The organism is Mesorhizobium shonense, from assembly GCF_040545255.1.
Taxonomy (GTDB): Bacteria; Pseudomonadota; Alphaproteobacteria; order Rhizobiales; family Rhizobiaceae; genus Mesorhizobium; species Mesorhizobium shonense.
Map to the genome: position 1 here is coordinate 1 of NZ_JBEPLM010000028.1, position 52,940 is coordinate 52,940.

The following is a 52,940-nucleotide window of genomic DNA, read 5'->3' on the forward strand; positions in this document are numbered from 1 at the left end:
CCTATGGTGGCCATCGCCGCCGTCATGCGAAAGATCGTCGTCACCCTAAATGCCAGGCTCCGGGACGCCATGATTCCTCAGAGTTGATGACGAAGGTGGAGAAGGCTTTCAGCCAATCGCCAAGGTCGATCTACTGCTCCTCGACGATCCTGGTGTCCTCGAATTCCGGTAGCCAGTGCAGCGCCGAGCGGTGCCAGTACTGTGTCCTCGGCACCAGCTGATCGCGCTGGCGCGCCGTGCCCGTCCTGACGCCATAGACCTTCGGCCCGTCGCCGACCGACGTGGCGTAGAGATGCGAGCCGCACTCGCCGCAAAAGCCCTGCGCGCGCTTGGCGCCGCTCGACCCGGTCTTGATGTAGACCTTGGGCTCGCCCTTGGTGATGCGGTAATCTTCCTCCGGCACCCGCACGGTGACGCGAAAAGCCGTGCCGGTGAGTTTCTGGCAATCCGTGCAGTGGCAGATCGAGGTCTTTTCGGGATCGACCTCCGCCTCATAGGTGATGGCGCCGCAATGGCACCCGCCGTCGATCTTCATCAGCTTCCTCCGTAAGAGTTCATCCAAGTCTAATCCTCGCTTGAGGCCTCGGCGATGGCCTTTCGCCGCAGCTCCCACGTGCCAGCGGCCTGCGGTTTGACGAACAGCCTAGTAACCTCCGGCATCTCCTGCTTCAGCCGCGCCTCCAGGCGCTCGATGCAGGCCTCGATCTCCGGCGCGGTGAGATGGTCCTCGAACTCGATGCTGAGGCCGGCCACGATTTCCTCCGGACCGATGTGAACGCTCAATATGCCGTTCGCCCGCTGCACTGCGGGATCCTGCTCGGCGATCGCCAGCACCCTGCGCTCTACTTCGACAGAAGCGGGCTCGCCCATAAGCAGGCCCTTGCTCTCCCGCGCCAGGAAGATCGCGGTCGCGCCGAGGATGATCGCGATGCCGATCGAGCCCACGCCGTCGAGCTCGGGAATTTCCAACAGCTCGGATGCGAGGATGCCCGCGAAGGCGACGATCAGGCCAAGCAGTGCCGCGCTGTCCTCGAAAAGTACCGTGTAGACGCTCGGATCCTTGCTGAGCCGCACTGCCTCGAACCAGCCCTCCCGGCCTTTCTGTCCCCGGAACTCCTTCAGCGCCACCAGCCAGGAGCTGCCTTCGAACAGGAAAGACAGGCCAAGCACGATGTAATTGACCCTGGCGTTGACGACCGGCACGGGCGCCATGATGTGGATGACGCCCTCGTAGAAGGAAACGCCGGCGCCAAGCGCGAAGACCAGAAGGGCGACGATAAAACTCCAGAAATAAAGCTCGCGCCCGTGGCCGAGCGGATGCGTGCGGTCGGGCGGGCGCGCGGCACGGCGCATGCCGTGAAGCAGAAGCGCGCCGTTGCCGGTATCGACCAGCGAATGCACGCCTTCCGACAGCATGGCGGAGGAACCGGTGAAGGCTGCGGCGGCGAACTTGGTCAGCGCGATCGCGAGATTGCCGGCGAGCGCAGCATAGATCACCCTTTTCGAGCCGCTATGCCCTGCCATCCGCTTCCAGATCCTCTTCAGAGCGCCGAGCTTAACGACCCGCCGGCCGAAGCTCTACAGACAATGCGCCAGCCGTTGCGAGGTTCACGGGTACTGAGGAAATCGGTTGCCGCCGCTCGAAACCTGTTCGATTCCCGCCGAATCAGGGAAAACGGTTGACATCGGGAAAGCCGGCTTTCGAAGCGGCAAGCGGCCTCTTGCGGTCGGGGCGTTTCTCTTGTTTCACTTGGGCTGCCCACAATCGGAGGAGCGAATCATGGCTAAAGGTGCGATGAAGGCGGGCAAGGAACCCCGCAAGCCGAAGAAGGACGCGAAGAAACCAGCCGCGGCCCCGGCTCCGAAGGCGCCGCCGGTCAAGGCGATGCGCATCAAGGAGAAGTAAGCCGCCAGCGCGGCCGATCCGTCGTGATGCGCGTTCGAACCGGCAGCATTCGAATGCTGCCGGTGTTTTGTTGATCGGGGCGCAAGACTACCTATATCGACGCGGCGAGGACGACCTCGCTTCCCCTGAAAATCGGCCGGGACGACCCGCCACTTCCAGCATCGGGTGCGATGCTGGACCGATGGAGCGTTGCGATGTCCTGGATTTTTCTTTTCTTCGCCGGCCTGTTCGAGATCGGCTGGGCGATCGGCCTCAAATACACTGACGGTTTCTCGAAGCCGCTGCCGACCCTTCTCACCATTGCCTCGATGATCGTCAGCCTCGGCTTGCTCGGCCTGGCATTGAAGGAATTGCCGGTCGGCACCGCCTATGCGGTATGGACCGGCATCGGCACCGTCGGCACCGCCTTGCTCGGCATCTGGCTGCTCGGCGAGCCGGCGACAGCGGTCCGGCTCTCCTGCATCGGCCTGATCGTCTCAGGCATCGTCGGGCTGAAGCTCGTCGCCTGACAAACCCAGGCCAGGTAGATCGTTTTCGCGCATTTCCGGGCGAAAAACCGCTACACACTTTTCCTGGAATTGCTCCAGTGGTCAGGACAAACGCCTTCGGGGCCGCCGCCGGCGACCCTGAAGCATCTTCGAACGAACCTATGTCAGCGGGCGGAGAAACCCGGCGGCGTACGGCCAACGCGCGCCTTGCGGGCGGCGTAGCGCGCATCGCGCTTGGCCTTGCGTTCGGCCTCGTCGGCGAGAAGACGGGCGATGCGCTCGGTTTCCTCGGCTTCGCGGATCTTGGCCTCGGCCGCCGCCGCCTCTTCGGCTGCAATACGTGCAGCCTCGGCCACTGCCTCGCGTTCAGCCTTCTCGGCCGCTTCGCGCGCCAGCTTTTCCTGCTTCAGCCTGGCCTTCTCGGCCTCGCGGACCGCGCGAGCCTCGAGGATCGCCTTGCGTTCCGCCTGACGCGCCAGCACCGCTGGATCGTCCGCCGCCGGCTTTGCCTTGAAGCGCTCCAGGAGCGCCTTCTTTGCCTCGTTCGCGGCGTTGCGCCGCTCGAATATGTCTTTTTCCCTGTAGATAGCCAAATCCACTTCCCTGCAGTCAATTCGCGACGCTTACATACGCGCGAAAGCGATGAGTTCAAGCGCCAAAACGGTATGCCAGCCATGAAAATCTGCGCTGTTGCCGCCGGGATACGTCGCCGGTGCGCGATGCACTGTTCACAAATCGCGCCCCTGGCGGCTGGCCAGGCCGGTCGCTACCTCTAACGCCAACAAACAACGCCCAAACTGCGCATCAGGATGCAATCGACATGGAACTCGGCCTCTACACTTTCGCGGATGTCAGCCCGGAACCCGGCCCCGGCGCCATCGGCCCGCACGAACGGCTGCGCAACCTGATCGAGGAGGTCGAGCTGGCCGACCAGGTCGGTCTCGACGTGTTCGGCCTCGGCGAACATCATCGTCCCGACTATGCGGCCTCGGCGCCGGTGGTCACTCTTGCCGCGGCTGCCGAACGGACGAAGCGCATCAAGCTCACCAGCGCGGTCACCGTGCTTTCCTCCGACGATCCGGTGCGGGTCTTCCAGCAGTTCGCGACGCTCGACCTTCTGTCCAACGGCCGCGCCGAGATCATGGCCGGGCGCGGCTCCTTCATCGAATCCTTCCCGCTGTTCGGCTACAACCTTGAGGACTATGACGAGCTCTTCGCCGAGAAGCTCGACCTCCTGCTTGCCATTCGCGACCAGGTAAAGGTGACGTGGCAAGGACGCTTGCGCGCGCCGATCAATGGCCGCGGCGTCTATCCGCGGCCATTCCAGGAAAAGCTGCCGATCTGGATCGCCATTGGCGGCACGCCGCAGTCCGCCGCCCGCGCCGGCGTGCTCGGCCTGCCGCTTGCGCTTGCCATCATCGGCGGCGAGCCGGCCCGCTTCGCGCCGCTGTTCGATATCTACCGCGAGGCGGCAACGCGCGCCGGCAACGATGCCGCCACGCTTGCCACCAGCCTCAACGTGCACGGCTTCATCGCCGAGACCACCGAGGCGGCGGCCGACGACTTCTACGAGCCCCAGGCCGAGGTGATGAACCGCATCGGCCGCGAGCGCGGCTGGGGCCCGACCTCGCGGGCGCATTTCGACCATGCGCGAGGTCCCGGCGGTGCCTTGTTCGTCGGCAATCCCGAACAGGTGGCGGAAAAGATCGTCGCCCAGCACAAGATCTTCGGCAACGACCGCTTCCTGCTGCAGATGGCGATCGGCACCATGCCGCATGCCAAGATCATGAAGGCGATCGAGCTTTACGGCACCAGGGTGGCGCCGATCGTGCGCAAGGAAACAGCGACGGCCGCGCCCATACCGGCGCCAGTGGCCTGAGAGCGGCAAGGTTTTTTCATTCACCGCCGGCTAACGGAACCTTGGCGCGGCGCACACGTTTCCCTCGACGATTGCGAGGGGAGCCGATGAAAGCCGAAACGACCGCGTCGGGCGCGAGTATTGCCGAAAGCCCCGATCCGCGTGTCGGCGTGCGCGACGAATTGCGGCTGATGCGATCGATGCTCATCGGCATTTTCATTCTGATGACGGCTGCCGCCCTCTATTTTGCGCGTGCCTTCTTCATGCCGGTGATCCTGGCCTTCCTGCTGGCGCTGACGCTGACGCCGATCGTGCGCTTCCTGCGCAAGCGCGGCATACCGGAGGTGTTCTCCGCGACGCTGCTGGTGCTGCTCTCCATATTCATCTTCGTCAGCGCCGGTTATCTGCTGAGCGGGCCGGTTATCAACCTTGTCAACAACAGCTACTCGATCGGCCAGCAGCTCACAGAAAGACTGGCGCCATTCAAGCGTCCGCTCGAGATGATGGCGGATGTTTCGCGCCAACTCGGGTCGCTGACCGAGACTGCGCAGGAACCGGGCGTGCAAAGAGTCTCGGTGGCGCCGTCCGGTATTCTGTCCGCCGCGGCCAGCAACATCCTGGGGGCAGGCACCTCGATCACCATCGTCTTCGTGCTGTCGCTGTTCCTGCTCGCCTCAGGCACCTTGTTCTACGAGAAGATTGTCCAGTCCTTCACCAGCCTCAGCCAGAAGAAGCGGGCGCTGCGCGTCGTCTATGACGTCGAGCGCGAGATCTCGCATTACCTGCTCACCGTCACGCTCATCAATGCCGGCCTCGGCACGGTGATCGGGCTGGGCCTGTGGGGGCTCGGCATGCCGAACCCGCTGGTCTGGGGCGCGGCGGCGGCGCTCCTCAATTTCCTGCCCTATGTCGGCGCGCTGATAACCATCCTGCTGGTCACGGTCATCGCGCTGATCAGTTTCGATTCGATCTCCTACGCGCTGCTGGCACCCGCCTTCGTGCTGTTGTGCGACATCGTCGAGGGCCAGTTCGTGACACCGGTCATGGTCGGCCGAAGGCTGGAGATCAATGCGGTGGCGATCTTCATCGCCATCGCCTTCTGGTCATGGCTATGGGGTTTCGTCGGCGCGCTGATGGCAGTGCCGCTGCTGGTGGTCATCAAGGTGTTCTGCGACCATTTCGACGGCCTCAGCCATGTCGGCAATTTCCTGGCGGCGCAACAGACCATCCTCGCCGAAGACGAACCGGCCGAGAACAACCACACGGCCGCCTGACGCCCTGGCCCAATCCTCAACTCGGCCCTTGTTTGCCGCATCGGCGACGAGTGCCTATATCGGACCGGTCAAGCCGGACCTGCCCCTCATGACCGACGCTTCCTTCGATATCGATGCCTATTTCGCGCGCATTGGCTATCGCGGCCCTATGGATGCTTCGCTGGCAACGCTGAAGGCGCTGCACAGGCAACATCCGCAGGCGATCCCGTTCGAGAACATCGATGCCTTGATGGGCGTTTCGGTCGGGCTCGATCCGGCGTCGCTGCAGGACAAGATTTTAAAACGCGGCCGCGGCGGCTATTGCTTCGAGCATAATCTGATCTTCATGCATGCGCTTGGGGAGCTGGGTTTCAGTGTCAGCGGGCTCGCCGCCCGCGTGCTGTGGGGCCAGCCGGACGACGCCATCACGCCGCGCAGCCACATGCTGCTGCGTGTCGAGCTCGATGGAAAAACCTTTATCGCCGATGTCGGCTTCGGCGGCCTGACGCTGACGGCGCCGCTGCTGCTGGAGCCTAATCTCGAGCAGCAGACACCGCACGAGGCGTTCCGTATCGACGAGACCGGCGATCATTTTCGCCTGCAGGCCAATATCGGCGGTGATTGGCGGACGCTCTACCGCTTCGACATGCAGCAGGCCTACGCGGTCGATTATTCTGTGAGCAGCCATTTCCTGTCGACACATCCGAGCTCGCATTTTCTTTCCACATTGGTTGCCGCGCGCGCCTTGCCGGACCGGCGCTACGCCCTGCGCAACAATCGCTTGTCGACCTATCACCTTGGCGGCCGTAGCGAGCAGCGGGAGATCGCGTCGGCGACCGGACTCGCGGACGTGCTGGAAGGCCAGCTCGCCATCGTCATTCCCGACCGCGCCGCCTTCGAGGCGAGGTTGCGGCAGAAGAACATCGTGGAGACCTGATCAATGACGGCCCTTTCGGTTCTCGACCTGTCGCCGATCACCCAAGGCAGCACTGCCTCGCAGTCGCTGGCCAACTCGCTCGATCTTGCCCGCCATGCCGAGCGGCTGGACTACAAGCGCTATTGGCTCGCCGAGCACCACAACATGCCGGGTATCGCCAGCGCCGCGACTTCCGTTGTCATCGCCCATGTCGCGGGCGGCACGAAGACCATCCGGGTCGGCGCCGGCGGCATCATGCTGCCCAACCACGCGCCGCTGGTGATTGCCGAGCAGTTCGGCACGCTCAACGCGCTTTTTCCGGGCCGCATCGACCTCGGCCTCGGCCGCGCGCCAGGCACCGACATGATGACGGCGCGGGCGCTCCGCCGCAATCTGGAGGCCAGCGACAACTTCCCTCAGGATGTCGTCGAGCTGATGGGCTATTTCCAGCCGGCCGAGGAAGGACAGCGCATCCGCGCGGTGCCGGGCGAAGGCCAGGAGGTGCCGGTCTGGATCCTGGGCTCCAGCCTCTACGGCGCGCAGCTGGCCGCAATGCTCGGCCTTCCCTATGCTTTCGCCTCGCATTTCGCGCCGGCCGAGCTCGACCACGCGCTGGAGGTCTACCGCACGCGCTTCCAGCCTTCGGCCCAGCTCGACAAGCCCTATGTGATGCTCGGCCTCAATGTCTTCGCAGCCCCCACGGACGCCGAGGCGAAGCTTTTATTCACCTCGCTGCAGCAGGCTTTCGTCAATCTGCGCAGCGGCCGGCCCGGGCAATTGCCGCCGCCGGCCGAGAACTATGACCGCGATCTCGATCCGGTTGCCAAGACCATGCTTGCCCAGGCGCTGTCCTGCGCCGTCGTCGGTTCGCCCGAGACGGTCCGCCAGGGCATCGACGCATTCGTGCGGCGCACCGGCGCCGACGAATTGATGGTCACCGCCCAGATGTTCGACCACCCGGCGCGGGTGCGCTCCTTCGAGATTCTGGCTGAGGTGCACGGATCGATGTCGCAAGCCGCCTGATCACGGAGCGCCTTTTGCCTGAGATGCTCATCTGCTAGAGCATGATGCCGAAAAGTGTGAAGCGGTTTTCGGGCGACATCATGCTCTATCTCTTTGATTTAGAGCCGGATTCAGATTTCAGGTCGGATCGACCTGAAATCTGAATCCGGCTCTAGGGACAGGGTTCTCTTCTCAAGCGCGAGCTTTCCCGTGACCGATGATCTCGACCAGCGCATGCATTTCGCCATCGACCTTGCGCGGCGCGCGGGAGAGCTTGGGCTGAAATATTTTCGCGATCTCGAAAACCTGACCATCGAGAGCAAAGGCCATCAGGATCTTGTCTCCGATGCCGATCGCGAGGTGGAGCTTTTCGTCCGTGCGGCGATAACGGCAGCCTATCCGGACGACGGCATTGTCGGCGAGGAGCATGCGCCGGCGACCGGCAAGACCAGCTATGTCTGGGTGATCGACCCGATCGACGGCACCGCCAATTTCGTGCGCGGCATTCCCGCCTGGTGCGTGGTGATCGCCTGCGCCAGGGACGGCGAAACGATAGTCGGGGTCGTCCACGAGGCTTCGACCGGCGAGACTTTCCATGGCCGCCTTGGCGGCGGCGCCTTCGTCAACGGACGGCCGATCGGGGCGAGCGGCGCCAAAGCACTTTCCGAAGGCTCGGTCGGAACCGGGCTTTCGAACCGGGCCGCCACGGAACATGTCGCGGTGCTGATCAGCATGATCATGGCCGAAGGCGGTGTCTTCTTCCGCAATGCGTCCGGCGCGCTGATGCTTGCCTATGCCGCGGCCGGACGGCTGCTCGGCTATGTCGAGGAGCACATGAACGCCTGGGACTGCCTGGCAGGCATGCTTCTGGTCGAAGAGGCGGGCGGGACGGTGCTGAAACCCGACCCCAAAACAGTTCTCAGCGAGGGAACGCAGGTCATCGCCGGCGGAAAGCAGGTCTTTCCGAAGCTGCGGGCGCTTTGCTCGGAAGCGTTCCGAAACTGATCCTTCGGCACGATGGCATCGGCGCGGCCGCGCAAGGACGGCAATGCGGCGTCTATATCACGATCACTTTGGTGCCGATTTCGGCGCGGTCGTAGAGATCGATGATGTCCTGGTTCATGAGGCGAATACAGCCAGCCGATACGGCCTTGCCGATGGACCACCATTCGGGGCTGCCGTGCAGGCGATATCCGGTGTCGCCCTTCTCGTTGAAGAGATAGAGCGCCCGCGCCCCGAGCGGATTCATGAGTCCGGCGTCCATATGGGCGGGTATGATATGGCCTCGATTGCGCTCGCGCACGATCATCTGCGACGGCGCGGTCCAATCCGGCCATTCGCGCTTCCTCGCGACGTGAGCGGTGCCATGCCACTCGAAGCCCGCCTTGCCGACGCCGATGCCGTAGCGCAGCGCCTGACCGTCTCCCAGCACGTAATAGAGGAATTTCGCTCCGGTATCGACAATGATGGTGCCGGGCGCCTCGTCGGTCGCGTAAGCCACCGTCTGCCGACGGAACTTTTGATCGACCTTGTAGATCGGAACCGGCGGAATGCGGAAGCCGGCGTCGGTGAGGCCGCCATAAGCCAGGGGAGACGTCTGCAATGCGCCGCCGGCGTTGCAGCCGGAGAATGCGATCATCCCGGCAAGTAGCCCGATCAGGATCGATTTCGCGCGCATGGTCCAAGCCGGCGCTCATGCCGGCGATCTGCCGCATCTTGTCTTATTCGTAATCCCGGATGCTTCGATTGCCAAGGTTTCCATCTTCTTCGGCTGACACCGGCCGCTTCGCTCGGTCGATGCCAAGCTTAGCGATACGGTTTGCGCGATCGCTAGAGCATGATGCCGAAAAGTGTGAAGCGGTTTTCGGGCGACATCATGCTCTATCTCTTTGATTAGAGCCGGATTCAGATTTCAGGTCGGTTCGACCTGAAATCATCCGGCTCTAGGGCCGCCGGCCCGTGCGTACTTCCGAACGACCACCGACAGGCGCCAAGTGCATGGCGGCAAAGAAGTTTTTCCGCGCATTCGCGACCCAAAGTCACGCCTGCGGCGCCAAAGCCTGCCCTTGCCCGATATGCGACGGCACGCTTAGGCTCGGAAAAAATCCCGTCTGGACAATGAGATAGAAGAAATTCGCACTGATCCTCGTCTAAGGCGAGCCGGTCCGTTCCGGGACGGCAGCCGCCTTGCGCAGAATGCTTGCGCGCCGTGCCGCCTGTTCTTATATACGCGCCAACCGTCCGGCCTTGAAAATCCGGGACCGTGACGGAATTTCTTGTGAACAGGGGCTTTCGTCGGAACGCCTTATCAGGGTCCTGAGAGCCTGCTTAGCGGAGAGACCAGAACAATGGCAAAAGTAATCGGTATCGACCTCGGAACCACAAACTCCTGCATCGCCATCATGGACGGCAAGGAGCCCAAGGTTATCGAGAATGCGGAAGGCGCGCGTACGACCCCTTCCATCGTCGCCATCAACAGCGACGGCGAACGCCTCGTCGGCCAGCCGGCCAAGCGCCAGGCGGTCACCAATCCTGAAAACACCATCTTCGCGGTCAAGCGCCTGATCGGCCGCCGCTATGACGATCCGGTGACGGAGAAGGACAAGAAGCTTGTCCCCTACAAGATCGTCAAGGGCGACAATGGCGATGCCTGGGTCGAGGCCGGCGGCAAGAAGCTGTCGCCCAGCCAGATCTCGGCCATGATCCTGCAGAAGATGAAGGAAACGGCGGAAGCCTATCTCGGCGAGAAGGTCGAGAAGGCGGTCATCACCGTTCCGGCCTATTTCAACGACGCCCAGCGCCAGGCGACCAAGGACGCCGGCAAGATCGCCGGCCTCGAAGTGCTGCGCATCATCAACGAGCCGACGGCCGCGGCACTTGCCTACGGCCTCGAGAAGAAGGACGGCAAGACCATCGCCGTCTATGACCTTGGCGGCGGCACGTTCGACATTTCGGTGCTCGAGATCGGCGACGGCGTTTTCGAGGTGAAGTCGACCAACGGCGATACCTTCCTCGGCGGCGAGGACTTCGACATGCGCCTGGTCGAGTACCTGGCGGCCGAGTTCAAGAAGGAGCAGGGCATCGACCTCAAGGCCGACAAGCTCGCTCTGCAGCGCCTGAAGGAAGCGGCCGAGAAGGCCAAGATCGAGCTGTCGTCGACGACTCAGACCGAGATCAACCTGCCCTTCATCACCGCCGACGCCACCGGGCCGAAGCACCTGACGATGAAGCTCACCCGGGCGAAGTTCGAAAGCCTGGTCGAAGATCTCGTGCAGCGTACCATCGACCCCTGCAAGGCGGCGCTCAAGGACGCCGGCCTGAAGGCGGGCGAGATCGACGAAGTGGTCCTGGTCGGCGGCATGACCCGCATGCCCAAGATCCAGGAGATCGTGAAGCAGTTCTTCGGCAAGGACCCGCACAAGGGCGTCAACCCGGACGAGGTCGTGGCGCTCGGCGCCGCCATCCAGGCCGGCGTGCTGCAGGGCGACGTCAAGGACGTGCTCTTGCTCGACGTGACGCCGCTTTCGCTCGGCATCGAGACGCTGGGCGGCGTGTTCACCAGGCTGATCGAGCGCAACACCACGATCCCGACCAAGAAGAGCCAGGTATTCTCGACCGCCGAGGACTCGCAGTCAGCGGTGACGATCCGCGTCTTCCAGGGCGAGCGCGAGATGGCGGCCGACAACAAGATGCTTGGCCAGTTCGACCTGGTCGGCATCCCGCCGGCTCCGCGCGGCGTGCCGCAGATCGAGGTCACCTTCGACATCGACGCCAACGGCATCGTCAACGTCTCGGCCAAGGACAAGGGCACCGGCAAGGAGCACCAGATCCGCATCCAGGCGTCCGGCGGCCTGTCCGACGCCGACATCGAGAAGATGGTGAAGGACGCCGAGGCCAATGCCGACGCCGACAAGAAGCGCCGCGCCCTGGTCGAGGCCCGCAACCAGGCCGAATCGCTGGTGCACTCGTCCGAGAAGTCGCTGAAGGACTATGGCGACAAGGTCTCGGAGGCCGACCGCACCGCGATCGCCGACGCGATTGCGGCGCTGAAGACCGCCGCCGAGGGCGATGACGCGGCCGACATCGAGGCCAAGTCGCAGTCGCTCGCCGAAGCTTCGATGAAGCTTGGCCAGGCCATGTACGAGGCCTCGCAGAAGGAAGCCGCCGAAGCCGACGCCAAGGCGGACGCCGCCAAGGATTCGGACGTGGTCGACGCCGACTTCGAGGAAATCGACGAGGACGACGACAAGAAGAAGTCGGCCTGAGCCGGCTGACGGCAAATAAAGCGAAAAGCCCGGCGCAAAGCCGGGCTTTTTTGCACCCCCGAGCGAAAAAATGACGGAAAAACACGGAGCAGACCCGGCTCGCTACTAGTATCCGGGCAACATCGCTCCTAAATCGAACAACGTGCCGGCGACGACGCAACAATGCTTGAAGACATTGAGCATCCGGACTGCGGGAAAAAATGAAAGCTGATTTCTACGAAACGCTGGGCGTGCACAAAGGCGCCGACGACAAGGAACTCAAGAGCGCTTTCCGCAAGCTCGCCATGCAGTTCCATCCCGACCGCAACCCCGGCGACCATGCCTGCGAGCACAAATTCAAGGAAATCAACGAAGCCTACGAGACGCTGAAGGATCCTCAGAAGCGCGCCGCCTATGACCGCTTCGGCCACGCCGCCTTCGAGCAGGGCGGCATGAACGGCGCCGCGCACGGTTTCGGCGCCGGCGGCTTCGCCGACATTTTCGAAGACATTTTCGGCGACATGATGGGCGGTCGCCAGCGCCGCTCGTCGGGCGGCCGCGAGCGCGGGGCGGACCTGCGCTACAACATGGAGATCTCGCTCGAGGAGGCATTCGCCGGCAAGACGGCGCAGATTCGCGTGCCGGCCTCCATTGCCTGCTCGGAATGCTCCGGCAGCGGCGCCAAGCCCGGCACGCAGCCGGTGACCTGCGCCATGTGCCACGGCCACGGCAAGGTGCGCGCCACGCAAGGCTTCTTCTCGATCGAGCGCACTTGCCCGCAATGCCAGGGCCGCGGCCAGACGATCAAGGATCCCTGCCCGAAATGCGCCGGCCAGGGCCGCGTCACCGAGGAGCGTTCGCTGTCGGTCAACATTCCGGCCGGCATCGAGGACGGCACCCGCATCCGGCTTGCCAACGAGGGCGAGGCCGGCCTGCGCGGCGGCCCTTCGGGCGACCTCTACATCTTCCTCGCGGTCAAGCCGCACGAATTCTTCCAGCGCGACGGCGCCGACCTCTACTGCAAGGTGCCGATCTCGATGACGACCGCCGCCCTTGGCGGCTCGTTCGAGGTCACCACGCTCGACGGCACGCAGACCAAGGTGAAGGTGCCGGAAGGCACCCAGAACGGCCGCCAGTTCCGGCTGAAGGGCAAGGGCATGCCGGTGTTGCGGCAGCCCAATGTCGGCGACCTCTACATCCAGACGGCGGTCGAGACGCCGCAGAACCTGTCGCGCCGCCAGCGCGAATTGCTGGAAGAGTTCGAGCAGCTCTCCTCGAAGGACAATTCGCCCCAATCGAGCGGCTTCTTCGCCCGCATGAAGGACTTTTTCGAGTCGTTCGGCGAAAGCTGATCCTTATCCGGCAACATTCCGGAGCGTCATCAACACCTTATGCCAGGTTGACGCCTTGCCTTGTTCCACCTAGCTGATAAGTAGCGGTTCGGGGAGCGTTGAGGAGAGCTCGCATGGCACGTGGTCCCGGGTTGCGCAAAGCGCTGGCGGAAAAATTCGACGACGAGCTGAAGTTCTTCAAAGGCTGGATCGACAAGCCGAAAGCGGTCGGTTCGATCGTTCCCACCAGCTCCATCACCGCCCGCAAGATGGCCTCGATCGTCAACCCGAAATCGGGACTGCCGGTGCTCGAGGTCGGACCCGGCACCGGCGTCATCACCCGCGCCATCCTGGCCCAGGGCGTGAAGCCGGAGAACCTCTACGCGATCGAATACTCGACCGACTTCGTGCGCCATCTGCGCCGGCTCTATCCACGCGTCAACGTGATCGAGGGCGACGCCTTCAATCTCAACGCCACGCTCGGCGACAGGCGCGACCTGGTGTTCGATTCGGTCGTCTCCGGCGTGCCGCTGCTCAACTTCCCGGTCGCCCAGCGCATCGCCTATATCGAAAGCCTGCTCGACCGCATCCCGGCCGGCCGGCCGATCGTGCAGCTGACCTATGGCCCGCTGTCGCCGATCCCGCCCGGCCGCGGCAACTACACGGTCAAGCATTTCGATTTCATCATCCGCAACATCCCGCCGACGCAGCTGTGGATCTACCGGCGCGAAAAATAAGGGAGTAGGGGAGTAAGGCAGTAGGGGAAGAGGGATGAACGGTATCATTTCCGCGCCATCCCTACTGCTCTACTGCCTTATTCCCCTACTTCCTTAGCGAAGCAAGCCAATGGCAGTGATCCCAAGAATCCTCGTCTTCGCCGGCTCGGTGCGGAGCGGCGCCTTCAGCGGCAAGACGGCCGATGCGGCGCAGAAGGAGCTTGCCCTGCAAGGTGCCGAAGTAACCCGCATCTCGCTCGGCGACTATCCGCTGCCGATCGTGGACGAGGACTTGCAGAAGGAAAAGGGCATTCCCGAAAACGCCATGAAGCTTGGCTGGCTGATCGCTACCCATGACGGCGTGCTGATAGCGACCCCCGAATACAACGGCTCGCTGCCGCCGCTGCTGAAGAATGCGATCGACTGGGTGAGCCTGGCGCGCCATGACGGCGCCCGCAGCTTCAGGCCGCTTGCCGGCAAGGTCGCCGGCCTCTGCTCATCTTCCAAAGGCCACTTCGCCGGGATACGCTGCATCAATCATCTGCGCGCCGTGCTGGTGCGATGCCAGATGGAGGTGGTGACACCGGAGTGCTCGGTGCCGGAGGGCAGCAACGCCTTTGACGAGGATGGGAATTTCAGGGACGAAAGATTACGCCAATCGATGGAGCGTCTATGCCGTACACTGATCGAAACCTCGCGCATGCTGTCCGTGCGGATCGAAGCCTGATGCGCCCCGGCAGCTCGATTGAGGCCGACACCATGAGCGCCAAGTCCATGCAAGAGAGGCTGATCGTCGGCCTCGACGTGCCGACGCTGAAGGACGCCGAGAAGGCGGTGCGCGAGCTCGAGGGCGCCGTCTCCTTCTACAAGATCGGCTACCAGCTCGCCTTCGCCGGCGGGCTGGATTTCGCGCGCGAGCTCGCCAGCGGCGGCACCAACGTCTTCCTCGACATGAAGCTGCTCGACATCGACAACACGGTGGCCAAGGGCGTCGAGAACATCGTCAGGATGGGGGTGTCGATGCTCACCATCCATTCCTATCCGAAGGCGATGCGGGCCGCCGTGGACGCCGCCAAAGGCAGCGAGCTTTGCCTGCTGGCGGTCAGCGTGCTGACCTCGATGGACGAGCAGGACATGATCGACGCCGGCTATGAGTATGATCCGCACACGCTGGTGCTGAGGCGCTCCGAACAGGCGCTGCATGCCGGCATGGGCGGCATCGTCTGCTCGGCCGAGGAGGCTGAGGCAGTGCGCCGGATCGTCGGACCCGACATGGCCGTTGTGACCCCCGGCATCCGCCCGGCAGGCAGCGAGCATGGCGACCAGAAGCGTGTGGTGACGCCGGCGCAAGCGATCCGCAACGGCTCCAGCCATCTCGTCGTCGGCCGGCCGATCGTCGCCGCGCCGGACCGGCGGGCGGCGGCCGAAGCGATACTCGCCGAAATGCAATCGGCCTGAGTTTCAACCGGAGGAAAAAGCATGCCAAAGGGGTACTGGATCGCTCGCGTCGATGTGCGCGACCCGGAAGGCTACAAGGACTATGTCGCCGCCGCCAAGCTCGCCTTCGATCGTTTCGGCGTGAAATTCCTGGCGCGCGGCGGCGAGCATGAAAAGGCCGAAGGCCCCGGCCGCGCGCGCAATGTGATCATCGAATTCGAATCGTTTGCAGCGGCGCATGAGTGCTACCACTCGCCGGAATATCAGCGCGCCGTCGCCATCCGCCAGAAAGTAGCCGACGGCGAGATCGTGCTGGTCGAGGGCGTTTAGGGACTCGGGCGCGGGGGGTTGGCGGATCGGCTGTTGCCGTGTTGGCACGTTGGAGATTAGCCGAAACGCCCATCTTGTCGTCATCCACGGGCGGAGCAAGGAGCGTAGCGACGCAGCGCAGACCCGAGGATCCATGCCGTGACTTCAACGCGCCGCAACGGTCCAGAATTCTGCTCCGCTGCATTTCACGGCAGCGGTAACGGCATGGATTCCAGGGTCTGCGCGCGTCGCTTCGCTCCTTGCTCCGCCCTGGAATGACGAAGTTGTCAGGTCTCAGCCAATCATGAAGGTCACGACGTCAGCCTATTCGCCGCCGTCTCGGCCATCGCGTCGGCCAGGCTCATGCCCCATTGCCTGCGGCAGTAATCGCGAAAATCGAAGCAAGGCAGGCCGGGGCAGACTTCGAATTCGATGAGGTGGATCGTGTCGTCGGCCTCGACCCTGAGATCGACGGAGAAGACGTCCTTCAGGCCAAGCCCGGTGATCAGCTTTTGCGCCACAGTGCGGATCGCCCGATCGGCCGCCGGCTGGCTGGCGGCGACCGGCTCGAGCTCGGGTTCGGCGTAGTTTCCGACATCCTTGGCGGCCTGGCCGGTATCGCCATAAAGCGCCATCGAGTCGGCCATGGTCTGGAAATCGCCGCCGGACTCGACAAAGACGATGCCAAGCGCCTCGACGCCGGTCCCGGGCTTCAACCCGAGGAAACTTGCCCGCACATTGCGGCCGGCGACATAGGGCTGGATAACGACATCGTCGCGATAGCCGGCAAAGACACGCCGGCTAAGCTCCAGCGCGTGATCGAGATCATGGCAGCGGGAATCCGGCCAGATGCCGATCTTGGCGCCGAGCCGGTTGGGCTTGACGAACCAGCCGGCGGGCGAGGCCGGCGGCTCGACCAGCCATTTGCCGTTGCGTGCCAGTCCGGCCGGCGGCACCGGCAGGCCGAGCGCGCCGAGCACGGCGCCGGAGCGGAACTTGTCCTGGCAGAGCGCGAACAGCGAGTCGTCGGCGCCGATCGTCGGCAACCCGTTCAGCCGCGCCATGGCGGGCGCCGCGCCGCCGCGGAAATAGGCGATGCCGTCGGTCAGCGTCCAGACCAGGGTGCCGGCCGGATCGGCCTTTGCCAACACAGTCGCGGCGTTGTCCAGCTCGACGGCCATGAAAGCGAGGCCACGCTTGTCGCAAGCGGCGGCGAGCTGGTCGAACTCAGGCGCGAGATCGGTCGACTGCGCCAGATAGGACGAGATTTCGATGGCGCGCTCAGTCGGGTAGCCATCGGCGACGAGCCGGTCGAAGCAGGCCTTCTCCGGCTCATGGACAAGGATCAGCGTCGGCCTGTTGCGCGGCATGGGAACTCCCAGCGAAATCAGGCGCTACCATCGCATGGCCATTGCAATCGGCTTGCGGGAAACCGACCGTGCCAGGCGATAATCCGCAAGCCGCTCAGGCGATCAGCACGCGCGGGTCCAAGCGCCCCTTGACGGACAAGTCGAGCAGGAAGGTCATGCCAGCTTGAGGGTCCAGCGCGCGCTGCTTCTCGTCCTTGCCCTTCCAGGCCGACGTCACCGCGATGCGGTCGGCTTTCCGGCCGACAAAGGCGGGGCAGGACGGCTGCGTCACCGGCATCGCGATTTCGCGCAGCAGCGTGCCGTCCGGCGAATAGGCCTTCACCGCCTTGCCGCCCCAGACCGCGTTCCACAGCACGCCGTCGCGGTCGACGACCGAGCCGTCGACATAGCCCTTGGACGAGCGGTGGTCGACGAACACTTTTGGTTCGCCAACGGGCAGACCGGTCGCCGGATCGCAGGCAACGCGCATCAAAAGCCCGGTCGCGGTGTCGGTGTAATAGGCGATCGCCCCGTCCTCGGAAAAGCAGATCGAGTTGGAGACGGTGATGTCGGCAAACAGCCGGCGAAGCTCGCCCTTGAAGAACCAGTAGATCGCGCCGGCGCCCTTCCCTTCGTCCTTGCCCATCGTTCCGGTCCAGAAGGCGCCGCAGGGATGGACACGGGAATCGTTGGAGCGGGTCAGAGGATTGTCGGCCTCGATCGGCGTGTGCAGCGCCAGCTTGCCGGTCGCAACATCGCGGACATAGAGGCCTTTTTCGGTGGCGATGAGCTGGCGGGCATCGTCGATGATTGCGATGGCGCTGGCCATCAGGCCGAGGTCGTGCACCTTCAGCGCGCCGGCGAGCGGCTTTTCCAGGAGCCTGCCGTTGACAATGTCGAACCAGAACAGGGCATCGGTGCCGGGGTCGTAGCTTGGGCCCTCGCCGAGCTCGCAGATATGGTCGCTGAAGATCGAAACGCTATCCATCATGCTCCTCCGAAAGCCTCATCCCAGGCGGCGACCGCGGCGCGGGCGCGCCTCGCCACGTCCTCGACGCTGGCGCCCGGCTTGTAGAGACTTGATCCCAGACCGAACACACTGACGCCGGCCGCCTTGTAGCCGGCAAAATCCTTGTCGGAAACGCCGCCGACGGCGCCGATCAATGTCGTGGCCGGCAGCACCGCGCGGATCGCCGAAATACCGGCAGCGCCGAGCACGCTCGCCGGAAAGAATTTCAGCGCCGAGGCGCCAAGCTTTATCGCCTGGAAGGCCTCGGTCGGGGTGAACACGCCGGGCATCGTCACCATGCCGTGATGCATGGCGCGACCCATGACCTCGACATCGATGTTGGGGCTGACCAGCAGCCGGCCGCCGGCCTTGTGCAATTCGTCGACATCGGCCGCTGTCAGAACCGTGCCGGCGCCGACCAGCCCGGTTTCGGGAAGCGCTTCCACAATGCTGGCGATGGAGGCGAAAGGCTGCGGTGAATTAAGCGGCACTTCGATCGCCTCGATGCCGGCGTCGAAGATCGCCTGGCCGATCGCCACCGCTTCGGTAGGCTTCAGCCCGCGCAGGATGGCGACGAGGCCGCGTTTCAGTTTGGGAAAGGTCGCTGTCTGCGTCACGCGTCACCTCCGATCATGCCGTTCTCGCGCGCGGCCTCGACAAGGCCGGCGCGCACCGCTTCATCGGCGTCGACGATGCGAAAGGCAAGGCCGGCGAAGCCGAGAGCGGCAGCATAAAGCGCGGCCAGCGCGCCGGAGGCGATCAGCACCACCGGCGCTTCGCTTGCGCCATAGCGGCGCCTGGCCGAAGCGATCTCGCCGCCGATCAAGAGCCCGGACAGGCAGGCCGCGGCATCTTCCGATTTCAGATCCTGGAGCAGCCCGGCGGCGCGGATCGCGAACAGTTTCGAGGTGACGTCGCCGCCCTCGCTAAGCGCCCGCTCGCACCACTGGCGGAAGAACGCGCTGTCCGCGGCGACCGAAGCCGGATGCTCGCCCAGCGAATGTTTCAGGATCGAATGCGCGGCGAGCACCGAAAACAACTCGCCGGTCGGCCAGGTGCCGAAGCCGGCGACCGCGCCGTCCTCGACCGCGACCCATTTCGAATGCGTGCCCGGCATGCAGACGAGATGACGGCCCTTTGCCGGCAAACCGGCGCCGGCGAGTTGCGTTTCCTCGCCGCGCATGACATCCGGCGCGTCGGCCAGGCGCTGGGCGAGGCCCGGAACGATGCGGATGTCGCGGCTCGAGCCCTCGATGCGGGCGGCGCCGGCAAGGATGGCGCCGATCGGCGCCGGCACGGAGACATAGGGCGCCTCGATCCAGCCTTGTCGGGAACCTGCCATGCCGCAGATGATGACCGGTAGCGTCTCGGGCGCGCCCATGGACGCGAGGTGGCCTTCCAGCACCTTGGCAAAACCTTTTTCGCGCGCGGTGATCAGCCCGTCGTCGCCGCGCCGCTCGGCAAGCACCTGGCCGGCGCCGTCGAGCAACCAGGCCCTCAGCCTGGTCGTGCCCCAGTCGATGGCGGCGACCGCGGGCGCGCCGCTCACAGCACGCCTCCGTCGACGATCAGCATCTGCGCCGTCAGCATGCGCGAGGCGTCCGAGGCCAGGAACAGCACGGTGCCGACGATGTCGTCCGGCTGCATGACTTGTCTGATGCATTGCTTGGCGACATGGGCGGCAAGCGTCTCGTCGGTGACCCAAAGCTCCCGCTGCCGCTCGGTGATCACCCAGCCGGGCGCGACCGCGTTGACGCGGATGCCGTCGGCGCCGAGCTTGCCGGCAAGGCCCTTGGTGAGACCGAGTATGCCGGCCTTGGCGGCGGTGTAGGCCGGCATGTCCGGATGGTTGATGAGATAGGAGGTCGAGGTGAAGTTGATGATCGAGCCGCCGCCGGCGCGCTTCATGCCCGGCGCCACCGCCTGGGCGGTGAAGAAATGCGGCCGCAGGTTGATGGCAAGGTTGTTGTCCCAGAACTCGACCGTGACGTCCTTGACCTCGTGGCGGTCGTCGAGGGCAGCGTTGTTGACGAGCGCCGTGACGTCGCCATGCGCCTTTGCCGCCTTGGCCACCGCGACGCGCAGCGCCTCGACGTCGCGCAAATCGGTCTTGAGGTAGAGCGGGCGCCGGCCAAGCTCTTTTTCGAGGCGGTCGGCGAGCGCCGTGCTGGGCTTATCGGCGATGTCGATGAAGGCGACCCTGGCGCCTTGCCGCATGAAGCCTTCAGTCAGCGCCGCGCCGATGCCGGAGCCGCCGCCGGTGATCAGCACCGAGGCGCCGTCCAGGTCGGCGAAACGCGCCGATGGCATCATGATTTCTCTCTCCCTTTGGCCGGCGCGCATCCTAGCCACGCCGGCCCCGGTAGCAAGGGCGAAAAGGCGTTTTTCGGGCTTATGTCCGACAAATGAGGTCCCCTTGAGGGCAGGACAATCGCGTATGGCAGCGCCCGTCCCCTCATCCGGCCGCTTTGCGGCCACGTTCTCCCCGTTGGGGAGAAGAGACTGGCGCTGACGCCGGCAATCTCCTCTCCCCTCGGGGAGAGGTCAGCCGAGCGAAGCGGAGGCTGGGTGAGGGGCCGGCGCTGCCATATGCGGGTACGCGCCGCGAATTAGTCAGATCGCCTTGGCGTACAGCGCGCCGCGATAGGAATCGCGCAGATAGCCGAGCGTGGCGTCGGCATCGACCGGCTTGCCGAACAAATAGCCCTGCCCGCCGGCGCAGCCGAACTGGACGAGACGGTCGGCCTGCGCCTCTTCCTCGATGCCTTCGGCCACCACATCCATGCCGAGCCCTTCGCACATGGCGAGGATGGCGCGGATGATGTGCTCCGACGGCCGGTCGTCGAGAATGGAAGAGACGAAGGCGCGGTCGATCTTCAGCTTGTCGAAATGAAATTCGCGCAGGCGCCCGAGCGAGGACTGGCCGGTGCCGAAATCGTCGAGCGAGACGCGGATGCCGACACGGCGCAGATCTTCGACGATCTTCTCGGCCGAAGCCGGATCGGTCATCAGGCCGGTTTCGGTGATCTCGATCTCCAGTCGGCGCGGATCGAAGCCGGTGCGCTCGAGGATCGCCAGGATATGCAGTCCGGTGTTCTGGTCGACCAGCTGCGACGGCGACAGGTTGAAGGACAGGAACAGGTCCTTCGGCCAGCTGCGGGCCGCCTCGGTGGCCTTGCGCAGCACAAGCTGCGACAGCGGGCCGATGATGCCGCGCTCCTCGGCGATGGGAATGAAGACGCTCGGCGGCACCATGCCGAGATCGCGGTCGGTCCAGCGGGCAAGCGTCTCGAAGCCGATGGTGCGGCGAGTGTTGAGATCGACGATGGGCTGGAAATGCGGCTCGACCTCGCCGGCCGAGACGGCGCGGCGCAGCGCCTGCTCGATGCGGGTGACGCGCTTGGCCGCCTCCTCCATCTCGCGGGTGTAGACGACGACGCGGCCGCGGCCCGAACGCTTGGCATGGTAAAGCGCGGTCTCGGCCTTGTTGATCAGTATCTCGGTGGTCTCGTCGCCGGAATAAAACAGCGAGCAGCCGACAGAGGCCGACAATCTCGCGGTGCGCTCGCCGACGTCATAGGGCGCCGACAGGATCTCGATCAGCATGCGCGACTTCTCGGCCGCCTGCTCCTCGCTGAACACCATCGGATAAAGGAAGGCGAACTCGTCGGCGCCGATGCGGCAGACGGTGGAATGGCCGTCCATCGAGGCGCGCAGGCGCATCGCCACCTGGATCAGGATGTCGTCGCCGGCCTTGTGGCCGAACAGGTCGTTGATCGGCTTGAAGCCGTCGAGGTCGAGGATGCCGACGGTGAAGGGCGCGGGATCGTCGGCGCGGTCGCCGATCAGGCGATCGACCTTGTCGAAGAAGCGACGATGGTTGCCAAGTCCGGTCAGCGGATCGGTGAAGGCCAGATCCGTGCTTTCCCTGCCTGGCTGGCCGGTGCCAAACGTCGTTTGCATCATGTCCCTGTCGTGATGGCGGTATTTATCTTCAGACTGGCAGCAAAGCGTTTAGGAAAGGTATCGGAAAATCGATTTTTCGATCGCCGTTGCAACGCTTAGCCGGCTTGCCTGACGCGATAGAGATGGAGAGGCTGCCGTTGCCCTCGGCGACCGGGAGCGAGGCCAGCGCCCGCCCGGTTCAGCAAAGCTTCAAGCCGCCGGCCGAAATCAATCGCGTGCCGGAAACACCCATAGCGACGAGAGGACGTAGCTTGCCGCGCTTGCGGCAACCGTCGTCAGTGCCGACATGGAGAGCGGCGGCATGGCGAAACGCGTCGCCGCCACATGCGACACAAGGCCCGAAAAGACGGCGCATCCGACCTGGAGCGCGAGATAGCGCGGCATCGCCGTCGCATGGTCGTGCTTGCCGCCGAAGGTCCAGCCGTGCTGCGCCGAATAGGCGACGACGAAGCTGATCGCATAGGCGACGACACTGCCGGTGAAAGGCGAAAGGCCCATCGAGACCAGCAGCCACGACAACACGAATAGCAGCAATGCAGCGCCGAAGCCGACGGTGAGGAAGCGGAAAAGGCGCGTCTGGAGAAAGGGAGCCAATGCGCCGTTCATGCGTCCTGGCGCACCCTGACGCCATCGGCAGGACCAGCCGATGCGGCTTGCAGCCGCTTCACCGGTATTTCCAGGACGCCGAGCAGAAAGGCGGAAAAGAACGCCTGCAGCGAGATGACGATCAGGCTCAGCCCTAGCACGACAACGCGCGGAATCTCGGGATCCTCCAGGGGACCGAATCCGAGGCTCGCCCAGCGCCATACGGCGTAGCCGAAGAACAGGGCGCCGCCGGCAAAGCAGATACCGGCATTGCCGGCGAGACGGTCGGTGCTGAGGGTCCTGGTCAGCCAATCCGATCGCCGGTTGCGTGGCAGGATGCCGGTTATCTCGGCGTAATAGCGCGATATCGCGCCGAAGGTGATGAGCTGGATGCCCACCACCACCATGAAGCAGGCGGCGACGAATGTGTTGATGTCGAGCGACAGGTTATCGACCACCTGCAGCGGGCCTAGCATCAACAGCGTTACCAGCAGCGCGCCAAAGCCGAGCAACGCCGTGCCGGGGATGAAGAACATCCAGCGGGGATTGTGCACCAGCAGGAACTTCAGATGGCGCCAGCCGTCGCGCCAGGTGCGCAGATGCGGCGGACGGCTGCGGCCGTCGGGCTTGAGCGTGGTCGGAACTTCCTCGATGCGCAGGCCGGCAAGCGCGCTGCGCACCACCATCTCGCTGGCGAATTCCATGCCGCTCGTCTGCAGGTCGAGCTTCCTGATGCGGTCGGCATTGAAGCCGCGCAGGCCGCAATGGAAGTCGCCGGTCTTGATGCGGAAGAACAGGCGGCCGATGAAGCTCAGCATCGGATTGCCGAGATGGCGGTGCAGGGGCGGCATGGCGCCGGGCTCGATGCCGCCCTTGAACCGGTTGCCCATCACCAGGTCGGCGCCGCCACGCAGGCGCGAGACGAAGGCTTCGAGCGCGCCGAAGTCGTAGCTGTCGTCGGCATCGCCCATGATGATGTAGCGGCCCCTGGCTGCGGCGATGCCGCCGAGAAGTGCCGCGCCATAGCCCTTGCTCGCCACCGGCACGACACGGGCGCCGTTCTCGGACGCAATCCGCTGCGATCCGTCGGAACTGCCATTGTCCGCGATCAAGACCTCGCCGGAGATGCCCGCCCTATCGAGGAAGGACCTGGCCTTGCCGATGCAAATGGCCAGCGTCTCGGCCTCGTTGAGGCACGGCATGAGGACGGTGAGCTCGAGCTCCTCGGCGGCGCGGACGGCGGTGAAAGCATTCATGCCCGTGGTTCCGTCAAAGACCCGGCCGGCACAGTCCGGCCTGGCACTCGATGCGCATTCTTGCACAGCAAGGCTTAAGAAAACGATGACGCGCAACATTGCCTTGTCTCGAAATGACCGCGGGACGGCGTTGACGCGATGCTCTTCGGAGATGGACCGATTGGCAGAAGCCTTCGAGTTCCTTATATCGGCGGCAGGGTTTGCCGGAGATGAAAATGCCGCTGAAGATCGCCGTCCAGATGGACCATGTCTCGACCGTGTCGATCGCCGGTGACACGAGCTTCGCGCTGTCACTGGAAGCGCAGCGGCGCGGCCATCAGCTCTTCCATTACACGCCGGACCGGCTGTCGATGCTGGGCAGCAAGGTGTTTGCCCGCATCGAGGAGATGAAAGTCCGCGACGAGAAGGGCAACCATTATTCGTTGGGCGATCCCGTGCGCACCGACCTGTCCGAGATGGACGTTATCCTGCTGCGACAGGATCCGCCCTTCGACATGAACTACATCACCACCACGCACATCCTGGAGCGCATCCATCCGAAGACGCTGGTGATCAACGACCCGGCCTGGGTGCGCAACAGCCCGGAAAAGATCTTCGTCACCGAATTTCCCGACCTGATGCCGGAAACGCTGATCACCAAGGATCCCCAGGAGGTGGCCGCCTTCCGCAAGCAATTCGGCGACATCATCGTCAAGCCGCTCTACGGCAACGGCGGCGCCGGCATCTTCCATCTGCACGAAGCCGACCGGAATCTGGCCTCGCTGCTCGAAATGTTCGGCCAACTGTTCCGCGAGCCCTATATCGTGCAGCGCTATCTCAAGGACGTACGCAAGGGCGACAAGCGCATCATCCTGATCGACGGCGAACCTGTTGGCGCCATCAATCGCGTGCCGGCCGAGCATGATTCGCGCTCCAACATGCATGTCGGCGGCCGCGCCGAAAAGACCGAGCTGACCGAGCGCGAGCGCGAGATCTGCGCCCGCATCGGGCCGTCGCTGAGGGAACGCGGCTTCATCCTGGTCGGCATCGACGTGATCGGCGACTGGATGACCGAGATCAACGTGACCTCGCCGACCGGTATCCGCGAAGTGCAGCGGTTTGGCGGGGCCGATATTGCTGCCCTGTTCTGGGATTGCGTGGAGGGCAAAAGGCGATAGCAGGCTTTGCGCCTGGCTCTATCTCCTTGTTAGCGCAATTCCCGGCAGAAACCAGCTTCGTGCTGGAGTTGCTCTAAGCCGGCTTGGCGTACAGCCTGGCGCTCATCACCTCGATGCAGACTTGACGACCGGCTTCACACATTCCGGCCATTTCGCAGCGAAAAGCAAGCACCTTTGCGCTTGCCTTGAAGGCATTCTATTTTGGAGCGTGGTAGCCGCTCGTGGGCATAGAATGTCGGTATTGCCTTTCCTGAGAATCTACGCGCCGCCCAACGCGGTGCTGGCCGCGCCTGGGCTTCTGGCGGTGGCTGCGCTCACGATACCGGACATGTCCGGACCAAGCAGGCTGGCTCTTGTTGCCCTGCTCGCTGTCATTTGGGGCGCCTATCTCCTGCAAATGGTCGCGACGCTGCTCAAGCGGCGGGCGGGAGGCGTACGGCACAGGACGCCGGCAATCGCCATCGATGTGCTCGCGGTCTTGGTTCCACTCGCGGCATTTCTGCTCGTCCGCACGCCCGACTGGAGCCTCTACTGTGCTGTCTGGCTGCTGAAACCGCTGCGCGACTCGACCTTCTTCCCGGTGCTGGGCAGGGTGCTGGCCAACGAAGCGCGCAACCTGATCGGCGTCACCACGCTCTTCGGCGTCGTTCTGTTCGCTGTCGCGCTCGCGGGCTATGTCATCGAGCGCGACATCCAACCGGAAAAGTTCGGCAGCATCCCTCAGGCAATGTGGTGGGCGGTGGTCACGCTGTCCACCACAGGCTATGGCGACGCGATTCCGCAGAGCTTCGCCGGCCGCGTCCTTGCCGGGGCGGTCATGATGAGCGGCATCGGCATCTTCGCGCTCTGGGCCGGCATTCTTGCCACCGGCTTCTATCAAGAAGTCCGGCGCGGGGATTTCGTCCGCAATTGGCAATTGGTCGCCGCCGTGCCGTTGTTTCAGAAGCTCGGCCCGGCCGTGCTGGTCGAGATCGTGCGCGCGTTAAGACCCCGCATGGTGCCGGCGGGCGCCGTGATCTGCCGCATTGGCGAGCCCGGTGACCAGATGTTCTTCGTCGTGGAGGGGCGCGTCAGCGTCGCGACGCCGAACCCGGTGGAGCTTGGCCCCGGCGCCTTCTTCGGCGAGATGGCGCTGATCAGCGGCGAACCGCGTATGGCAACCGTCAGCGCCGCAACGGCGGTCTCACTCCTGTCGCTGCACTCGGCGGATTTCCAGATGCTGTGCAGCAGCAGCCCGGAGATCGCGGAAATCATCCGCAAGACCGCGCTCGAGCGGCGCGGCGCGGCACCGATTGCTTGACCGCGTCAAGGGCACTGTGATCATCGCGGTCCAAGATCGTCGCCGGACGGCGCGCGTCTGTTCCCGTAATGTTCTTGCCTAAATCCGAAATCTATGGTTGTCTGGCCTGACCTTGCTCGCGGGCTGATCGTAAACTCGAAGCGGCGGCGGCCGACGGGCACAATCTGCTGATGGTTTGCTACATTAATTTCCGCCCGAAACCCACATCGTCTCTGGTCGTCGCCGGGTGCTGCCTCAAGGCGTAACAGTGACCCTATCCAGCCGTTGCAAGCACGCTGCCGGAAGGCCTTGAACGGGTGGAAAATCGCCGTACTGCGCGCCTGTCGGAAGCCACGTGATTGCGGAGGGACGTCGCTTGGCCTATGCGCTGAGGCTGGCTCACTCTAGCGTCCGCCCGTTCAATGGAATCGCTACGAAGCTTACGGGCAGACCCGGGCCGCCGCGCTTGAGCACCTTGATCATGGCCTCAAACCCATAGAATCGTTACAGGGCGCGGTCGTCGAGCGAATGTGCGACTTGGGACGCTACAGATATCAGTTCCTCGGGTTTCGGCGCCCTGAACGTTTGGAGACCAACCTCCAGAACTTCAGTGAAGCTCCAGCGCACGATGCCCTCCCGGTCGATTAGGAACTGACCGACAAGCTGCCCCTGGCCGGAAGCCATCATCTGCTGATCGGCTTCTGTAATCTCATATCCTTCCTTCTTGTTGAGTAACTCGGTCATTGCCATCACGTCCATAGGTTCCGGCAACTCGCCCGGAAGGTCAATCCGTATCGCCGTGACCGTGTCCATCCCGACCTCGCGCAAGCCGAAAGCACGATGCGAGGCCCGCTCCGGGTCGGACGCGGCGAAAAGGTGGGGCATCGGGTGGTAGCGGAAATAGAGCCGTGCCCGTTCGACCGGCGTATTGACCACTGCCAGGCATTCGACGCCTTTCTCACGCAGAGCCGGATTGAGTTGCGCCATGGCCGCGATGTGACGGCGGCAGAACGGACAGTGCAGACCGCGAAACAAACCGATCAACAACGGGTTACGGCCTCGAAAATCATTGAGCGCAATCTTGCCTTCGCGCGAGATAGCATCGAGCACTATATTGGGCGCTGGGTCGCCCGGCTGCAGTGGGTGGTCAACACTACACATGGACATGGACAAACTCCTCGCCCAAGCTCAGTCGGCAAAAGGCAGCAACACTACATTTCGGGTTGGACCCGTGCTGGGCGCAAACTCCCGCGCCAGAGCAAACAGCGTTCGGCCTCTGCCATATTGCCAAGGTCAAGATTGCAAGCCCATCATAGCACGGAAAAAGCATCTGCGGCGCACGCATATCGCGAGCCGTCTCGGGCGCCGCGGCAAACAGTAGTCGTCTCATCCGTGCCATTGGACGACCACAGCGGCGAGACCGACAGGATCTTTCAGATGCGCGTTCTAACGGTGCTCAACGTCTTGAAACTTGGGCGGCTTCGATGTGGCCGGAGCCAATGTGGCGAATGAATTTCACTCGGTAGCACTCCCGAATTGTTGTTCTGCAGGTCAGCTTCCGAAGCTTGTTTTTTGACGCTGAAGTCTGCGGCGACTAGGGTCGTCAACGGATCGTATCACGACACTTGCGAGGCTGGCCGGCAATGTCGGGAGCTGGCGTGACCTGCTCGTTCTGGCAGATGAGCCAACGGCACCTTTCCCCCCACCCATTGCTGCCCTTCCTGGGCCGTTTCTCCTTCCCGAAACCCGACGTCGAGCGCAACCAGCGCTCCTGACCCGAACCGGTCATAGACTACGACGAGTTCGACCGGACGTCAGCAGGACGGAAAGCTGCCATTTGGATGGTCGATCCAAGCTCGATGCCCGGTTGCGCGCCTCAAGGGCGGGGCACTTTGGCGTAGCCGAGCAACCGCTCATTCCTCGGGCAAGCCAGCCAGCCGCCACCCTTCCACAAACATGTCGAACAGTCGCGGACTGTGGCGCAGCGGGTGGCTTGCCTTCATGACGGCGATCGAGACGCGGGGATTTGCCGCCCGCAGCTTAGCGATTGCATCGCGTGCGATCGATGGATCCTGACCGTCGGGAGGAACCGAGCGTCCTAGCGATGCTCACGCCGCAACGACAGCTGCTATCTGCGAGCGACCAGGACGTGAGCCTCTTGGGGGAACGTCAACTCCCCTCCACTTGAATAGATTGCCAGCGAGGAACTTAGATCACCCGTGATCGCTGTGATTACTGCATCGCGATGTCCGGCATCCATTCCGCTCACCAGTCCAGCCTGGGGAGTTGCTGCTAGCTGTAGTCGCACGTATTCCTTTGGCGAGGGGAAACGGATGTTCTGGGTAATCGTGTGGACGGTCACATGGCGAAAGCCCGCGCCAGCCACCAGTCGGTAAAGCTCGTCAGCATCGGCGAGTGAATGCTCGGACCGTTTGGTTGCCGAAGCGCCTGGACCGAGATGTCGGTCCAAGGCTTCTGCCAGAGCCTTCGCCGCAGGAGTGTGGTCAATAGCGCTGAAAACGCTTAAGGCCAGTCGGCCGTTAGGCACCAGCACCCGGAACATTTCACGTAGCGCACCCGATCGGTCCGGGAAAAACTGCAGTCCGAGCTGGCAAAGAACCAGGTCGAAGGTGGAGTCAGTGAACGGCATTTCGAGCGCGCTTCCCTCGCACCAGTCAATACGCGGTCCAGCGCCTGTCGGGAGCGATCGAGCAACGGCAAGCATGCCCGTATTGATGTCGAGGCCGACGACCTGCCCCCCTCCCATACGCTCGGCCGCGACGCGTGCCACCACGCCGGTGCCGCAGGCGAGGTCCAGAACCCGCTTACCAGATTGAGGCGCAGCACGATCCACTAGGTCGGCGGCCCACAGGGCGGTAATTGCCGGGACCAAGTAACGCTCGTAGAGTTCCGCGGCGCTGCCTTCCAGCTGCCACTGCTCCTGCTGGGCCATAGAGTCCCTCCCGCACAACCAGCCGCTCGGGCAACGGGCCCGACCAGAGCTTTAAACAGCAGTCATAAAGCGCGTGTATGTCAACCAGCAACCAGTGTGGAAACAGAGCAGATCGATGGAAGGTCCGCTCACCCACCCTAACGAGACCTCTACTCCTGTCTCAGCGAATGCCCCCCGGCGCCTTCTTCGGCGAGATGGCGCTGATCAGCGGCGAACCGCGTATGGCGACCGTCAGCGCCGCAACGGCGGTCTCACTCCTGTCGCTGCACTCGGCGGATTTCCAGATGCTGTGCAGCAGCAGCCCGGAGATCGCGGAAATCATCCGCAAGACCGCGCTCGAGCGGCGCGGCGCGGCACCGATTGCTTGACCGCGTCAGGGGCACTGTGATCATCGCGGTCCAAGATCGTCGCCAAACGGCGTGCGTCTGTTCCCGTAATGTTCTTGCCTAAATCCGAAATCTATGGTTGTCTGGCCTGACCTTGCTCGCGGGCTGATCGCAAATCCGCGGGTGGGCCGGCATCCGGGGGCTTGAGAAACATGGTGGCGCGAGTTCGCACGGTGGCTTTCCAGGGCATCGAGGCGGTGCCGGTCGATGTCCAGGTGATGATCGCGCCGGGCAAGGTCGGCATGCAGATCGTCGGCCTGCCGGACAAGGCGGTGGCCGAAAGCCGCGAACGCGTGCAGGCCGCGCTTCATGCATCTGGCCTGTCGATGCCGTCGAAGAAAGTCACCGTCAATCTGGCGCCGGCGGATCTGCCCAAGGAAGGCAGCCACTACGACCTGCCGATCGCGCTTGGGCTGATGGCCGCACTTGGCGCCATTCCGGGCGACATGCTGGCCGGCTATGTCGTGCTCGGCGAACTGTCGCTCGACGGCACCATAGCGGCGGTGGCCGGAGCGCTACCGGCGGCGATCGGCGCCAATGCCGAGGGCAAGGGCCTGATCTGCCCGTTTGCCTGCGGGCCGGAGGCGGCCTGGGCCGGCAAGGATTTCGACATTCTGGCGCCGCGCAGCCTGATCGCCGTCGCCAACCACTTTCGCGGAACGCAGGTGCTGTCGCGCCCCGAGGCCGGCATCCAGCTTGCAGCGCGCGACCTGCCGGACCTCGCCGACATCAAAGGCCAGGAAAGCGCCAAGCGGGCGCTCGAAGTGGCGGCGGCCGGCGGGCACAATCTGCTGATGGTCGGACCGCCCGGATCGGGCAAGTCGATGCTGGCGCAAAGGCTGCCCTCGATCCTGCCGCCGCTGGCGCCGAAGGAGCTGCTGGAAGTCTCGATGATCGCTTCCGTTGCCGGCGAACTCGGCGAAGGCAAGCTCACCGACCGGCGGCCGTTCCGCGCCCCGCATCATTCGGCCTCGATGGCGGCGATGGTGGGCGGCGGCTTGCGCGTGCGGCCGGGCGAAGTGTCGCTTGCCCATCACGGCGTGCTCTTCCTCGACGAGTTGCCGGAATTCACGCCGCAGACGCTGGATGCGCTGCGCCAGCCGCTGGAGACCGGCGACTGCGTGATCGCGCGCGCCAACCATCGTGTCACCTATCCGGCGCGCATCCAGCTGGTGGCGGCGATGAACCCGTGCCGCTGCGGCATGTCGGGCGAGCCCGGCTATCGCTGCCTGCGCGGCGACCGCTGCCGCACCGAATACCAGGCGCGCATCTCCGGCCCGCTGCTCGACCGCATCGACCTCAGGATCGAAGTGCCGGCGGTCTCGGCGAGCGACCTGATCCGGCCGGACAAGGCCGAGACGAGCGCCGCGGTCGCGCAGCGTGTCGCCCGCGCCCGCGCCATCCAGCGTGAGCGGCTGGAAAAGCTGGGCGCCTCCGCCACCACCAACGCGCATTGCCCGCCTTCGGTCGTCGAGGAGATCGCCAAGCCCGACGCCGCCGGTCTGACGCTGCTCAAGGACGCCAGCGAAAAACTCGCCTTTTCGGCGCGGGCCTATCATCGCGTTTTGAAAGTGGCGCGCACGCTGGCCGACCTCGACGCCAGCGAAACAGTCGGCCGCATCCATCTCGCCGAAGCGATCTCCTACCGGATGAGCGCGGAACGCATGGCGCAGGCGGCGTAGTCACAAGAAACCGCGCGGGGACCGGGTCCGCTTCTTCACGCGGCTCCGCTTGCTCTTGCTTTCCTCTTCATTGGATCCCAGGGATCAGCTTCTGCAACGTCGGCGCCATGATCGTGGCGAAAGCCGCGGTATCGCCATAGGCTCGCGCGGAAAGCATCGCTCCGTGAACGGTCGCCATGAAGGCCTCCGCCTCGACACGCGGCGTTGCGGAAATTGTCAATGCGCCTTTCCCGACGCCCCGCTCGATGACACCGGTCAGCCAACCCGAGAGAAATTGAAAATACGCCCGGACCTCCACGGCAACCTCGGGCGGAAGGGCCGGAAGTTCGCTGGCGAGCAAGGCGCAGACGCAGAACGGCCGGCTCGCATCCTCAATGCAGCGAGCCCAGAAGCCGGCGTAGGTTCGAAGCAACTCAGGCGACTCAGGCACATTGCGCTCAAGCTCCGCCATGCCCGTGACGGCATCCTCGAGGTAGCGCCTGACCAGGGTCTGCACCAGATCGACCTTGCTGGGGAAATGGTGGTGGATGCTGGCTTTGCGGATGCCGATCACCTCGGCGATATCGGCGTAGCTGAACCCGTTGTAGCCGCCGGCGACGATGAAGCGTCGCGCGGCGGCCAGGATGTCATCGGCAGTGTTCGAGGGCTTGTTCATAGACATGCCTAACGTCCAGCGGAGAAAACCTCAACTCACGGCCCGCGGCGACTTGCGAAGGGCACCGCCGACCGACAGCCACACGGCGGACACGAGGAAGTAGAAGGCGCCGAAAGCGGCATAGGGCGCAACGTTGGCGATGCCAATAGCCTCCGTACCCGTCGCCATCTTTACGAAGAAGAGGCCGGCCAGCGCCGATTGGGCGCCGCTCAGGATCATCGCCCACTGGGCGCCGTTGATTTTCCAGCGACGCACCGCGGTCAGCAGCTGAAAAGCGCCGGAGACAACGGCCCAGACACCATAGACCGAGAGCACCGCATTCATGCTGCGGCCAAGCGCGATGGCGACAGCAATCGTGGCGACGATGCTGACGACGACGTTGAGCAGCTGCGACTTATTGCGACCGAGCCCGCCGCTGCGCTGCGCGTCGACATAGTTCGCGAGCGCGTCCCACACGGGGTAGGCGATCAGCGTGACAGCGGCGAGCGGTGGATTGTTTTTCGCGATGGTGAAAGCCACAGCAACCCAAGCCGCCGATACGGCGAACCGCAGATAATAGTAGCTCTTGAGCCAGGTATTTGATTGCGGGGCGCGGCTTTGATCGTTCATTTGTACAGACATGATGGATCTCTCGTTTGACAAACCTTCCAACTAGTAGGTAGATTACGAATCGTCAAGGCGTTCAAGGCTGGTTGCCGCTCACCTCGGCATCTCTTTTGTGTGATCGGCGCTCGCTAGCTCGCCAGCCCGGCGCTGGCCGAAAGCCTCCCAGGCTGCGCGGCACGCGGTTGTGTGCGTCAAGTTCTGCAAAAAGGGGCGACCATGATGGCTGGTCATGCGGCTTGTCGCAGAGGGTGGCCGCGAAGCGGCCGCGTGGGGTCCTGCGCGGCGCCGACTCCCACCCCAACCAGGCGCCTTCGAAACAAGCCTGAAAAAGTCGAGTCTCTCACCGGTGAACCCGCTTCGCGGCCACCCTCCCCTCAACGGAAAGGTGAACGCCGCGGCTACCGGTCCTTCGCCTTCAGCTCCAGCCGCCGCGCATGCAGCACCGGCTCGGTGTAGCCGTTGGGCTGGCTCGTGCCCTTGAACACCAGGTCGCAGGCGGCCTGGAAGGCGATCGACTTGTCGAAATCCGGCGCCATCGGGCGGTAGAGCGGGTCGCCGACATTCTGGCGGTCGACGATCGCCGCCATGCGCTGCAGCGAGTCCCTGACCTGGATCTCCGAGCACACCTTGTGGCGCAGCCAGTTGGCGATGTGCTGCGAGGAGATGCGCAGCGTGGCGCGGTCCTCCATCAGGCCGACATCGTTGATGTCGGGCACTTTCGAGCAGCCGACGCCCTGGTCGATCCAGCGCACGACATAGCCGAGGATGCCCTGCGCATTGTTGTCGAGCTCGCGCTGGATCTCGTCCGGCGTCCAGTTCGGCCGCACCGCCACCGGCACCGACAGAATGTCGTCGAGCCTGGCCTTCGGCCGGCTCTTCAGCGCCGCCTGCACGGCGTTGACGTCGACCTTGTGATAGTGGGTGGCGTGCAGCGTCGCGGCCGTCGGCGACGGCACCCAGGCGGTGTTGGCGCCGGCCTTGGGATGCGCGATCTTCTCAGCCAGCATCGCCGCCATCAAATCGGGCATCGCCCACATGCCCTTGCCGATCTGGGCATGGCCGGCGAGCCCGCATTCGAGCCCTATGTCGACGTTCCAGGCTTCGTAGGCGGAGATCCAGGCGGCCTGCTTCATGTCGCCCTTGCGGATCATCGGGCCGGCTTCCATCGAGGTGTGGATCTCGTCGCCGGTGCGGTCGAGGAAGCCGGTGTTGATGAACACCACGCGCTCTCTCGCGGCGCGGATCGCCTCCTTGAGGTTGACGGTGGTGCGCCGCTCCTCATCCATGATGCCCATCTTGATGGTGTTTTTGGGCATGCCGAGCAGGGCCTCGACGCGGTCGAAGATCTCGACGGCGAAGGCGACCTCTTCCGGCCCGTGCATCTTGGGCTTCACCACATACATCGAGCCGGCGCGGGAATTGGCGCGGCGGCCGTTTTCGCCGACATCGTGCAGCGCGATCAGCGCGGTGAGCGCCGCATCCATGATGCCTTCCGGCACTTCGTTGCCGTCGCGGTCGGTTATCGCGGGGTTGGTCATCAGGTGGCCGACATTCCTCACCAGCATCAGCGAGCGGCCGGGCAGCGTGAGCGTGCCGCCGCCGCGCGAGGTGTAGGTACGGTCCAGATTGAGCTTGCGGACAAAAGTCTTGCCGGCCTTGGTGATCTCTTCCGCCAGGTCGCCCTTCATCAGGCCGAGCCAGTTGCGGTAGACGACGACCTTGTCCTCGGCGTCCACCGCGGCGACCGAATCCTCGCAGTCCTGGATGGTGGTCAGCGCCGCTTCGAGGAGAACGTCGGCGATGCCGGCCGGATCGGTCTTGCCGATCGGGTTGGCGCGGTCGATGACGATCTCGATATGCAGGCCGTTCTTGACCAGCAGCACGGCTTCCGGCGTGGCCGCATCGCCGCGATAGCCGATGAACTGCCTGGGATCGGCGAGCGTGGTGGCGCCGGCGCCCTCGCCCGCTTTAAGCGCGCCGTTCGCCACCGAGAGCCCGTTGACGCCGGCCCATTTGCCGGTGGTGAGCGGCGCGGACTGGTCGAGGAAATCCCTGGCCCAGGCGATGACCTTGGCGCCGCGCGTGGGGTTGAAACCCTTGCCCTTCTCGGTGCCTCCCGTCTCGGGGATGGCGTCGGTGCCGTAGAGCGCATCGTAGAGCGAGCCCCAGCGGGCGTTGGCGGCATTGAGCGCATAGCGCGCATTCATCACCGGCACGACGAGCTGCGGCCCGGCGACGACGGCGATCTCGGGATCGACATGTTCCGTGCTGACGCTGAAGGCCGGGCCTTCCGGCACGAGGTAGCCGATCTCCTTGAGGAACTCCTTGTAGGGCTCCATGTCAACCGGCGCGCCGTTGGCGCGGTACCAGTCGTCGAGCTTTACCTGCATGGCATCGCGTTTGGCGAGCAGCGCGCGGTTCTTCGGCGCGAGGTCGTGGACGATTGCCGAAAAGCCGCTCCAGAATTTTTCCGGATCGATGCCGGTGCCGGGCGTGGCCTCCTCGGCCACGAAGTCATGGAGCTCCCGGGCGATTTGCAACCCGGCGATCTCGATGCGGTCGGTCATCAGCACGTCTCCAGATATAAGGCTTTGCCGGGCCTTTGGCACGCCGGGGTTCAAGGGTCAATTCGGCTTAGGGTTAAGTAGGGCGGCGGGGCCCTCCCTTCTCCCCTTGTGGGAGAAGGTGGATCGGCGCGCAAGCGCCGAGACGGATGAGGGGTGTTCCAGCGGAGTGAGACGTCGGCTTTCCCTGGAACACCCCTCATCCGTCGCCTTCGGCGACACCTTCTCCCACAAGGGGAGAAGGGAAGGCGCCTTCACACCGCAATCCTTGGCCGCCCCGAGGCCACCGCCACCACATGCGCCTCGATGAACATACGCTGTCCCTCGATGGTCGAGACCTTGAACTCGGTGGAAACGCCGATCTCGGCGCTGTCGGTGCCGGCGTCCTTGGCCCGTTCGGCGACGATCGCGCGGACATCGGCTTGCGCCGCCGCGATCGCCGCCGCCTCGTCGGTGAAATCGCGCACGGTTTGGCCCGAGGCGAGGCGGAACAGCCCTTCCTTCGGCTGGCTGACGCGGGCTTCGGCCGAGACGCGCACCTGGCCGACGACGGCACCCAGCGCGTTGGCGACATCGGTATCCTCCGGCACGATGCAGCCATTGCCGACCAGCGGGGGCAGGCCGGCATAGTGCAGCGGCGCCGAGGCGCCGAGGCCGATCACCGGGCGGTCGAGCGCGACGGTGAGCCGAGCGATGCCGGGATGGGCGTCGACAGCGCGCTGCACCAGCGCATGCGCGACGGTCGCGGCGCCGTCGAGCCCGTCCTCGGCGAAAGCGGTTTCGAGGATGTATTCGGCCGACCAGCGGGTCAGCGTGATGAGCACGCGCTCGGCGATCGCTTCGGGCGTCGCCGCGATCGTCTGGCCGCGGCCGTCGCGGCGGCGGGAAAACAGCTCGGCGCCGAGGCGCGCGGCGGCGGGGTCCCAATTCGACTGCTTGCCGAGCACGTGGGCGGCATCCGACGGCGTGAAGCCGCAATTGTGCACGAGCCCGCGCGCGACCAGCCGGTTGAGCGTGGCGTTCTGGGCATTGGAGGTGAGCAGCCGGTCGAGCGCCAGCGGCACCGCGCCGATCGCCTCGTAGAGCTTTGCCTCCGGCCCGGTAAGGCCGGCGGCGAGGCGGTCCGGCACGCCGGTGCGTACGGCAAAGCGGCCGTCCATGCGGCCGGGGTTCGGCGCCCGCAGCTGCCGTTCCAGCTCGGCGGTGACCGCCTCGCCATGCGCCATGCCGGCGAGCGCCAGCGGCACCAGGCGGCGCGGTCCGAGCAGGATCTTTGGCACAAGCGCGCCGTCTTCCAGCGCCACTTCGGAATCGCCGCCGAGGCCGAAGGTGCGCATGGCGACGGCTTCCACCATGGTGCGGAAGCCGCCGACGGTGGCGCCTTCCGGATCGAGGCGCGGCCGACCCTGGTCCAGCACGGCGACGTCCGTCGTGGTGCCGCCGATGTCCGACACCATGGCGTCGTCGAGCCCGGTCATGTGGCGGGCGCCGACCAGGCTGGCGGCCGGGCCCGACAAAATGGTCTCGATCGGCCGCTGGCGGGCGAAGGCCGCCGACACCAGCGCGCCGTCGCCGCGCACCACCATCAGCGGCGCGGCGATGCCGCGATGACCAAGAAAGCCTTCGGTCGCCGCCACCAGCCGGTCGATCATCGAGATCAGCCGGGCGTTGAGCAGCGTGGTCAGCGCGCGGCGCGGCCCGCCGAGCTTGGCGGACAATTCATGGCTGGCGGTGACGGGAAGGCCGGTCTTGTCGCGGATCAGGTCGCGGGCGGCGAGCTCATGCGCCGGATTGCGGGTGGCGAAATAGGCGCAGACGGCAAAGCCCGACACCGACCGCCCAAGCTCCGGCAGCGCCGCCTCGAGGCCGGAAAGGTCGAGCTTGGCGGCATTGCCGTGCACGTCATGGCCGCCGGGGCAGAACACCACCGGATCGGTGCCGAGCGCCGTCTTCAGCCCGTCGCGTGCCAGGTCGGCCTCCGAAAAGCCGATCATGACCAGCGCCACGCGGCCGCCCTGGCCCTCGACCAGCGCGTTGGTGGCCAAGGTGGTGGACATCGACACCAGTTTTATGGCGGCCGGATCGGTGCCTGCCTTTTCCAGCACCGCATCGACCGCGCCGGAAATGCCGACCGCGAGATCGTGACGGGTGGTCAGCGCCTTGGCCTTGGCCAGCACCTTGCCTTTCGGATTTCCTTCCTCCGACCACAGCACGGCATCGGTATAGGTGCCGCCGGTATCGATGCCGAGGAAAAGAGGGTGAGGTTTGGCGATCATTTCTGGGCTGCAAGTCCGGACAACAGGTTTGGTGCCCTGCCCTTAGCCGATACGGGCTGACGGATAAAGGTGAGAGAGATGGGCCAAGGATGGAGCGTGGCGCTATGGAGGATTTATTGAGACGTCGGCGGGACAGCACCCCCCTCTGGCCTGCCGGCCATCTCCCCCTCAAGGGGGGAGATCAGATGTCGCGGACGCTTTCGCCAGTCGCCAACGTTGCAGAAACAGCGCCGGCGCCCGAGCTGCCAATCTCCCCCCTTGAGGGGGAGATGCCCGGCAGGGCAGAGGGGGGTGCCTCGCGCCAACCTCTCTGCCTGCGGATCGACCTTTGGCGGGAGACTAGCAGCTCCCCGTCGGCTTCTCCTACTTCGCCGTAACAGTGCCCGTCATCGAGGTGTGGATCGCGCAATGGAACGGGTGCGCGCCGGCGGCCGATATTTTGACCTTGGCTCTCTTGCCCTTGGCGAGCTGGCCGGTATCGAAGGAACCGTCGTCCGCCGTGGCGGTGTGCGTCTTGGAATCGGCGTTGGTGAAGGTCACGGTGTCGCCGACGGCGACACTGATCTTGGCCGGATGGAATTTCATGTCCTTGATCTGGACCGCATGATTGGCGGCGAAGGCGGGCATGGCGAAGGCAAGCAAGGCAAGAACGAGCACGGTACGCATGGTGGATTTCCTCCCATGGGTTGTGTAGCTACTCCTAAACTAACGTCGGCGCACCGCTTGTCATGCCACGAACCCCACCCTTTTATGGCTGCCATCGCAGAACGGCTTGTTGGCCGACTGCCCGCAGCGGCAGAGGAAGACCTTCGTGGTGCGGGCGATGGTGTGGCCGGTGCCCGTGACGATCTCGGCATTGCCTTCGAGCTTCAGCGGGCCGTTGACGGTGGGCGTCACGTTGAGCGGGCCATCCCGCACCTCGAGGACCTGCGCTTCCTTCAGCGGCGGCTCGCCGGTGGCGGAAAAGCCGGCCTTGATGTGGCTGTTGTCGCAGAAGGGCTTGTTCTGCGACTGGCCGCAGCGGCAGAGCGTGGCGCGATGGAAGGTCTCGTCGCCCAGCGCAATCTCGGCATGGACCGCCAGCGGGCCGTTTTCGCGCACGCGCACGGTGTTGACCACCGGCGGCTTTTCCTGCGGCCCGCCGTCTTTTCTGCTGTAGGTGATCGCGCCCGACGGGCAGTTCTCCGCCAGCGCCACCACCTTCTCGACGCTTGCCGCGTCCGGATGGATCCACTCGCCCTTGGCGTTGGGCACGAAGACATGCGGGTTGCCGAGCACGCAGTTGCGCGAATGGATGCAGCGCTTGCCGCTGAAGGAAACGTCGATCTTCTCGCCTTCGACCGTGCCTGCCATGGGTGGGGTCTCCTGTTGGGGGTTGAAGGCGAGGCTAGGGTGGTGGTGCGGATGGCGTCAAGCACAAGCTCCCCTTCTCCCCCTGTGGGAGAAGGTGGCTCGGCGCGCAGCGCCGAGACGGATGAGAGGTGTTCCAGCTTGGCAAAGACGCCCGATCCGGCTCACCGCCAAGGCTGCAAGCTTTCATCGCGCACATAAGCGATGATCGTGTCGCAGACGGCGTTCAAATCTCTCAGGACATCATCATTCCAGAACCGGAGCACGCGAAAGCCCCTGGCCTTCAATTCGGCATCGCGCTCTTGGTCGTGGCGGGACTCCGCATGCTGGCTGCCATCAATTTCGACGATCAGCCGAGCCTCGGCACACACGAAATCCGCTACGAACCGGCCGATCGGCACCTGCCGCCGAAACTTTATCCCGTCCAGCCTTCGGCCACGCAGTTCCTGCCATAAACGGCTTTCCGCATCTGTTGCTTCGCGGCGCATCGTGCGCGCGAAGTTTCGTTTGGCTGGAGCTACGGGTTGATGCGGCATAGGGAAAGACTAGCCGGTCCTTGTGATCGCTCCAACAGCCAGCGCAGCGCTCCGTCGCGCACCCCTCATCCGTCTCGGCGCTCCGCGCCGAGCCACCACCCGGCCCTTCGCAGGCTCAGGGCGTTCGAAGCTCGAAAAGCCAAGCAATTGGCTTTTCGTCCGCTGACGCGGAGCGCTTCTCACCCCACAAGGGGAGAAGGGGAAGAGGCCCCGCTACTCCGCCAGATCAACCGTCTCGGTCGAATGGTCGGTGCAGATGAAGCAGCAGGTGTCGCAGGGGTGGTCGTTGTCGGGGCCGACGCCGGCGGTGATGGAATCGTCGCCGTTCACCCAGGCGCCCCAGCAGATGTGCTCGCCGGGCTCGCAGGAGATCGGCACCGACTTCTTCGCCCCCGGACGGATGAGGAAGACCTTGTCGCCGCCCGGCCAGACTTTTTCGCTGTCGCGGCTGAATAGCTCCAGCGCCACGCCGTCCGGCCGCTGGTTGCGGATGAACACCGACATGTCGGCTGCGAAGGCCGGGGTGGTGAGGAGAAGGGCGGCGAGCAGAGCGCGAATCATGGTGAGGTCTCCCAGGAAGTAGAGCATGGGTGGGGAAGCGACGCGACCTCCCCTTCCCCCCTTGTGGGGGAAGGTGGATCGGCGCGCAGCGCCGAGACGGATGAGGGGTGTTCCAGCTTGGCGACGACGGTCGCCACCAGCGCCGCATCGTGCAAGATCGCCAGCGCTTCACTCCGTCCAACACCCCTCATCCGGCCGCTTCGCGGCCACCTTCTCCCACAAGGGGAGAAGGGGAAGAGGCCCCGCTACTCCGCCAGATCCACCGTCTCGGTCGAGTGCTCGGTGCAGATGAAGCAGCAGGTGTCGCAGGGCCGGTCGTTGTCGGGGCCGACGCCGGCGGTGATGGAATCATCGCCGTTCACCCAGGCGCCCCAGCAGATGTGCTCGCCGGGCTCGCAGGAGATCGGCACCGACTTCTTCGCCCCCGGACGGATGAGGAAGACCTTGTCGCCGCCCGGCCAGACTTTCTCGCTGTCGCGGCTGAATAGCTCCAGCGCCACGCCGTCCAGCCGCTGGTTGCGCACGAAGACCGACATGTCGGCGGCGAAGGCCGGGGTGGTGAGGAGAAGGGCGGCGAGCAGAGCGCGAATCATCATGGGTTTCCAGAGGGCAGTAGAACACGGGTACGGAAACGGCGCGACCTCCCCTTCTCCCCCTGTGGGAGAAGGTGGATCGGCGCGCAGCGCCGAGACGGATGAGGGGTGCTCCAGCTTGGCGACGACGGTCGCCACCAGCGCCGCATCGTGCAAGATCGCCAGCGCTTCACTCCGTCCAACACCCCTCATCCGGCCGCTTCGCGGCCACCTTCTCCCACAAGGGGAGAAGGGAGCCCTACCTCCTCACCTCCACATGCGGCGCGAATTTCTTCACCGCGTCGACCATCTCCTCGGCGCTGACATCGAGCGAGGAGACCTCCATATGCACGGTGGTCTTGCCGAAGGGCAGCAGGCCGAAGGCGTTGGCGGGGGCGTATCGGATCTCGTCGGGCGGCACCTCGGTAAGCTCGAAATTGAGCATCGCCGCGCCCCTGCCGGAGGCAAGCCACACGCTCCTAACCTTCTGCCACGGCACCAGCACGTCGCCGGCGCGAGCATCGCGGAAACCGCGCTGATCCAAGACGACCTGGACCCTGGTGTCGAAGGCGCCGCGCGCGATGAAGAGCCCGAGCCCGGCAAAGCCGAGCGTCAGCAGCGCCACCATGAACACGCCGCCGCCCGGCGCGCCCATGGACAGCCCCTTGACCATATAGAAGCCGAAGATCGCCGCCATCAGGAACGAGCCGAGCGCCGGAAAGATTTTTCCCGAAGCGCTGTTGCGGATTTCGAGCGGGGCGGGCATCGGCTCAGCGCCCGGATTTCATCAGCGTCCAGATCCAGCCGATGAAGGTGAGGACCAGGAACGGATAGCCGGCGGCGGGCAGCGGCGAGGAGGTGGGGAGCAGCGGCGCGCCCCACAGGATCATCGCCGCCGAGACGACGAAGAGCGCGGCCGAGAGAAAAGCGGTGAGCCGTATCCAGAGCGCGAAGGTGGCTTGCGCGCTGACCATAATGAGCCCCGCCGCCCAGAGCGAAATGCCGCCGACATAGGAAGGAACGCTGGCCTGCAGGCCCGCCGCATTGCCGGCCAGAAGCAGGCTCTCGCCGGCCAGGAAGGTGAGGAAGCCGGCCGCGACGAGGTCATTGCCCAGCCGCTGGTATTTCATCACCAGCAGCGCCACTGCCACGACGATCGCCACGCCGTCGATGGTCCAGACCGTTTCGCGCAGCGCATCGCTCGCAACGAAAGTGCCCGCCAAGCCGAACGCGCCGCCGATGGCGAGGCCGATCGCGGCAACGGTATCCAGAGTGGAGCGCATGTGACGTCTCCCCAAGCCGGAGGAGAGGATACAACGAGGTGGCGGGATGGTGAAGGTGGCATGGAATGCCAGCTACTAGGCGGGCGACGTGTGCAGGTCCAGCGCAGGCGCTAAACTCAAGAGAGCCGGAGGCCTATCGTCAAGGTATGAGGATCGACATCTATTATACACCGATAGAGATCTTGTGGGGAACTCAGCTTTAGGGAAAAAGTGTCGATAATTTTCTGACGCAGATCCGCAGCGGGCACTTGGTCCCAAATTATTTGAGCTGCATCTAAATAATTCTGGAATTTAATTAGCTTTTGGACTGCTGTCCTCTCAACTGCTTTTGGCAATTTTTGAGCCAACGATAGCAATAACTGAGTCCAGCTTGGAAAGCTTTTGCCATCAGCGGTAGCCGTCGCAATCGAAAATCCCGCTCCCAAAAAGAGCACCGCACGCCGCTCGGCAAACTCGCGCACCAATGCTTCTGGCCAAACACTACCCATCGATACCCTCAAGTATCTTCTTAGCTAGGCGGCTTATAATGTCGGTATATTCAGATGCCTGGAGAAATTGACTCCCTACCAATCCATCTTTCGAGCGCAAGGCAATTATCGGTGCGTTTGAGGATTTAGCTAGAGGAATAAGGCTGTACAGATTGGGAACGTCGCCAAGATGCAGCTTTGATACATCTTTTCTAAGCTGAACTCGATCATATATTTCCTGACTTCTTCAGGCAGGTCCTCCAATATGCGCTCGTATGCTTTTGTTGGCCGCCGTACCCCCTCCTTGGCTTTTGCGATATACTGCTGCAAGGTGTATCCAACATAACCATTCCTCACAGGTATCTTTTTAGGTACGTCATACTTGTTGAGGCTACCAGGGTTTAGGCGCTCTGATTGCTCCAAACCAACTTCATAATATTTGATCCATCCTGTCATCCAGCTTGCGATGTTCCTCAAACCGAGAATGCTGAATGCATCTGCCCCGAGTGGAGAGATAAAATGATTGCAAGATAATAGGATAGACCTATTCAAGGCGCCCAGTGAGGGGCTTACGTCGACGAAAACAAAGTCGAATTCGCCTTCGAACTTCTTGAGAAATGTTCGAAGCCAGTTCGATATCCGAAAACCTCCCGGTTTGCCGCTGGGTAGTTCCGTCCAGGCCGCCGACAGAGCGTCCTCTAGAAGCGAAAATCTTGGGTGACCAGGCAGAAGCGAAACGCCGAACCTATTCGTCTTCGCCGGCAGGAATTTAACTGCATGATTTACCGAGGCGTCGCCGTCGAGTGTCGGTTGAACCACATCTAAAATTGTATTTGTTCGTATATTATGCTTCGGATCAGACTCCGGCCAATACATATTAATTGTTTTTTCGTCACCCAATATGAACTGAGTTACATTGCATTGCGGATCGGCGTCGACTACAAGAATTCTCTTTTTCATCTCGATAGCGAGATAGGCACATATATTCCCTGTCAGCGTCGTTTTCCCGACGCCGCCCTTGTTGTTGAAAAATGAAATTACTTTCATGCTCTCGTTCCTGGCGCACTTAGGTTCGGCGACTGAACCTTATTTACAGGCGGGCCGCAAGGGCTAACAAGTCACTACTACGGTACATTCAAGGCCCTAGAGACCAGAAGCGAATCGGAATACGTTCTCTTTCTGTTCGAAGGAGGCCGGCATGGCGAAGAACACGGGTGATGACTACCGCAGAGGCGCAGTGACTGGCAGGACGCAGTTCCAGCACGAAAACGGTGACTGGCAGAAACGAGACGAGCGCACTGGCCATTTCATGGAGCGCAAGGCCTCGGAAGGTCCGTTCAAGGGTGTCGCAAAAGAACCGGACGGCCGGGATACTAAGAACTCATAGTTCGCTTGTAACCTCCACCGCGCAGCTTCAGCGCCGCGCTGGCGGGGGGCCCGCTGCCTGCCGGCAGCTCCCCCGCTTTCGAAGCCTGCCATCGATTCACTGGATCGATGGCTTGGCGCGCTCTGCACGCCAACCGGCTTCTCAATCCCCCATCTTCAGCGCCTGAATGAACGCTTCCTGCGGGATATCCACCTTGCCGAACTGCCTCATCCGCTTCTTGCCCTCTTTCTGCTTGTCGAGCAGCTTGCGCTTGCGGGTCACGTCGCCGCCGTAGCATTTGGCGGTGACGTCCTTGCGGAGCGCCGAGACGGTCTCGCGGGCGATGATGCGGCCGCCGATCGCGGCCTGGATCGGGATCTTGAACAGGTGCTGCGGGATCAGCTCCTTCAGCTTCTCGCACATGGCGCGGCCGCGCTTTTCAGCGGCCGAGCGGTGCACCAGCATGGACAGAGCGTCGACCGGCTCGTCATTGACCAGGATCGACATCTTGACCAGATCGCCCTCGCGATAGTTGGTCAGGTGATAGTCGAAGGAGGCGTAGCCCTTGGAGATCGACTTCAGCCGATCGTAGAAATCGAAGACGACCTCGTTGAGCGGCAGGTCGTAGGTCAGCATGGCGCGTTTTCCCACATAGGACAGATCGGCCTGGATGCCGCGCCTGTCCTGGCAAAGCTTCAGGATGCCGCCGAGATAGTCGTCCGGCGTGAGGATGGTGGCGCGGATCCATGGTTCCTCAATCGAGGCGATCTTGACCACGTCGGGCATGTCGGCCGGGTTGTGCAATTCCTTGGTCGTGCCGTCGATGAGGTTCATGCGGTAGACGACGCTGGGCGCGGTGGCGATGAGGTCGAGGTTGAACTCGCGCTCCAGCCGCTCCTGGATGATCTCCAGGTGCAATAGCCCGAGGAAGCCGCAGCGGAAGCCGAAGCCGAGCGCGGCGGAGGTCTCCATTTCATAGGAGAAGCTGGCGTCGTTGAGGCGCAGCTTGCCGACGGCGGCGCGCAGGTCTTCGAAATCGGCGGCGTCGACCGGGAACAGGCCGCAGAACACCACCGGCTGCGCCGGCTTGAAGCCGGGCAGGGCCTTTTGCGTCGGGCGGCGGTCCTCGGTGATGGTGTCGCCGACGCGGGTGTCGGCTACTTCCTTGATCGAGCCGGTGAAGAAGCCGAACTCGCCCGGGCCGAGCTCGTCGACATTGACGCGGGCCGGCTTGAAGACGCCGGTGCGCTCTACGAGGTATTTCGCGCCGGTGCCCATCATGCGGATGGTCTGGCCCTTCTTCATCACGCCGTCGATGATGCGCACCAGCACGATGACGCCGAGATAGGCGTCGTACCAGCTGTCGACCAGCATCGCTTTCAAGGGTGCCGCGATGTCGCCCTCGCGCGGCGGCGGCAGCTGGTGGACGATCGCCTCCAGCACGTCCGGCACGCCCAGCCCGGTCTTGGCCGAGATCAGCACGGCGTTGGAGGCGTCGAGGCCGATCACCTCCTCCACCTGCTCGCGGATGCGCTCGGGCTCGGCGGCCGGCAGGTCGACCTTGTTCAGCACCACGACGATCTCGTGGTTGTTGTCGATGGCCTGGTAGACATTGGCCAGCGTCTGCGCCTCGACGCCTTGCGAGGCGTCGACCACCAACAGCGAGCCCTCGCAGGCGGCGAGCGAGCGCGACACTTCATAGGCGAAGTCGACATGGCCGGGCGTGTCGATGAGGTTCAGCACGTAATCCTCGCCGTTTTTGGCGCGGTAGTTGAGCCGAACCGTCTGGGCCTTGATGGTGATGCCGCGCTCGCGCTCGATGTCCATCGAGTCCAGCACCTGCTCCTTCATGTCGCGCTCCTCCAGCGCGCCGGTGAGCTGGATCAGCCGGTCGGCAAGCGTGGATTTGCCATGGTCGATATGGGCGACGATGGAGAAATTGCGGATGTGGTCGAGCGGCGTCGTCATGCGGCGCGCTTTAGCAGGGGCAAGGGTGAGGGGCAAGCGGCGGGGCCTTTCCTTCTCCCCTTGTGGGAGAAGGTGGATCGGCGCGCAGCGCCGAGACGGATGAGGGGTGTTGGAAGGAACTCGACGTGGGCGGTTAGGCACCGAGAGCGGACAACTTCAAGGTCGCATTCCGTCCAACACCCCTCATCCGACCTCGCTTCGCGAGGCCACCTTCTCCCAAAAGGGGAGAAGGAGGGGGCCGCGCTCCGCTTAAACTTTCATGCACGCCTTTAGGGCATAGTTCTACCCTTGGGTTGTAGGCAGGCTGTGCTGCCGGCGCTGTTGGGGGGTCAAGCAATGTTTTCGTCCGCAAGGAATTTCGTCCGCTCGGAAAGCGGCTCGATGATGCCGCTCATGGTCCTTCTGACGATCCCGCTGCTGCTCGCGGTCGGCTTTTCCGTCGACTACACCTCGGCGACGACCACCAGGAGCAACATGCAGAACGCGCTGGACGCCGCGGTGCTGTCGATCACCACCATGCCGACGACGACCACGAAGGCCGACCGCCAGACAGCGCTGCAGCAGGCCTATAGGGCCAATAGCGGACAGGGCGATGCGACGCTCACCGCCGTCGACGTCGCCGCCGACGGCACGGCGAGCTTCAAAGCCACTGCGGCCTATCCGATGCCGACCGATTTCATGGGGATTGCCAACATCAAATCGGTGGCCGTCGGCGTGGCCTCCGCGGTGCGCAAGAAGCCGGCGCTGGTGGAGTCCACCTTCAAAGTGACGAAGGTGTCGGGCTACTGGGCCAAGACCATGACGCTCTATGGCACCCAATTCGGCAGCAAGGTGGCCAAGCCGCTGATGACGATCACTTACAATTACAACGGCTACGGCGACCCGAAAGGCTACGGCACCACCACGGTGAGCACCATCAACGGGTCGACCACGACGGTGGTCCAGAAACAGGTCTGCACGACCGGCACGGCAAAGAGCCTCGGGAAGAGCCTGCCTTCCGGGTCGGTGATCCAGACCGATCAGTATGGCACGTCCTATTCCTGCGCCGATACCTTCTATCCCGCCAACGGCGCCGGCGCGGTGATCGACGTCAGCCAAATGGACCAGCTCTATCTGCAGATGGACGTTCCGTCGGGTAACCCGAAGGTGCTGAAGTCGAACGACCCCAGCACCTCGAACCGGCTCTATATCGGCCCCAGCAAGACCGACATGCCGGAGGTGGCGACCGGGCAGAAGGTCGACATCTTCACCTCGGTGCCCTGCGGCCAGACCGGCTACCAGGCCTGGGAAGACGGCGGCAATCCGGTGCCGGCCACCGTCGACAACGCCGACTTCTTCTACACCGTGACCGGCAAGTGCGCCTTCGACCAGCGGCCGTCCGACACGGTGCTGACGCAGTAGCGGCCTCCCCTTCTCCCCTTGCGGGAGAAGGTGGATCGGCGCGCAGCGCCGAGACGGTTGAGGGGTGTTCCAGCGGAGTGAGACGTCGGCGTTCCCTGGAACACCCCTCATCCGTCGCCTTCGGCGACACCTTCTCCCACAAGGGGAGAAGGGAAAGGCCCCCCAATCACAAACCGGTGAAGCTGTAACGAAGTCTTCCGCGGCGGCGAAATGAGGAGCATCGCCGCAACGGAGACTGCTTCCCATGACCGGACCAAAGACAACGCTCGGCAAGGTTTTGCTCGCCGGCGCGGCGCTTGCCGCAACTCTCGGCGCTGCTTCCGCACAGCCGCTCACCGTGGTCGAGCTGTTTACCAGCCAGGGCTGCTCGTCCTGCCCGCCGGCCAATGCCAACCTGATCAAGGTCAAGGACCAGCCGGGCGTTCTGGCGCTGTCCTTCAACGTCACCTATTGGGACTATCTCGGCTGGAAGGACACGTTCGGCCGGCAGGAGTTCACCCAGCGCCAGGTCAATTACGAGCCGCCGCTCGGCCATGACGGGCCGTTCACGCCGCAGGTGGTGGTGAACGGCAGCCACGATGCCGTAGGCGCCGCGCCGGGCGAGATCCAGAGCCTGATCAACAAGGGTGGCCGCACGCAGGGTCCGGAGCTTTCGCTCGGCAACGGCAAGGTCAGCATCGGCGCCGGCACGGCGCCGGGCGGCGGCGCCGACATCTGGCTGGTGCGCTATGACAAGGGCGTCATCGAGGTGCCGGTGTCGCGTGGCGAAAACACCGGCCGCACGCTGCCGCACGCCAATGTCGTGCATTCGCTGGAGAAGCTCGGCCGCTGGAACGGCAAGGCGGCGACGCTGCCGCTGCCCGCGGCCGGCGGCGGCCTCAGCACCGCCGTGCTGGTGCAGGCGCCGGACGGCGGGCCGATCCTGGCCGCGGCGGCGGACTGATTTTCTTTCTCTCGCGCGGGGCCGCATGAGAGCGGCAACGCTTCACCAAGGCCCGCATCTTCGCGCGCCAAAACCAAGGAGACTACCATGACCAAATACCTGACCGCGCTCGCGCTTGCGCTCGCAACCACGGCCTTCGCCGCCGGCGCCCGCGCCGACGACGCGACCAATGCGATGAAGCCCGCCAACGCCATGGCCACCGACGCCATGAAGCCGGCTACGGACGCGATGAAGCCGGCCGATACGATGAAGCCCGACGCGATGGCGACACAAGCGATGAAACCCGCAACCGACGCGATGAAGCCGGCGGACGCCATGAAGCCGGTGACGGATGCGATGAAGCCGGCCGACGCGATGGCTCCGGCGGATACCACGGCTCAATAGGTTGAGCTTGTGTGACGCCCCCTCACCCAGCCTCCGCTTCGCTCGGCTGACCTCTCCCCAAGGGGAGAGGAGACTGTCGGCGCCGGCGCCAATCTCTTCTCCCCACCGGGGAGAAGGTGGCCCGAAGGGCCGGATGAGGGGGAGCGCCGCACGGCAAATTGAGAACCGCCTCAACGCTTCCATCGTATATACTGGAACCAAACCAAGGAGATCAGACATGAACGGCATCAAGACAAAGGCCGCGCGGCGATCGCCATTTTTCGCGCGCGGCGCGCTTGCGGCGCTGGTGCTGACGGCGGCAGCGGCCGCCTTCTGGCAAACGCCCGCACGTTCGGCGGAGGACGCGGTGGTGATCCCGCCGCCGGCTGTGGATGAAAAGGCGGCCGGCGGCACGGAGACGGCCATCTTCGCCGGCGGCTGCTTCTGGGGCGTGCAGGGCGTGTTCCAGCACGTCAAGGGCGTCAGCAAGGCGGTTTCCGGCTACACCGGCGGCAGCGCCGAAAACGCCGTCTACGAGACCGTCGGCACCGGCCGCACCGGGCACGCGGAATCGGTCGAGATCACCTACGATCCGTCGAAGGTGACCTATGGCCAGCTGTTGCAGGTCTATTTCTCGGTCGCGCACAATCCGACGCAGCTCAACTACCAGGGGCCGGACCAGGGCACGCAATACCGCTCGACGATCTTCGCCGAGAACGACGAGCAGAAGAAGGTCGCCGAGAGCTACATCGCCCAGCTCGACAAGGCCAAGGTGTTTTCGAAGCCGATCGTGACGACGTTGGAGACCGGCAAGACCTTCTATCCGGCCGAAAACTATCATCAGGATTTCCTGACGCTGAACCCGACCTACCCCTATATCGTCTACAACGACCTGCCGAAGATCGAGAATTTGAAGTCGCTGTTCCCACAGCTCTACAGCGAGAAGCCGGTGCTGGTGCAGGCGGGTAGCAAGAGCTGAAGCATACGAAACGCGAAACGCCGGCGGGACAGCACCCCCCTCTGCCCTGCCGGGCATCTCCCCCTCAAGGGGGGAGATTGGCAGCTGCGGCGCCCGTCATCACTTTGCAGCGTAGGAGATTGGCGAAGCCGGCTGAGCGCTGATCTCCCCCCTTGAGGGGGAGATGGCCGGCAGGCCAGAGGGGGGCGCGACGGAGTGGGGCGTCTGCACTCTATGGCACCCCATGCCGCTCCCTCAATCATACGTCAGATCCGTCGCCTTCCCCGCAAACACGCGGTAGGCGTAGAAGGAATAGAAGATGATGATCGGCAGCACGACGACGGTGCCGACCAGGATGAAGGCCAGGCTCTCCGGCGCCGAGGCGGCCTGCCAGATCGTCAGCCTGTCGGGCACGACATAAGGGTAGAACGACCAGGCGAGCCCGGCGAAGCCGAGCGTGAAGATGGCGGCCAGGGTCAGGAACGGCCGCAACGCATGCCGGTCTTCCGGCTTCGGCAGATGGAAGGTCTGCCGCCACAGCCACAGGAACAGCAGCGCCGACAGGATCGGCAGCGGCGAGAGATAGAGGATCTCGGGCCAGAGGAACCATTTGTCGAAGATGCGCGGACTGGCGAAAGGCGTGGCTAAAGACACCGCCACCATGCCGAGCGCGGTCAGCACCAGCGTGGTGCGCAGCCAGCGCACGGCCTTGACCTGCAGATCGCCCTCGGTCTTGTAGATCAGCCAGGCGGACCCCATCGCGGCGTAAGCCGCCGACAGGCAGAGCGCCACCAGCGCGCCGAAGGCCATGCCGCCGAGGCCGACATCCAGGCCGAGCACATAGACGCCCAGCATGTAGCCCTGCGCCAGCGAGGCGGTGGCGGAGCCCAGAAAGAAGATGCGGTTCCAGCGGTGCTTCCTGCCGGCCGGCACCTTGGCGCGGAAATCGAAGGCGACGCCGCGCAGGATCAGGCCCACCAGCAGCAGGAAGACCGGCAAATAGAGCGCGGTGAGGATGGTGCCATGGGCCATCGGGAAGGCGACCAGCAAAAGCCCGACCGCCAGCACCAGCCATGTCTCGTTGGCGTCCCAGAAGGGGCCGATCGCCGCGATCATCGTATCCTGCTCGGCATCTTCGGCGCCTGCGAACAGGATGCCGATGCCGAGATCGAAGCCGTCGAGGATGACGTAGATCAGGATGGCGAGGCCCATCAGGCCGGCGAAGATCAGCGGCAGCGCGGTTGGCCAGTCGAAGGTCATTTTATTCTCCCCACTCGCCAGAGCCGTTCAATCTCGACGTGATCGGACGGGATTCTGTTTCCAAGTCATTCGCTTCTGACCAATCGCCGAAGCCGGCGCCGCCCCTCATCCCCCTGCCGGGACCTTCTCCCCGTATAGTGACGGGGAGAAGGGGGATGGCCGCCGCCTCGGCGCCTTTCTTGCAGCGCTGGAGATTGGCGAAACCGGCGATGAGAGCGCCCCTCTCCCCGTCACTATACGGGGAGAGGATGCCGGCAGGCAGGTGAGGGGCAGCGCCGGCGTCCGACTGGAGTGCCCAAACAAGCCGAAGCGATCGCCGATCTCTTTGTTCTGGCATGGTACTATCTCCGCAAATCGGACAATCACTCCTCGGCGGCCTGCTGTGAAAGGGCCGCGTTCATGGCACCCGGCAACGGCGAGGTGTCGCCATCCTTCGCCGCCTTCAGCGCCAGATGCACCAGCACGCCGAGATAGGCGATCAAAAGCAGCACGTAGAGGATGAGGTAGACAGCCAGGGTCAGCGCGACGTGGCTGCCGGCAACCGGGCCGACGGCGTCCGCCGTTTTCAGGACGCCGGTGACCAGCCAGGGCTGGCGGCCGATCTCGGTGGTGTACCAGCCGGCCAACGTCGCCAGCCAGCCGGAGAGCGCCATCGGCACCATGATGAGGGCCAGCGGCTTCGGCAGGCCGTGGCGGCGCTTGAGGAAATAGGCCGCCGACCAGGAGACGACCAGCATCAGGATGCCGGTGCCGACCATGATGCGGAAACCCCAGAACACCGGGAAGACCGGCGGATGGTTGCCCGGATAGTCGTTGAGGCCGGGCACGACGCCGCTCACGCTGTGGCGCAACACCAGGCTGGCGCCATCGGGAACGGCGAGCTCGAACTTGTTCTCCTTGGCCGCCTCGTCCGGCAGCGCGAACAGCACCAGGGGCACGTTGGGGCCGGTGTTCCAGTTGGCTTCCATGGCGGCGATCTTCTGCGGCTGGTGCGCGAGCGTGTTCAGCCCGTGCTGGTCGCCGGCGAATATCTGGATCGGAATCAGGATGGCGGCGGTGAAGACGCCGGTGCGCAGCGCCTTCCACATCGATTCCGAGCGGTCGCCGTAAAGATAGCGCAGCGCCGACAGGCCGGCGATCAGGAAGGAGACCGTGAGCCCGGATGCGAGCAGCATGTGCACCAGCCGGTAAGGCATGGACGGATTGAAGATGACCGCCCACCAGTCGAGCGCATGCGCCTTGCCGTCGCGCATCTCGAAGCCGGCCGGCGTCTGCATCCAGGAGTTCAGCGCGATGATCCAGAAGGCCGAGACGGTGGTGCCGCCCGCCACCAGCACGGTCGCCAGCGTGTGGATGCGGTTGGAGACGCGGCGGAAGCCGAACAGCATGATGCCGAGGAAGGCCGCCTCGAGGAAGAAGGCGGTGAGCACCTCATAGGCGAGCAGCGGCCCGGCGATGTTGCCGACCGTTTCCATATAGCCCGGCCAGTTGGTGCCGAACTGGAAGCTCATGGTGACGCCCGAAACCACGCCCATGGCGAAGGACAGCGCGAAAACCTTCACCCAGGTGAAATAAGCGCGCATCCAGGCGGAGTCGCCTGATGCGTTGTAACGGAGCTTGAAGAAGAGAAGCACCCAGCCAAGTGCAATGGTGATCGCCGGAAACAGGATATGAAACGAAATATTCGCGCCGAACTGAATGCGCGACAGAACGAGCGGGTCCATGCTGGGCTCCGGCTGCAATTTATGCTTGAAGGATAGGCCGCGAACACGCCCCGGTCAAAGCGGCGCGGCGTCACGCGAGGCGCGTTGTCGCAGCAGTTCGACAGGAACCGTCACCCGTGCGGGAAGCCGTGACGGAGAACGACTGTCTAAAGCGCGTCGCGCTGAAACGGATTCAGGCGACGCGCTTTAACAGGCTGCTGCAAAAGTCGCGTTTGGTGATGTTTTGTGATTCACTTCGGTTTGCGAGCTGGAGTGATTTGCAATGCGCGGACGGGATGAACGGTCGGAAGGTCTTTTCAGCTATGTCCGGCTGGAGGAACGCATTCCCACGGATCATCCGCTTCGGGCGATCCGACGGTTGTGCGACGAAGCGCTAGGCTGTCTGGATGCCCGCTTTGAGGCGCTCTATTCGGGAATGGGGCGGCCGTCGATACCACCGGAGATGCTGCTGCGGGCGACACTGCTGCAGGCGTTCTTCTCGGTTCGTTCGGAACGCCTGCTGATGGAGCAGATCGACTACAATCTATTGTTCCGCTGGTTTGTCGGCCTGCCGATGGACGCGCCGGCGTGGCATGCGACGGTGTTCACCCACAATCGCGATCGGCTCCTGGAGGCCGATGTTGCGCGTGAGTTCCTGGGTGCTCTGATGGGTCTTGGCAAAGTGAGGAAGCTTCTGTCGAGCGATCATTTTTCGGTCGACGGCACGTTGATCGACGCCTGGGCCTCGATGAAGAGCTTCCGGCCGAAGGATGGTTCGGGAGAGCCGCCCGGGCCGGGCCGCAATGGCGAGCGCGACTTTCGCAAGGAGAAGCGCTCGAACCAGACGCATGCTTCCACGACCGATCCGGACGCACGGCTCTACCGCAAGGCGGACGGCCATCCGAGCCGGCTATGCTACATGGGCCATGTGCTCATGGAGAACCGCAATGGGCTTGCGGTCGACGCGACGCTGACGCACGCCACCGGCACGGCCGAGCGGGAGGCGGCGCTCAGCATGCTCGACCG

52 protein-coding genes and 1 pseudogene are annotated in these 52,940 nt (G+C 64.1%); 23 read left to right on the forward strand and 30 right to left on the reverse strand.

Going from position 1 to position 52,940, the window contains the following annotated elements; all coding sequences use genetic code 11:
• Positions 1–130: 130 nt before the first annotated feature.
• Together ABID26_RS34870 and ABID26_RS34875 are read right to left on the reverse strand one after the other, a co-directional pair.
• Complete coding sequence (locus tag ABID26_RS34870; RefSeq protein WP_126096896.1) at positions 131–535, reverse strand: GFA family protein; 405 nt, start codon at positions 533–535, stop codon at positions 131–133.
• A gap of 29 nt (positions 536–564) precedes the next feature.
• Positions 565–1,524: a cation diffusion facilitator family transporter gene (locus ABID26_RS34875; RefSeq protein ID WP_126096897.1), complete on the reverse strand. Its 960-nt coding sequence runs from the start codon at positions 1,522–1,524 to the stop codon at positions 565–567.
• Positions 1,525–1,630: 106 nt separating this feature from the next.
• Here ABID26_RS34875 and ABID26_RS34880 point away from each other — a divergent pair, with 106 nt between their 5' ends.
• A complete protein-coding gene (locus ABID26_RS34880; protein ID WP_189521600.1) occupies positions 1,631–1,906 on the forward strand; it encodes a hypothetical protein in 276 nt (91 codons plus the stop codon).
• Between the two features lie 194 nt (positions 1,907–2,100).
• Positions 2,101–2,415: a quaternary ammonium compound efflux SMR transporter SugE gene (gene sugE / locus ABID26_RS34885; protein ID WP_126096898.1), complete on the forward strand. Its 315-nt coding sequence runs from the start codon at positions 2,101–2,103 to the stop codon at positions 2,413–2,415.
• A gap of 143 nt (positions 2,416–2,558) precedes the next feature.
• Here sugE and ABID26_RS34890 read toward each other — a convergent pair whose 3' ends face one another.
• The gene (locus ABID26_RS34890) at positions 2,559–2,987 is read right to left on the reverse strand and encodes a DUF6481 family protein (protein WP_126096899.1); all 429 of its coding nucleotides are present in this window, start codon (positions 2,985–2,987) and stop codon (positions 2,559–2,561) included.
• Between the two features lie 227 nt (positions 2,988–3,214).
• Here ABID26_RS34890 and ABID26_RS34895 point away from each other — a divergent pair, with 227 nt between their 5' ends.
• The 5 genes from ABID26_RS34895 (at position 3,215) to ABID26_RS34915 (ending at position 8,428) form a co-directional block, all read left to right on the forward strand.
• Positions 3,215–4,273, forward strand: coding sequence for an LLM class flavin-dependent oxidoreductase (locus ABID26_RS34895; RefSeq protein WP_126096900.1), 1,059 nt, complete (start codon positions 3,215–3,217; stop codon positions 4,271–4,273).
• A gap of 86 nt (positions 4,274–4,359) precedes the next feature.
• Complete coding sequence (locus ABID26_RS34900; RefSeq protein WP_126096901.1) at positions 4,360–5,526, forward strand: AI-2E family transporter; 1,167 nt, start codon at positions 4,360–4,362, stop codon at positions 5,524–5,526.
• A gap of 88 nt (positions 5,527–5,614) precedes the next feature.
• Entirely contained in the window at positions 5,615–6,442 is an 828-nt protein-coding gene (locus tag ABID26_RS34905; RefSeq protein ID WP_126096902.1) for an arylamine N-acetyltransferase family protein, read from the forward strand.
• A 3-nt stretch (positions 6,443–6,445) separates the two neighbouring features.
• Complete coding sequence (locus ABID26_RS34910; protein ID WP_126096903.1) at positions 6,446–7,444, forward strand: LLM class flavin-dependent oxidoreductase; 999 nt, start codon at positions 6,446–6,448, stop codon at positions 7,442–7,444.
• A 189-nt stretch (positions 7,445–7,633) separates the two neighbouring features.
• Complete coding sequence (locus ABID26_RS34915) at positions 7,634–8,428, forward strand: inositol monophosphatase family protein (RefSeq protein WP_126096904.1); 795 nt, start codon at positions 7,634–7,636, stop codon at positions 8,426–8,428.
• A gap of 52 nt (positions 8,429–8,480) precedes the next feature.
• Here ABID26_RS34915 and ABID26_RS34920 read toward each other — a convergent pair whose 3' ends face one another.
• The gene (locus ABID26_RS34920) at positions 8,481–9,101 is read right to left on the reverse strand and encodes a L,D-transpeptidase (protein WP_126096905.1); all 621 of its coding nucleotides are present in this window, start codon (positions 9,099–9,101) and stop codon (positions 8,481–8,483) included.
• Between the two features lie 670 nt (positions 9,102–9,771).
• Here ABID26_RS34920 and dnaK point away from each other — a divergent pair.
• From dnaK to ABID26_RS34950, 6 genes are all read left to right on the forward strand, one after another.
• Positions 9,772–11,688, forward strand: a complete 1,917-nt coding sequence (gene dnaK / locus ABID26_RS34925; protein ID WP_126096906.1) for a molecular chaperone DnaK — start codon at positions 9,772–9,774, stop codon at positions 11,686–11,688.
• A gap of 200 nt (positions 11,689–11,888) precedes the next feature.
• Positions 11,889–13,019 carry a molecular chaperone DnaJ gene (dnaJ, locus tag ABID26_RS34930; RefSeq protein ID WP_126096907.1) on the forward strand — a complete coding sequence of 377 codons (1,131 nt, stop codon included), beginning with the start codon at positions 11,889–11,891 and terminating at the stop codon, positions 13,017–13,019.
• Positions 13,020–13,132: 113 nt separating this feature from the next.
• The gene (gene pmtA, locus ABID26_RS34935; protein ID WP_126096908.1) at positions 13,133–13,735 is read left to right on the forward strand and encodes a phospholipid N-methyltransferase PmtA; all 603 of its coding nucleotides are present in this window, start codon (positions 13,133–13,135) and stop codon (positions 13,733–13,735) included.
• A 109-nt stretch (positions 13,736–13,844) separates the two neighbouring features.
• Positions 13,845–14,441: an NADPH-dependent FMN reductase gene (locus ABID26_RS34940; RefSeq protein WP_126096909.1), complete on the forward strand. Its 597-nt coding sequence runs from the start codon at positions 13,845–13,847 to the stop codon at positions 14,439–14,441.
• Positions 14,442–14,473: 32 nt separating this feature from the next.
• Positions 14,474–15,172: an orotidine-5'-phosphate decarboxylase gene (gene pyrF, locus ABID26_RS34945; RefSeq protein ID WP_126096910.1), complete on the forward strand. Its 699-nt coding sequence runs from the start codon at positions 14,474–14,476 to the stop codon at positions 15,170–15,172.
• A 21-nt stretch (positions 15,173–15,193) separates the two neighbouring features.
• On the forward strand, positions 15,194–15,481 hold the full coding sequence (locus ABID26_RS34950) for a DUF1330 domain-containing protein (RefSeq protein ID WP_126096911.1): 288 nt from the start codon (positions 15,194–15,196) through the stop codon (positions 15,479–15,481).
• Between the two features lie 290 nt (positions 15,482–15,771).
• Here ABID26_RS34950 and ABID26_RS34955 read toward each other — a convergent pair whose 3' ends face one another.
• The 8 genes from ABID26_RS34955 to ABID26_RS34990 all read right to left on the reverse strand — a co-directional run bounded on the left by ABID26_RS34955 (position 15,772) and on the right by ABID26_RS34990 (position 23,625).
• Entirely contained in the window at positions 15,772–16,830 is a 1,059-nt protein-coding gene (locus tag ABID26_RS34955; protein ID WP_126096912.1) for a D-alanine--D-alanine ligase family protein, read from the reverse strand.
• Positions 16,831–16,924: 94 nt separating this feature from the next.
• Complete coding sequence (locus ABID26_RS34960; RefSeq protein ID WP_435528639.1) at positions 16,925–17,797, reverse strand: SMP-30/gluconolactonase/LRE family protein; 873 nt, start codon at positions 17,795–17,797, stop codon at positions 16,925–16,927.
• A complete protein-coding gene (locus tag ABID26_RS34965) occupies positions 17,797–18,435 on the reverse strand; it encodes a 2-dehydro-3-deoxy-6-phosphogalactonate aldolase (protein ID WP_126096914.1) in 639 nt (212 codons plus the stop codon). The genes ABID26_RS34960 and ABID26_RS34965 overlap by 1 nt, the downstream gene beginning before the upstream one ends.
• Positions 18,432–19,367: a 2-dehydro-3-deoxygalactonokinase gene (locus ABID26_RS34970; protein ID WP_245460163.1), complete on the reverse strand. Its 936-nt coding sequence runs from the start codon at positions 19,365–19,367 to the stop codon at positions 18,432–18,434. Before ABID26_RS34970 ends, ABID26_RS34965 begins: the two co-directional genes overlap by 4 nt.
• Entirely contained in the window at positions 19,364–20,131 is a 768-nt protein-coding gene (locus ABID26_RS34975; RefSeq protein WP_126096916.1) for an SDR family NAD(P)-dependent oxidoreductase, read from the reverse strand. The genes ABID26_RS34970 and ABID26_RS34975 overlap by 4 nt, the downstream gene beginning before the upstream one ends.
• 300 nt (positions 20,132–20,431) lie before the next feature.
• The gene (locus ABID26_RS34980) at positions 20,432–21,781 is read right to left on the reverse strand and encodes a putative bifunctional diguanylate cyclase/phosphodiesterase (protein WP_126102472.1); all 1,350 of its coding nucleotides are present in this window, start codon (positions 21,779–21,781) and stop codon (positions 20,432–20,434) included.
• A gap of 210 nt (positions 21,782–21,991) precedes the next feature.
• Complete coding sequence (locus tag ABID26_RS34985; protein WP_126096917.1) at positions 21,992–22,390, reverse strand: GtrA family protein; 399 nt, start codon at positions 22,388–22,390, stop codon at positions 21,992–21,994.
• A complete protein-coding gene (locus tag ABID26_RS34990; protein ID WP_126096918.1) occupies positions 22,387–23,625 on the reverse strand; it encodes a glycosyltransferase family 2 protein in 1,239 nt (412 codons plus the stop codon). The genes ABID26_RS34985 and ABID26_RS34990 overlap by 4 nt, the downstream gene beginning before the upstream one ends.
• A 215-nt stretch (positions 23,626–23,840) precedes the next feature.
• Between ABID26_RS34990 and gshB the strand changes: the two genes are divergently transcribed.
• Positions 23,841–24,782, forward strand: coding sequence for a glutathione synthase (gshB, locus tag ABID26_RS34995; RefSeq protein WP_126096919.1), 942 nt, complete (start codon positions 23,841–23,843; stop codon positions 24,780–24,782).
• Positions 24,783–25,014: 232 nt separating this feature from the next.
• On the forward strand, positions 25,015–26,082 hold the full coding sequence (locus ABID26_RS35000) for a cyclic nucleotide-gated potassium channel (protein ID WP_126096920.1): 1,068 nt from the start codon (positions 25,015–25,017) through the stop codon (positions 26,080–26,082).
• Between the two features lie 483 nt (positions 26,083–26,565).
• On the opposite strand, the gene ABID26_RS35005 is transcribed toward ABID26_RS35000, so the two are convergent.
• Together ABID26_RS35005 and ABID26_RS35010 are read right to left on the reverse strand one after the other, a co-directional pair.
• Positions 26,566–27,228, reverse strand: a complete 663-nt coding sequence (locus ABID26_RS35005; protein ID WP_354418072.1) for a peroxiredoxin-like family protein — start codon at positions 27,226–27,228, stop codon at positions 26,566–26,568.
• 961 nt (positions 27,229–28,189) lie between these two features.
• On the reverse strand, positions 28,190–29,014 hold the full coding sequence (locus ABID26_RS35010) for a class I SAM-dependent methyltransferase (protein WP_126096922.1): 825 nt from the start codon (positions 29,012–29,014) through the stop codon (positions 28,190–28,192).
• Between the two features lie 173 nt (positions 29,015–29,187).
• On the opposite strand from ABID26_RS35010, the pseudogene ABID26_RS35015 reads away from it, so the two are divergent.
• Together ABID26_RS35015 and ABID26_RS35020 are read left to right on the forward strand one after the other, a co-directional pair.
• Positions 29,188–29,382, forward strand: a pseudogene (locus tag ABID26_RS35015) (cyclic nucleotide-binding domain-containing protein); the annotation flags it as partial.
• Positions 29,383–29,552: 170 nt separating this feature from the next.
• Entirely contained in the window at positions 29,553–31,082 is a 1,530-nt protein-coding gene (locus ABID26_RS35020) for a YifB family Mg chelatase-like AAA ATPase (protein WP_126096923.1), read from the forward strand.
• Between the two features lie 67 nt (positions 31,083–31,149).
• On the opposite strand, the gene ABID26_RS35025 is transcribed toward ABID26_RS35020, so the two are convergent.
• The 13 genes from ABID26_RS35025 to ABID26_RS35085 all read right to left on the reverse strand — a co-directional run bounded on the left by ABID26_RS35025 (position 31,150) and on the right by ABID26_RS35085 (position 42,999).
• A complete protein-coding gene (locus ABID26_RS35025) occupies positions 31,150–31,737 on the reverse strand; it encodes a TetR/AcrR family transcriptional regulator (RefSeq protein WP_126096924.1) in 588 nt (195 codons plus the stop codon).
• Between the two features lie 30 nt (positions 31,738–31,767).
• Positions 31,768–32,358, reverse strand: a complete 591-nt coding sequence (locus ABID26_RS35030) for a DUF308 domain-containing protein (RefSeq protein ID WP_126102473.1) — start codon at positions 32,356–32,358, stop codon at positions 31,768–31,770.
• Positions 32,359–32,741: 383 nt separating this feature from the next.
• Positions 32,742–34,910, reverse strand: coding sequence for a malate synthase G (locus tag ABID26_RS35035; protein ID WP_126096925.1), 2,169 nt, complete (start codon positions 34,908–34,910; stop codon positions 32,742–32,744).
• A 251-nt stretch (positions 34,911–35,161) separates the two neighbouring features.
• Positions 35,162–37,183, reverse strand: coding sequence for a hydantoinase/oxoprolinase family protein (locus ABID26_RS35040; RefSeq protein ID WP_292374948.1), 2,022 nt, complete (start codon positions 37,181–37,183; stop codon positions 35,162–35,164).
• 363 nt (positions 37,184–37,546) lie between these two features.
• Complete coding sequence (locus ABID26_RS35045; RefSeq protein ID WP_126096926.1) at positions 37,547–37,849, reverse strand: cupredoxin domain-containing protein; 303 nt, start codon at positions 37,847–37,849, stop codon at positions 37,547–37,549.
• 60 nt (positions 37,850–37,909) lie between these two features.
• Complete coding sequence (locus ABID26_RS35050) at positions 37,910–38,536, reverse strand: CDGSH iron-sulfur domain-containing protein (RefSeq protein WP_126096927.1); 627 nt, start codon at positions 38,534–38,536, stop codon at positions 37,910–37,912.
• A gap of 161 nt (positions 38,537–38,697) precedes the next feature.
• Positions 38,698–39,069: an endonuclease domain-containing protein gene (locus ABID26_RS35055; protein WP_126096928.1), complete on the reverse strand. Its 372-nt coding sequence runs from the start codon at positions 39,067–39,069 to the stop codon at positions 38,698–38,700.
• Positions 39,070–39,282: 213 nt separating this feature from the next.
• Positions 39,283–39,630, reverse strand: a complete 348-nt coding sequence (locus ABID26_RS35060; protein WP_126096929.1) for a hypothetical protein — start codon at positions 39,628–39,630, stop codon at positions 39,283–39,285.
• 245 nt (positions 39,631–39,875) lie between these two features.
• The gene (locus tag ABID26_RS35065; RefSeq protein WP_354418075.1) at positions 39,876–40,415 is read right to left on the reverse strand and encodes a hypothetical protein; all 540 of its coding nucleotides are present in this window, start codon (positions 40,413–40,415) and stop codon (positions 39,876–39,878) included.
• Between the two features lie 46 nt (positions 40,416–40,461).
• The gene (locus ABID26_RS35070) at positions 40,462–40,968 is read right to left on the reverse strand and encodes a hypothetical protein (protein ID WP_126096930.1); all 507 of its coding nucleotides are present in this window, start codon (positions 40,966–40,968) and stop codon (positions 40,462–40,464) included.
• 4 nt (positions 40,969–40,972) lie between these two features.
• The gene (locus tag ABID26_RS35075) at positions 40,973–41,485 is read right to left on the reverse strand and encodes a hypothetical protein (protein ID WP_292374955.1); all 513 of its coding nucleotides are present in this window, start codon (positions 41,483–41,485) and stop codon (positions 40,973–40,975) included.
• A 116-nt stretch (positions 41,486–41,601) separates the two neighbouring features.
• Entirely contained in the window at positions 41,602–41,973 is a 372-nt protein-coding gene (locus ABID26_RS35080; protein ID WP_354418077.1) for an SIR2 family protein, read from the reverse strand.
• 129 nt (positions 41,974–42,102) lie between these two features.
• Entirely contained in the window at positions 42,103–42,999 is an 897-nt protein-coding gene (locus ABID26_RS35085) for a ParA family protein (RefSeq protein ID WP_354418079.1), read from the reverse strand.
• Between the two features lie 151 nt (positions 43,000–43,150).
• Between ABID26_RS35085 and ABID26_RS35090 the strand changes: the two genes are divergently transcribed.
• The gene (locus ABID26_RS35090) at positions 43,151–43,339 is read left to right on the forward strand and encodes a hypothetical protein (protein WP_292374964.1); all 189 of its coding nucleotides are present in this window, start codon (positions 43,151–43,153) and stop codon (positions 43,337–43,339) included.
• 141 nt (positions 43,340–43,480) lie between these two features.
• Here the strand turns inward: ABID26_RS35090 and lepA are convergent, their stop codons facing one another.
• Entirely contained in the window at positions 43,481–45,286 is a 1,806-nt protein-coding gene (gene lepA / locus ABID26_RS35095; protein ID WP_067323374.1) for a translation elongation factor 4, read from the reverse strand.
• 336 nt (positions 45,287–45,622) lie between these two features.
• Here lepA and ABID26_RS35100 point away from each other — a divergent pair, with 336 nt between their 5' ends.
• From ABID26_RS35100 to msrA, 4 genes are all read left to right on the forward strand, one after another.
• Positions 45,623–46,687 (forward strand): TadE/TadG family type IV pilus assembly protein, encoded by a 1,065-nt coding sequence (locus ABID26_RS35100; RefSeq protein ID WP_292374968.1) that lies wholly within the window; start codon positions 45,623–45,625, stop codon positions 46,685–46,687.
• Between the two features lie 244 nt (positions 46,688–46,931).
• On the forward strand, positions 46,932–47,630 hold the full coding sequence (locus ABID26_RS35105; protein ID WP_126096935.1) for a DUF1223 domain-containing protein: 699 nt from the start codon (positions 46,932–46,934) through the stop codon (positions 47,628–47,630).
• An 87-nt stretch (positions 47,631–47,717) separates the two neighbouring features.
• Positions 47,718–48,014 carry a hypothetical protein gene (locus tag ABID26_RS35110; protein WP_126096936.1) on the forward strand — a complete coding sequence of 99 codons (297 nt, stop codon included), beginning with the start codon at positions 47,718–47,720 and terminating at the stop codon, positions 48,012–48,014.
• Positions 48,015–48,231: 217 nt separating this feature from the next.
• A complete protein-coding gene (gene msrA, locus ABID26_RS35115; RefSeq protein ID WP_292304625.1) occupies positions 48,232–48,972 on the forward strand; it encodes a peptide-methionine (S)-S-oxide reductase MsrA in 741 nt (246 codons plus the stop codon).
• 234 nt (positions 48,973–49,206) lie between these two features.
• On the opposite strand, the gene ABID26_RS35120 is transcribed toward msrA, so the two are convergent.
• A complete protein-coding gene (locus ABID26_RS35120; RefSeq protein ID WP_292304626.1) occupies positions 49,207–50,211 on the reverse strand; it encodes a cytochrome d ubiquinol oxidase subunit II in 1,005 nt (334 codons plus the stop codon).
• Positions 50,212–50,573: 362 nt separating this feature from the next.
• Positions 50,574–51,935: a cytochrome ubiquinol oxidase subunit I gene (locus tag ABID26_RS35125; RefSeq protein ID WP_292345370.1), complete on the reverse strand. Its 1,362-nt coding sequence runs from the start codon at positions 51,933–51,935 to the stop codon at positions 50,574–50,576.
• A gap of 262 nt (positions 51,936–52,197) precedes the next feature.
• Here ABID26_RS35125 and ABID26_RS35130 point away from each other — a divergent pair.
• Positions 52,198–52,940 (forward strand): IS5 family transposase (locus tag ABID26_RS35130; RefSeq protein WP_354418083.1); only part of this gene is annotated, 743 nt, incomplete at its 3' end.

Excerpts from the sequence above, each read along its gene's own strand:
- ABID26_RS34910 (WP_126096903.1), top strand. The coding sequence starts at position 6,446 with ATGACGGCCCTTTCGGTTCTCGACCTGTCGCCGATCACCCAAGGCAGC.
- ABID26_RS35050 (WP_126096927.1), bottom strand. The coding sequence starts at position 38,536 with ATGGCAGGCACGGTCGAAGGCGAGAAGATCGACGTTTCCTTCAGCGGC.
- ABID26_RS35045 (WP_126096926.1), bottom strand. The coding sequence starts at position 37,849 with ATGCGTACCGTGCTCGTTCTTGCCTTGCTTGCCTTCGCCATGCCCGCC.
- ABID26_RS35085 (WP_354418079.1), bottom strand. The coding sequence starts at position 42,999 with ATGAAAGTAATTTCATTTTTCAACAACAAGGGCGGCGTCGGGAAAACG.
- ABID26_RS34940 (WP_126096909.1), top strand. The coding sequence starts at position 13,845 with ATGGCAGTGATCCCAAGAATCCTCGTCTTCGCCGGCTCGGTGCGGAGC.
- ABID26_RS35105 (WP_126096935.1), top strand. The coding sequence starts at position 46,932 with ATGACCGGACCAAAGACAACGCTCGGCAAGGTTTTGCTCGCCGGCGCG.
- ABID26_RS35030 (WP_126102473.1), bottom strand. The coding sequence starts at position 32,358 with ATGTCTGTACAAATGAACGATCAAAGCCGCGCCCCGCAATCAAATACC.
- ABID26_RS35010 (WP_126096922.1), bottom strand. The coding sequence starts at position 29,014 with ATGGCCCAGCAGGAGCAGTGGCAGCTGGAAGGCAGCGCCGCGGAACTC.
- gshB (WP_126096919.1), top strand. The coding sequence starts at position 23,841 with ATGCCGCTGAAGATCGCCGTCCAGATGGACCATGTCTCGACCGTGTCG.
- ABID26_RS35120 (WP_292304626.1), bottom strand. The coding sequence starts at position 50,211 with ATGACCTTCGACTGGCCAACCGCGCTGCCGCTGATCTTCGCCGGCCTG.
- ABID26_RS34960 (WP_435528639.1), bottom strand. The coding sequence starts at position 17,797 with ATGGATAGCGTTTCGATCTTCAGCGACCATATCTGCGAGCTCGGCGAG.
- lepA (WP_067323374.1), bottom strand. The coding sequence starts at position 45,286 with ATGACGACGCCGCTCGACCACATCCGCAATTTCTCCATCGTCGCCCAT.
- ABID26_RS35070 (WP_126096930.1), bottom strand. The coding sequence starts at position 40,968 with ATGCCCGCCCCGCTCGAAATCCGCAACAGCGCTTCGGGAAAAATCTTT.
- dnaJ (WP_126096907.1), top strand. The coding sequence starts at position 11,889 with ATGAAAGCTGATTTCTACGAAACGCTGGGCGTGCACAAAGGCGCCGAC.
- ABID26_RS34895 (WP_126096900.1), top strand. The coding sequence starts at position 3,215 with ATGGAACTCGGCCTCTACACTTTCGCGGATGTCAGCCCGGAACCCGGC.
- ABID26_RS35025 (WP_126096924.1), bottom strand. The coding sequence starts at position 31,737 with ATGAACAAGCCCTCGAACACTGCCGATGACATCCTGGCCGCCGCGCGA.
- pyrF (WP_126096910.1), top strand. The coding sequence starts at position 14,474 with ATGAGCGCCAAGTCCATGCAAGAGAGGCTGATCGTCGGCCTCGACGTG.
- ABID26_RS34905 (WP_126096902.1), top strand. The coding sequence starts at position 5,615 with ATGACCGACGCTTCCTTCGATATCGATGCCTATTTCGCGCGCATTGGC.
- ABID26_RS35060 (WP_126096929.1), bottom strand. The coding sequence starts at position 39,630 with ATGATTCGCGCTCTGCTCGCCGCCCTTCTCCTCACCACCCCGGCCTTC.
- ABID26_RS35020 (WP_126096923.1), top strand. The coding sequence starts at position 29,553 with ATGGTGGCGCGAGTTCGCACGGTGGCTTTCCAGGGCATCGAGGCGGTG.
- sugE (WP_126096898.1), top strand. The coding sequence starts at position 2,101 with ATGTCCTGGATTTTTCTTTTCTTCGCCGGCCTGTTCGAGATCGGCTGG.
- ABID26_RS35080 (WP_354418077.1), bottom strand. The coding sequence starts at position 41,973 with ATGGGTAGTGTTTGGCCAGAAGCATTGGTGCGCGAGTTTGCCGAGCGG.
- ABID26_RS34975 (WP_126096916.1), bottom strand. The coding sequence starts at position 20,131 with ATGATGCCATCGGCGCGTTTCGCCGACCTGGACGGCGCCTCGGTGCTG.
- ABID26_RS35065 (WP_354418075.1), bottom strand. The coding sequence starts at position 40,415 with ATGAGGGGTGTTGGACGGAGTGAAGCGCTGGCGATCTTGCACGATGCG.
- ABID26_RS35075 (WP_292374955.1), bottom strand. The coding sequence starts at position 41,485 with ATGCGCTCCACTCTGGATACCGTTGCCGCGATCGGCCTCGCCATCGGC.
- pmtA (WP_126096908.1), top strand. The coding sequence starts at position 13,133 with ATGGCACGTGGTCCCGGGTTGCGCAAAGCGCTGGCGGAAAAATTCGAC.
- ABID26_RS35000 (WP_126096920.1), top strand. The coding sequence starts at position 25,015 with ATGTCGGTATTGCCTTTCCTGAGAATCTACGCGCCGCCCAACGCGGTG.
- ABID26_RS35035 (WP_126096925.1), bottom strand. The coding sequence starts at position 34,910 with ATGACCGACCGCATCGAGATCGCCGGGTTGCAAATCGCCCGGGAGCTC.
- ABID26_RS34990 (WP_126096918.1), bottom strand. The coding sequence starts at position 23,625 with ATGAATGCTTTCACCGCCGTCCGCGCCGCCGAGGAGCTCGAGCTCACC.
- ABID26_RS34955 (WP_126096912.1), bottom strand. The coding sequence starts at position 16,830 with ATGCCGCGCAACAGGCCGACGCTGATCCTTGTCCATGAGCCGGAGAAG.
- dnaK (WP_126096906.1), top strand. The coding sequence starts at position 9,772 with ATGGCAAAAGTAATCGGTATCGACCTCGGAACCACAAACTCCTGCATC.
- msrA (WP_292304625.1), top strand. The coding sequence starts at position 48,232 with ATGAACGGCATCAAGACAAAGGCCGCGCGGCGATCGCCATTTTTCGCG.
- ABID26_RS35040 (WP_292374948.1), bottom strand. The coding sequence starts at position 37,183 with ATGATCGCCAAACCTCACCCTCTTTTCCTCGGCATCGATACCGGCGGC.
- ABID26_RS35100 (WP_292374968.1), top strand. The coding sequence starts at position 45,623 with ATGTTTTCGTCCGCAAGGAATTTCGTCCGCTCGGAAAGCGGCTCGATG.
- ABID26_RS34875 (WP_126096897.1), bottom strand. The coding sequence starts at position 1,524 with ATGGCAGGGCATAGCGGCTCGAAAAGGGTGATCTATGCTGCGCTCGCC.
- ABID26_RS34950 (WP_126096911.1), top strand. The coding sequence starts at position 15,194 with ATGCCAAAGGGGTACTGGATCGCTCGCGTCGATGTGCGCGACCCGGAA.
- ABID26_RS34980 (WP_126102472.1), bottom strand. The coding sequence starts at position 21,781 with ATGCAAACGACGTTTGGCACCGGCCAGCCAGGCAGGGAAAGCACGGAT.
- ABID26_RS34985 (WP_126096917.1), bottom strand. The coding sequence starts at position 22,390 with ATGAACGGCGCATTGGCTCCCTTTCTCCAGACGCGCCTTTTCCGCTTC.
- ABID26_RS34900 (WP_126096901.1), top strand. The coding sequence starts at position 4,360 with ATGAAAGCCGAAACGACCGCGTCGGGCGCGAGTATTGCCGAAAGCCCC.
- ABID26_RS35005 (WP_354418072.1), bottom strand. The coding sequence starts at position 27,228 with ATGTCCATGTGTAGTGTTGACCACCCACTGCAGCCGGGCGACCCAGCG.
- ABID26_RS34920 (WP_126096905.1), bottom strand. The coding sequence starts at position 9,101 with ATGCGCGCGAAATCGATCCTGATCGGGCTACTTGCCGGGATGATCGCA.
- ABID26_RS35090 (WP_292374964.1), top strand. The coding sequence starts at position 43,151 with ATGGCGAAGAACACGGGTGATGACTACCGCAGAGGCGCAGTGACTGGC.
- ABID26_RS34870 (WP_126096896.1), bottom strand. The coding sequence starts at position 535 with ATGAAGATCGACGGCGGGTGCCATTGCGGCGCCATCACCTATGAGGCG.
- ABID26_RS35125 (WP_292345370.1), bottom strand. The coding sequence starts at position 51,935 with ATGGACCCGCTCGTTCTGTCGCGCATTCAGTTCGGCGCGAATATTTCG.
- ABID26_RS35110 (WP_126096936.1), top strand. The coding sequence starts at position 47,718 with ATGACCAAATACCTGACCGCGCTCGCGCTTGCGCTCGCAACCACGGCC.
- ABID26_RS35055 (WP_126096928.1), bottom strand. The coding sequence starts at position 39,069 with ATGCCGCATCAACCCGTAGCTCCAGCCAAACGAAACTTCGCGCGCACG.